Source organism: Amaricoccus solimangrovi, assembly GCF_006385685.1.
GTDB classification, from domain to species: Bacteria; Pseudomonadota; Alphaproteobacteria; order Rhodobacterales; family Rhodobacteraceae; genus Amaricoccus; species Amaricoccus solimangrovi.
The window spans coordinates 1-56,114 of the sequence record NZ_VFRP01000008.1 but is presented as its reverse complement, the minus strand read 5'-3'; the positions used below and the strand labels follow the sequence as shown (position 1 = coordinate 56,114).

General features: G+C 70.1%; 52 protein-coding genes and 6 pseudogenes (1 of these 58 running past the window's edge). 42 read left to right on the top strand and 16 right to left on the bottom strand.

The features are described 5' to 3' along the window. Positions 1-202, bottom strand: partial view of a sigma-54-dependent Fis family transcriptional regulator gene (locus FJM51_RS10065; protein ID WP_181164516.1) — the beginning only. Its footprint begins 1,679 nt before the window's first position; the window shows 202 of its 1,881 coding nt (coding positions 1-202); its start codon is at positions 200-202; its stop codon lies beyond the left edge, outside the window. A gap of 148 nt (positions 203-350) precedes the next feature. On the opposite strand from FJM51_RS10065, the gene FJM51_RS10060 reads away from it, so the two are divergent. Next, entirely contained in the window at positions 351-1,025 is a 675-nt protein-coding gene (locus tag FJM51_RS10060; protein ID WP_140454008.1) for a cupin domain-containing protein, read from the top strand. Between the two features lie 35 nt (positions 1,026-1,060). Here the strand turns inward: FJM51_RS10060 and FJM51_RS10055 are convergent. Beyond that, positions 1,061-1,189: pseudogene (locus FJM51_RS10055) on the bottom strand (IS5/IS1182 family transposase); the annotation flags it as partial. A 95-nt stretch (positions 1,190-1,284) separates the two neighbouring features. Here FJM51_RS10055 and FJM51_RS10050 point away from each other — a divergent pair. Beyond that, positions 1,285-1,970 (top strand): annotated as a pseudogene (locus FJM51_RS10050) (transposase); the annotation flags it as partial. Positions 1,971-2,267: 297 nt separating this feature from the next. Here FJM51_RS10050 and FJM51_RS10040 read toward each other — a convergent pair. Further along, on the bottom strand, positions 2,268-2,933 hold the full coding sequence (locus FJM51_RS10040; RefSeq protein WP_140454005.1) for a GntR family transcriptional regulator: 666 nt from the start codon (positions 2,931-2,933) through the stop codon (positions 2,268-2,270). Positions 2,934-3,081: 148 nt separating this feature from the next. Here FJM51_RS10040 and FJM51_RS10035 point away from each other — a divergent pair, with 148 nt between their 5' ends. The 14 genes and pseudogenes from FJM51_RS10035 (at position 3,082) to FJM51_RS09965 (ending at position 15,721) form a co-directional block, all read left to right on the top strand. Next, complete coding sequence (locus FJM51_RS10035) at positions 3,082-4,380, top strand: C4-dicarboxylate transporter DctA (RefSeq protein ID WP_140454004.1); 1,299 nt, start codon at positions 3,082-3,084, stop codon at positions 4,378-4,380. A 570-nt stretch (positions 4,381-4,950) separates the two neighbouring features. Further along, positions 4,951-5,289: pseudogene (locus tag FJM51_RS10020) on the top strand (ATP-binding cassette domain-containing protein); the annotation flags it as partial. Between the two features lie 4 nt (positions 5,290-5,293). Further along, positions 5,294-5,956 (top strand): amino acid ABC transporter permease, encoded by a 663-nt coding sequence (locus tag FJM51_RS10015; protein WP_140454003.1) that lies wholly within the window; start codon positions 5,294-5,296, stop codon positions 5,954-5,956. 11 nt (positions 5,957-5,967) lie between these two features. Further along, complete coding sequence (locus FJM51_RS10010) at positions 5,968-6,633, top strand: amino acid ABC transporter permease (protein ID WP_140454002.1); 666 nt, start codon at positions 5,968-5,970, stop codon at positions 6,631-6,633. Between the two features lie 31 nt (positions 6,634-6,664). Next, positions 6,665-7,528, top strand: coding sequence for a dihydrodipicolinate synthase family protein (locus tag FJM51_RS10005; RefSeq protein ID WP_140454001.1), 864 nt, complete (start codon positions 6,665-6,667; stop codon positions 7,526-7,528). 61 nt (positions 7,529-7,589) lie between these two features. Further along, positions 7,590-8,822 carry an NAD(P)/FAD-dependent oxidoreductase gene (locus FJM51_RS10000; protein WP_140454000.1) on the top strand — a complete coding sequence of 411 codons (1,233 nt, stop codon included), beginning with the start codon at positions 7,590-7,592 and terminating at the stop codon, positions 8,820-8,822. A gap of 13 nt (positions 8,823-8,835) precedes the next feature. Further along, entirely contained in the window at positions 8,836-9,159 is a 324-nt protein-coding gene (locus tag FJM51_RS24705) for an SDR family oxidoreductase (protein WP_140453999.1), read from the top strand. Between the two features lie 36 nt (positions 9,160-9,195). After that, complete coding sequence (locus tag FJM51_RS09990) at positions 9,196-10,140, top strand: DMT family transporter (RefSeq protein ID WP_140453998.1); 945 nt, start codon at positions 9,196-9,198, stop codon at positions 10,138-10,140. A 21-nt stretch (positions 10,141-10,161) separates the two neighbouring features. Next, positions 10,162-11,625 carry an aldehyde dehydrogenase family protein gene (locus FJM51_RS09985; protein WP_140453997.1) on the top strand — a complete coding sequence of 488 codons (1,464 nt, stop codon included), beginning with the start codon at positions 10,162-10,164 and terminating at the stop codon, positions 11,623-11,625. After that, positions 11,622-12,287, top strand: a pseudogene (locus FJM51_RS24890) (proline racemase family protein); the annotation flags it as partial. The gene FJM51_RS09985 and the pseudogene FJM51_RS24890, both read left to right, overlap by 4 nt. Before the next feature lie 7 nt (positions 12,288-12,294). Further along, positions 12,295-12,654, top strand: a complete 360-nt coding sequence (locus tag FJM51_RS24885; protein ID WP_368733480.1) for a proline racemase family protein — start codon at positions 12,295-12,297, stop codon at positions 12,652-12,654. Continuing rightward, positions 12,651-13,403, top strand: a pseudogene (locus FJM51_RS24880) (SDR family NAD(P)-dependent oxidoreductase). The gene FJM51_RS24885 and the pseudogene FJM51_RS24880 overlap by 4 nt, the downstream one beginning before the upstream one ends. 3 nt (positions 13,404-13,406) lie before the next feature. Then, positions 13,407-14,150 carry an SDR family NAD(P)-dependent oxidoreductase gene (locus FJM51_RS09970; protein WP_140453996.1) on the top strand — a complete coding sequence of 248 codons (744 nt, stop codon included), beginning with the start codon at positions 13,407-13,409 and terminating at the stop codon, positions 14,148-14,150. Further along, on the top strand, positions 14,150-15,721 hold the full coding sequence (locus tag FJM51_RS09965) for an Ldh family oxidoreductase (protein ID WP_140453995.1): 1,572 nt from the start codon (positions 14,150-14,152) through the stop codon (positions 15,719-15,721). The genes FJM51_RS09970 and FJM51_RS09965 overlap by 1 nt, the downstream gene beginning before the upstream one ends. 3 nt (positions 15,722-15,724) lie before the next feature. Here FJM51_RS09965 and FJM51_RS09960 read toward each other — a convergent pair whose 3' ends face one another. Then, on the bottom strand, positions 15,725-16,291 hold the full coding sequence (locus tag FJM51_RS09960; protein ID WP_140453994.1) for a cupin domain-containing protein: 567 nt from the start codon (positions 16,289-16,291) through the stop codon (positions 15,725-15,727). Between the two features lie 126 nt (positions 16,292-16,417). On the opposite strand from FJM51_RS09960, the gene aptA reads away from it, so the two are divergent. The 6 genes and pseudogenes from aptA (at position 16,418) to FJM51_RS09930 (ending at position 22,333) form a co-directional block, all read left to right on the top strand. Next, entirely contained in the window at positions 16,418-17,749 is a 1,332-nt protein-coding gene (gene aptA / locus FJM51_RS09955; RefSeq protein WP_140453993.1) for an omega-aminotransferase AptA, read from the top strand. Positions 17,750-17,770: 21 nt separating this feature from the next. Continuing rightward, positions 17,771-18,250 (top strand): alanine racemase, encoded by a 480-nt coding sequence (locus FJM51_RS09950; RefSeq protein WP_210240253.1) that lies wholly within the window; start codon positions 17,771-17,773, stop codon positions 18,248-18,250. Positions 18,251-18,338: 88 nt separating this feature from the next. Continuing rightward, a pseudogene (locus FJM51_RS09945) lies at positions 18,339-19,413 on the top strand (IS630 family transposase). Next, a complete protein-coding gene (locus FJM51_RS09940; RefSeq protein ID WP_140453992.1) occupies positions 19,398-20,054 on the top strand; it encodes an alanine racemase in 657 nt (218 codons plus the stop codon). The pseudogene FJM51_RS09945 and the gene FJM51_RS09940 overlap by 16 nt, the downstream one beginning before the upstream one ends. Next, positions 20,051-21,343: a D-amino acid dehydrogenase gene (locus tag FJM51_RS09935; protein WP_140453991.1), complete on the top strand. Its 1,293-nt coding sequence runs from the start codon at positions 20,051-20,053 to the stop codon at positions 21,341-21,343. The genes FJM51_RS09940 and FJM51_RS09935 overlap by 4 nt, the downstream gene beginning before the upstream one ends. A 192-nt stretch (positions 21,344-21,535) precedes the next feature. Next, complete coding sequence (locus FJM51_RS09930; protein ID WP_140453990.1) at positions 21,536-22,333, top strand: TIM barrel protein; 798 nt, start codon at positions 21,536-21,538, stop codon at positions 22,331-22,333. Between the two features lie 54 nt (positions 22,334-22,387). Here FJM51_RS09930 and FJM51_RS09925 read toward each other — a convergent pair whose 3' ends face one another. The 4 genes from FJM51_RS09925 to FJM51_RS09910 all read right to left on the bottom strand — a co-directional run bounded on the left by FJM51_RS09925 (position 22,388) and on the right by FJM51_RS09910 (position 26,531). Then, the gene (locus tag FJM51_RS09925; RefSeq protein ID WP_140453989.1) at positions 22,388-23,890 is read right to left on the bottom strand and encodes a tripartite tricarboxylate transporter permease; all 1,503 of its coding nucleotides are present in this window, start codon (positions 23,888-23,890) and stop codon (positions 22,388-22,390) included. Continuing rightward, positions 23,890-24,402 (bottom strand): tripartite tricarboxylate transporter TctB family protein, encoded by a 513-nt coding sequence (locus FJM51_RS09920; protein ID WP_140453988.1) that lies wholly within the window; start codon positions 24,400-24,402, stop codon positions 23,890-23,892. Before FJM51_RS09920 ends, FJM51_RS09925 begins: the two co-directional genes overlap by 1 nt. A gap of 67 nt (positions 24,403-24,469) precedes the next feature. Further along, positions 24,470-25,465 carry a Bug family tripartite tricarboxylate transporter substrate binding protein gene (locus FJM51_RS09915; RefSeq protein ID WP_140453987.1) on the bottom strand — a complete coding sequence of 332 codons (996 nt, stop codon included), beginning with the start codon at positions 25,463-25,465 and terminating at the stop codon, positions 24,470-24,472. A 400-nt stretch (positions 25,466-25,865) separates the two neighbouring features. After that, positions 25,866-26,531 carry a GntR family transcriptional regulator gene (locus FJM51_RS09910; protein WP_140453986.1) on the bottom strand — a complete coding sequence of 222 codons (666 nt, stop codon included), beginning with the start codon at positions 26,529-26,531 and terminating at the stop codon, positions 25,866-25,868. A gap of 129 nt (positions 26,532-26,660) precedes the next feature. Between FJM51_RS09910 and FJM51_RS09905 the strand changes: the two genes are divergently transcribed. The 4 genes from FJM51_RS09905 to madM all read left to right on the top strand — a co-directional run bounded on the left by FJM51_RS09905 (position 26,661) and on the right by madM (position 30,826). Continuing rightward, positions 26,661-27,995, top strand: coding sequence for a malonyl-CoA decarboxylase (locus FJM51_RS09905; protein WP_233713065.1), 1,335 nt, complete (start codon positions 26,661-26,663; stop codon positions 27,993-27,995). A gap of 26 nt (positions 27,996-28,021) precedes the next feature. Continuing rightward, entirely contained in the window at positions 28,022-29,557 is a 1,536-nt protein-coding gene (locus tag FJM51_RS09900) for a malonate--CoA ligase (protein WP_140453985.1), read from the top strand. A gap of 86 nt (positions 29,558-29,643) precedes the next feature. Further along, positions 29,644-30,063, top strand: coding sequence for a malonate transporter subunit MadL (gene madL / locus FJM51_RS09895; RefSeq protein ID WP_140453984.1), 420 nt, complete (start codon positions 29,644-29,646; stop codon positions 30,061-30,063). A 1-nt stretch (position 30,064) separates the two neighbouring features. Then, a complete protein-coding gene (gene madM, locus FJM51_RS09890) occupies positions 30,065-30,826 on the top strand; it encodes a malonate transporter subunit MadM (protein WP_140453983.1) in 762 nt (253 codons plus the stop codon). Between the two features lie 183 nt (positions 30,827-31,009). On the opposite strand, the gene FJM51_RS09885 is transcribed toward madM, so the two are convergent. After that, a complete protein-coding gene (locus FJM51_RS09885) occupies positions 31,010-33,628 on the bottom strand; it encodes an erythromycin esterase family protein (RefSeq protein ID WP_140453982.1) in 2,619 nt (872 codons plus the stop codon). Positions 33,629-33,793: 165 nt separating this feature from the next. Further along, a complete protein-coding gene (locus FJM51_RS09880; RefSeq protein ID WP_140453981.1) occupies positions 33,794-34,582 on the bottom strand; it encodes a VOC family protein in 789 nt (262 codons plus the stop codon). A gap of 148 nt (positions 34,583-34,730) precedes the next feature. On the opposite strand from FJM51_RS09880, the gene FJM51_RS09875 reads away from it, so the two are divergent. The 7 genes from FJM51_RS09875 (at position 34,731) to sorB (ending at position 41,244) form a co-directional block, all read left to right on the top strand. Continuing rightward, on the top strand, positions 34,731-36,008 hold the full coding sequence (locus tag FJM51_RS09875) for a cation:proton antiporter (RefSeq protein WP_140453980.1): 1,278 nt from the start codon (positions 34,731-34,733) through the stop codon (positions 36,006-36,008). 56 nt (positions 36,009-36,064) lie between these two features. Further along, positions 36,065-37,429, top strand: coding sequence for an NfeD family protein (locus FJM51_RS09870; protein WP_140453979.1), 1,365 nt, complete (start codon positions 36,065-36,067; stop codon positions 37,427-37,429). A 3-nt stretch (positions 37,430-37,432) separates the two neighbouring features. Further along, complete coding sequence (locus FJM51_RS09865; RefSeq protein WP_140453978.1) at positions 37,433-38,200, top strand: slipin family protein; 768 nt, start codon at positions 37,433-37,435, stop codon at positions 38,198-38,200. Between the two features lie 84 nt (positions 38,201-38,284). Beyond that, complete coding sequence (locus FJM51_RS09860; RefSeq protein ID WP_210240251.1) at positions 38,285-38,818, top strand: RNA polymerase sigma factor; 534 nt, start codon at positions 38,285-38,287, stop codon at positions 38,816-38,818. After that, complete coding sequence (locus FJM51_RS09855; protein ID WP_140453977.1) at positions 38,815-39,615, top strand: anti-sigma factor; 801 nt, start codon at positions 38,815-38,817, stop codon at positions 39,613-39,615. The genes FJM51_RS09860 and FJM51_RS09855 overlap by 4 nt, the downstream gene beginning before the upstream one ends. A 101-nt stretch (positions 39,616-39,716) precedes the next feature. Then, positions 39,717-40,928, top strand: coding sequence for a SorA family sulfite dehydrogenase catalytic subunit (gene sorA, locus FJM51_RS09850; RefSeq protein WP_140453976.1), 1,212 nt, complete (start codon positions 39,717-39,719; stop codon positions 40,926-40,928). A gap of 10 nt (positions 40,929-40,938) precedes the next feature. After that, positions 40,939-41,244 (top strand): SorB family sulfite dehydrogenase c-type cytochrome subunit, encoded by a 306-nt coding sequence (gene sorB / locus FJM51_RS09845; RefSeq protein WP_140453975.1) that lies wholly within the window; start codon positions 40,939-40,941, stop codon positions 41,242-41,244. Positions 41,245-41,274: 30 nt separating this feature from the next. Here the strand turns inward: sorB and FJM51_RS09840 are convergent, their stop codons facing one another. The 5 genes from FJM51_RS09840 to FJM51_RS09820 form a co-directional block, all read right to left on the bottom strand. Continuing rightward, positions 41,275-41,709, bottom strand: coding sequence for an RbsD/FucU family protein (locus FJM51_RS09840; protein WP_140453974.1), 435 nt, complete (start codon positions 41,707-41,709; stop codon positions 41,275-41,277). 88 nt (positions 41,710-41,797) lie between these two features. After that, entirely contained in the window at positions 41,798-43,168 is a 1,371-nt protein-coding gene (locus FJM51_RS09835) for a cytochrome c (protein ID WP_140453973.1), read from the bottom strand. A gap of 10 nt (positions 43,169-43,178) precedes the next feature. Further along, positions 43,179-44,948, bottom strand: coding sequence for a GMC family oxidoreductase (locus tag FJM51_RS09830; protein ID WP_140453972.1), 1,770 nt, complete (start codon positions 44,946-44,948; stop codon positions 43,179-43,181). Between the two features lie 3 nt (positions 44,949-44,951). Continuing rightward, positions 44,952-45,830, bottom strand: coding sequence for a gluconate 2-dehydrogenase subunit 3 family protein (locus FJM51_RS09825; RefSeq protein WP_140453971.1), 879 nt, complete (start codon positions 45,828-45,830; stop codon positions 44,952-44,954). Positions 45,831-46,030: 200 nt separating this feature from the next. After that, entirely contained in the window at positions 46,031-46,735 is a 705-nt protein-coding gene (locus FJM51_RS09820) for a GntR family transcriptional regulator (RefSeq protein ID WP_140453970.1), read from the bottom strand. 101 nt (positions 46,736-46,836) lie between these two features. Between FJM51_RS09820 and uxaC the strand changes: the two genes are divergently transcribed. Genes uxaC through FJM51_RS09775 form a run of 9 tightly spaced genes read left to right on the top strand, consistent with a single transcriptional unit; the run spans position 46,837 to position 55,867 of the window. After that, positions 46,837-48,243: a glucuronate isomerase gene (gene uxaC / locus FJM51_RS09815; protein ID WP_140453969.1), complete on the top strand. Its 1,407-nt coding sequence runs from the start codon at positions 46,837-46,839 to the stop codon at positions 48,241-48,243. 21 nt (positions 48,244-48,264) lie between these two features. Then, positions 48,265-49,251 (top strand): TRAP transporter substrate-binding protein, encoded by a 987-nt coding sequence (locus FJM51_RS09810; protein ID WP_140453968.1) that lies wholly within the window; start codon positions 48,265-48,267, stop codon positions 49,249-49,251. A 59-nt stretch (positions 49,252-49,310) separates the two neighbouring features. Next, on the top strand, positions 49,311-49,865 hold the full coding sequence (locus tag FJM51_RS09805; protein WP_140453967.1) for a TRAP transporter small permease: 555 nt from the start codon (positions 49,311-49,313) through the stop codon (positions 49,863-49,865). Between the two features lies 1 nt (position 49,866). Beyond that, positions 49,867-51,147 carry a TRAP transporter large permease gene (locus FJM51_RS09800; RefSeq protein ID WP_140453966.1) on the top strand — a complete coding sequence of 427 codons (1,281 nt, stop codon included), beginning with the start codon at positions 49,867-49,869 and terminating at the stop codon, positions 51,145-51,147. Beyond that, positions 51,144-51,425 carry a cupin domain-containing protein gene (locus FJM51_RS09795; RefSeq protein ID WP_140453965.1) on the top strand — a complete coding sequence of 94 codons (282 nt, stop codon included), beginning with the start codon at positions 51,144-51,146 and terminating at the stop codon, positions 51,423-51,425. Before FJM51_RS09800 ends, FJM51_RS09795 begins: the two co-directional genes overlap by 4 nt. A 10-nt stretch (positions 51,426-51,435) precedes the next feature. After that, positions 51,436-52,260 (top strand): 5-dehydro-4-deoxy-D-glucuronate isomerase, encoded by an 825-nt coding sequence (gene kduI / locus FJM51_RS09790; RefSeq protein WP_140453964.1) that lies wholly within the window; start codon positions 51,436-51,438, stop codon positions 52,258-52,260. After that, entirely contained in the window at positions 52,257-52,982 is a 726-nt protein-coding gene (kduD, locus tag FJM51_RS09785; protein WP_140453963.1) for a 2-dehydro-3-deoxy-D-gluconate 5-dehydrogenase KduD, read from the top strand. Before kduI ends, kduD begins: the two co-directional genes overlap by 4 nt. Beyond that, positions 52,960-54,396 carry a mannitol dehydrogenase family protein gene (locus FJM51_RS09780; RefSeq protein ID WP_140454093.1) on the top strand — a complete coding sequence of 479 codons (1,437 nt, stop codon included), beginning with the start codon at positions 52,960-52,962 and terminating at the stop codon, positions 54,394-54,396. The genes kduD and FJM51_RS09780 overlap by 23 nt, the downstream gene beginning before the upstream one ends. After that, a complete protein-coding gene (locus tag FJM51_RS09775; protein WP_140453962.1) occupies positions 54,389-55,867 on the top strand; it encodes a UxaA family hydrolase in 1,479 nt (492 codons plus the stop codon). Before FJM51_RS09780 ends, FJM51_RS09775 begins: the two co-directional genes overlap by 8 nt. Before the next feature lie 40 nt (positions 55,868-55,907). Here the strand turns inward: FJM51_RS09775 and FJM51_RS09770 are convergent. Beyond that, the coding region (locus tag FJM51_RS09770; RefSeq protein WP_140453961.1) for a TRAP transporter large permease subunit at positions 55,908-56,114 on the bottom strand (207 nt) is incomplete at its 5' end.

The window sequence follows — 56,114 nt, the reverse complement described above, 5'->3', positions numbered from 1 at the left end:
GCCGCGCGAGCAGGAGGACGCGTTCCACCATCTGCTTGCGGAGCAGGAAATCCTGCGCCGAGAGGCTCGTGCGCTCGGGAGAGGCATGCGGATCCATGCCCCGGCCCAGACAGGCCTTCCAGCTCGCGGAGATCGTATCCGCCATGCCCGGGTCGACGGCGCCCGGCGCGGTCCGCGCGAGCGCCAGCACCTCCTGGCTCATCCTTCCCTCCCGTCTTTTGCGGGCACAATCAGCCAATCCGGGCGCCGCTGCAAACAGGATCGGCGATCTGTTCATTTTCTGGACGATCCGCTTTCGCGCGATATGCTCGGGGACAGGGCCGGTGGCGGCCGGGGCGGAGGTGGTGGCGATGCGTCTCAACGATGATCTGAACGTCCGGGCGGTGGTTCACGCCCGGAACCTCGACTGGATCCCGAGCCCGACGAAGGGCGTCGACCGGCGGATGCTGTTCAGGATCGGCGAGGAGAAGGCGCGCGCCACCTCGATCGTGCGCTACGCGCCCGACAGCCATTTTCCCCGCCACACCCATACCGGCGGCGAGGAATTCCTGGTGCTCGACGGCGTGTTCCAGGACGAGAGCGGCGACTTCCCGGAAGGCAGCTACGTGCGCAACCCGCCCGGCACCGGCCACGCGCCGGGCAGCGACGGCGGCTGCGTGATCTTCGTGAAGCTCTGGCAGTTCCGGGCGGAGGACGAGGCCCGGACCGTGCGCCGCCCCGGCGAGGGCGAGCCCGCCGCGCTCCGCCCCGGCGTCGCGGCCTCGACGGTTCTCTTCGACGACGGCCACGAGCGGGTCATGCTCGAGGACTGGCGGCCCGGCGCGGAGGTCGGGATCGCCAACCCCCGCGGGCTCGAGCTTCTGGTGCTCTCGGGCTCCTTCTCCGACGGGACCGGGACGTTCGAGCGATGGAGCTGGCTCCGCCTTCCGGCGGGAACGGACCTCGCCGCCGTGACGGGCGCGGAAGGCGCGCGGGTCTGGTACAAGAGCGCGCCGCTCCTGCTCGAGGGTGTCGTCCTGTTCTGAGTGCCGGACTTGAAACTCACTTCCCGACAGGGGAGCCTTGCGAGGCGTCTGGTCGTGACGCGGATGTGGGCGATGAAAATCCACGCCTCGCCCGAAGCGATGGATCTCTCCCGATCCTTCGCCAGTCGGCGGCATCGTCCGAGCCAGGCGAAGGTGCGTTCGACATGCGCTGATCGCGACCCAAGGCGGGATCGAAGGCTGCCAAGAAGGACGCGATGCGCTCTGAGAGCCGCGTTCTCACCCGCGCGGGAACGCTGCGATGCCCCCCCTTCGACGTCTCAATGAGGAGACCGCCATCCCCGTCATCGATGAGACGGGCGCCACGATCTGGCGCGGCAAGCGCGCGAGCGATCCGGACGCGCTGACCACGACCCCGCGGCGTCACGCGCCTGACCTTGCGCGCGTAGGCCTGGAGACAGGGCCGCTCACTCCCTTGCTTTCCCACACCTGCGAGGCGCTTGGCCTGCCCATCCTCTGCCTGGACGCGCGGCATGCGCGAACGGCCACCGCCTCGCAGCGAAACATGGGTGTGGCGATCGACCTGTCCAACCAGATCCGCGGCGCGCTCAAGACGTTCGGCCTGATGGCCGGCAAAGGAGCCGGGCGTGCTCTCGAAAACCGGGTGCGCGAGCTCATCCAGGCCGGTCCGATCATCGCCGCCATCATTGAGCCCCCCTGGCGGCATGGCAGGCCGTGCGCGGCCAGATCGGTGTCCCGGATCGGCGGCTTATCACCCTGGCCAAAGATGATGCGACCTGCCGCCTGCTGATGACCTGTCCCGGCGTCGGGATCATCGTCGCCGCGAGCTTCGCGGCCGCTATCGAAGCGCCCGAGCACTTCCGTCACTCTCGGTCCGTCGGAGCCGATCTTGGACTGACCCCGGCACGCCATCAATCCGGCGAGATCGATCGTACGGGTGGGCTCTCGCGAGGCGACGACCGGCTGACGTCCCCGGGGGCATGGCAGAGGCCCCCACGACGCTGCCAGCCGCGACACGGTCAGCGCTGGCGCGGCCTCGGCCAACGTCAATGGGGCGCGCGATGACGAGGCCCCGCGGACCTGTGATGGACATCCGCCTGCCCGCGCTTCATTCGATGCCTGCCTTTCGCTCACGGAAGGGCAGCTGTCGCCATGGACCGCGCCTTTCGTTACGCCGGTCCCGAGCGTCCTCGGCATCCTGTCCCTGGCTGCTCGCCGACAGCCGCGCAGGGCAACTCAGGGTGCCTCGCGTCGGGGCGCGTCTCAGATGAGGATGCCCCACCAGCGCAGTGTCATCTGGTAGTGCGCGGCGATCGCCGCGACGGCTTCCTCCGCGTCGCGGCGCTCGAGCGCCTCTATGATCGTCAGGTGCTCGTTCATCGCGGAGACGATCCGATCGGGCAGGAATGGCCGGGTGTTCTGGATCACCGCGACGCGGTCGCGGTTGGCCTGATAGGCCTCGGAAACGAGCGCGTTGTCGAGGCCGGTCGAGAGCGCGTCGTGCAGGCTCAGGTCGGTTGCGACCGCCCGGCCCGGCAGGTCGGGAGTGATCGCCCGAAGGGCGTCCTCGATCAGTTCGAGATGATCGCGGCGGAGCGTCGCGAGCGGCAACTCGACCCCGGCCGTGATCAGCCGGCGCGCGCCTTCCTGATCCAGCATCGCACGCATGTCCATGCAGTCGCGTGTCGTCGCGCTGTCGGCGTTCATCACCATGACGCCGCGCTTGGGCAACACCCGGACGAGCCCGTTGACCTCGCCCCGCTTCACCGCTTCGCGGGTCGCTGCGAGCGGCAGGTCGAGCAGGCCCACCAGCCTTGGCATCGAGACGAACTGTCCCGCGGTGAGCGCCCCGTCGCGAAGATGCGTGATCAGCCGTCCATAGGCCTGATCGACCATCAGCGCCTCGCCAATCGGCCGCTCGCGGTTCATTTCCGGCTCCCCATTTTCAGGGCATAGACGAAAGTGCTTCGCACTATGCCACTGTTACGCGTCCGTCAGCATGTTTGCTAACATGTCAGATAGCGTTTCACTCGCGAAGCCGCAAGAGCTTGCGAGACCAGCAGGAAGGGAGCCTGAGATGCCCGCGTTCACAAAATCACTCTTCGGCCAGGTCATGGTCGCCCTCGTCCTCGGCATCGTCGTGGGCGTATTCTGGCCCGACTTCGCGGCCGCGATGAAGCCGTTCGGCGACGGCTTCATCAAGCTCATCAAGATGGTGATCGCGCCGCTCGTCTTCGGCGTGGTCGTCCACGGCATCGCGAGCGCGGGCGATCTCAAGAAGGTCGGCCGTGTCGGAGTGAAGTCGATCGTCTACTTCGAGGCGGTGACGACCATCGCGCTCATCCTCGGCATACTCGTCGCCTATATCGTCGGGCCGGGGCACGGGATGAACGTCGATACCGCGACGCTCGATTCGAGCGCGCTCTCGTCCTACGTGGAGCGGACGAAGGACATTCACGGCCCTGTCGACTTCCTGCTCGGGATCATCCCCTCGACCTTCGTCGGCGCCTTCGCGAACGGCGACATCCTCCAGGTGCTGGTCCTCGCCGTGCTGTTCGGGGCGGCGCTGTCGCTCATCGGGGAGCGGGCGCGGCCGGTGACGCATCTCATCGAGCTCACGACCGAAGTGCTGTTCAAGATCATCGGCTTCATCGTCCGCCTCGCGCCGCTCGGCGTCTTCGGCGCGATCGCCTATACCGTCGGCAGGTACGGCGTCGGCTCGCTGCAGCAGCTCGGCACGCTCGTCGTCCTCTACTACCTGACGGTGATCTTCTTCGTCCTCGTCGTTCTCGGCGGCATCCTGCGCCTCGCCGGCTTCTCGATCCTGAAGTTCCTGCGCTACCTGCGCGAGGAGCTGATGATCGTGCTCGGCACCGCCTCTTCCGACAGCGTGCTGCCGCAGATCATGAAGAAGCTCGAGCACATGGGGATCAAGGATTCGACGGTCGGCCTCGTGATCCCGACCGGCTATTCCTTCAACCTCGACGCCTTCTCGATCTACCTCACGCTCGCCACCGTCTTCATCGCCCAGGCGACGAACACGCCGCTCGCCTTCTCGGACCTGCTGCTGATCCTCGGCGTCGCGCTGCTGACCTCCAAGGGGGCGCATGGCATCCCGGGCTCGGCGATCGTGGTGCTGGCGGCGACGCTGTCGGCGGTGCCGGTGATACCGGCGATCGGCCTCGTGCTGGTGCTCTCCGTCGACTGGTTCATGGGCATGGCCCGCGCGCTCGGCAACCTGATCGGCAACTGCGTCGCGACGGTGGTGATCGCGGCGTGGGAGGGCGACATTGACCGAGAGCGCGCGCGGGCGGTTCTGGACGGCACTCTGGACGAGGGCTCCGTCGACTTGCTGGATGAGCCTCTCGAGGCATGAGCCCCGCTTCGGGAGCGTCCCCCGCCCGCGGCGCGCTCCCGAACCGCCTCTCCCCGTCACTGTGGGGGATGCGCGGACGGTCGGAACGAGGCCTTCGACCCGAGCCATAGCGAGCTTGAGCCGGAGACCCGCCCCTCGGGCGAACGAGGCGGAAGCGGACGATCCGCGCCCCGAGGCGATGCTCGCCGCGATCGAGGCGGCGGGGGGGGGCGCAAGTCCGCCTTTGAAGTAGCTCGGCGGTCGCCTCTCGCGCGACGCGATCCTCGTCGCCATCGCGACCACGATCTCCCGGGGCCGCCGACGCGCAAGCGGATCAGCCGGCTGACGGCGGAGACGCCGCCCTGGTATCTCAGGCTCTACGCGGTGATGGTCGGCTTCCTCACCCACACGGGCTACAGCCGACCCCGGCCCTCGCGAAGCAGGGTGTGGCCTTCGGCCTGCCGCACCAGCTCTCGGCCTCGGACGTCGCGGTGGTCGACATCTTCCTCGAGGAGAAGGTCGCGACCGGCAACGTCGAGGAGCTGATCAGGAAGGCCGCTGACCAGGTCAACGCGACCCAAGGCCGACGCCTATCCGAGCCAGCTTTCCGGCGGCCAGAAGCAGCGCGTGGCGATCGCGCGCGCGCTGATGCCCGATCCGAAGCCGATGCTCTTCGACGAGGTGACCTCCGCGCTCGACCCCGAGCGGGTGGCCGAGGTCGAGGCGGTGATCATGGGCCTCGCCGAGCAGGGAATGCCGATGATGATGGTGACGCACGACATGTGGTTCGCCCGCGACGTCGCCTCCCGAGTGATCTTCTGCGCCGGCGGCGTGGTGGTCGAGGACGGCCCGCCCGAGCAGGTGCTGGGCGAGCCGAAGGAGGAGCGCACCCGCGAATTCATCAACCGCGTCTTCCACATCAAGGCGTGAGACGATGGATTACGCCCTCGACATCGGCGCGGTGACGCGCAACCTCGACAAGCTCTGGGAAGGGCTCTTCGTCACCCTCCAGCTCACGATCGCCGCGAACGTGATCGGCGTGATCGCGGGGTTCCTGCTCGCGCTCATCGTGCTGTCGCCCTACAAGGTCCTCAGTTGGCTGGCGACACTCTTCGTCGAGTTCTTCCGCTGCGCGCCGGCGATCGTGCAGATCGTCTGGTTCTTCTATTGCGTCCCGATGCTCTTCAACGTCTGGCTCGACCCGATCACGATGGGCGTCATGGCGCTGGGGCTGAACCTGACGGCCTTCAACGCCGAGGCCTACCGCGCCTCGATCCAGGCGGTGCCGAAGGAGCACCTCGACGCGGGCATCGCGCTCGGCCTCTCACCGGTCCAGCGCGTCCGCCACATCGTCCAGCCGCAGGCGCTGCGCGCCTCGGTTCCGGTGCTGCTGACCAACGGCATCGGCACGTTCCAGCAGAGCGCGCTGGTCGCGATCGTCGGCGTCGCCGACCTCATGTACCAGGGCAAGCTCGTCGCCACCGAGACCTATCGCCCGATCGAGACCTTCACGGTCGTGGCCCTCGTCTATCTCGCCATCTCGCTCCCCGTCGCCCAGATCGTCGGCTGGATCGAGCGGCGGCACGGCACCGCGTGAGGTAATCCGCCATGGCCCTCGATTTCTCCTTCCTCGACAAGTTCCAGACCGCCTTCGCGCTCGGCCTGTGGATGACGATCCGGATCACCGTGGTCTGCGTGATCCTCGGCACCGCGCTCGGCTTCCTGACCGGGCTCGCGCGGACCTCGCGGAGCCGGATCCTGCGCGGCGTCGCCACGGCCTATGTCGACGTCTTCCGCGGCACGCCGGTGCTGATCCAGCTGTTCTGGATCTTCTTCTGCCTGCCGCTGATCCTCGGCACGGAACCGCCGAACTTCGTCTCGGCCTGCATCGCGCTCACGCTCTACATGGGCGCGATCACCTCGGAATCCTTCCGCTCGTCGCTGCGCCAGGTCGGGCGCGAGCAGATGGACGCCTGCGTCGCGCTCGGCCTGCCGCCCCGCGCCCGGATCCTGAACGTGATCCTGCCCCAGGCGGTGCTCCGCGCGATCCCGCCGCTGCTCTCCAATGCGATCAGCCTCTTCAAGGAGAGCGCGCTCGTCTCGGCGGTCGGCGTCGCGGATCTGATGTTCGTCGGCCAGAACATCTCGAACAACACCGCCAAGCCGGTCGAGGTGCTGACCTTCGTCGCGCTCGTCTATTTCGTCATCGCCTTCCCGCTGACCCGGCTCGTGAGCCTGGTCGAGCGGAAGATGCTCCGGAAAATCGCCGCCTGACGGCGCCCTCTCCCCGAAAGGAACCAGAAAAATGAAGCTCACCGGCGTCATGCCCGCCCTCGTCACCCCGTTCGACGCGAAGGGCGAGATCGACTTCCCCGCCTTCGGGAAGCACCTGACCAACCTGCGCGCCGCCGGCGTCTCGGGCTGGGTGCCCTGCGGCTCCTCGGGCGAATACAACTTCATGTCGGACGCGGAGCGCGAGTCCGTGCTCCAGCTCGTGAAGGATTTCGCCACCGACGATGAGATCCTGATCGCCGGCACCAACGCGCCCCACACCAAAGGCGTGATCGCCAATACGAAGCGCGCGAAGGAGATCGGCTACGACACCGTCCTGCTCGCCACGCCTTACTACACCAAGCCGACCGACGAGGAGCTGCCCGGCCACTTCAGGGCCGTGCTCGACGCGGTCGACGTCAACCTCGTGCTCTACTCCTACCCGGGCAAGGACGGGATCGAGATCTCGACCGACGTGCTCGACGACCACCCGCGGGTCATCGGCATCAAGGAGAGCTCGGGCGTCCTGCAGCGCGCGGTGACGATCGCGACGCGCTACAAGGACCGGATCCAGCTCGTCTCCGGCTCGGACGACATGGCGCTCGACTTCATGCTCTGGGGCGCCGAGAGCTGGATCTGCGGGCCGGCGAACTGCATGGCGAAGGCCTGCGTCGATCTCGACGAGACCTGGAAGGCCGGCGACATCGCGGGGGCGAAGATGGCGACGCTCTACGAGGCGATGAACATCCTCGAATCGGGCAAGTTCGTGCAGAAGCTGAAGTTCGGCTGCGAGGTGCACGGCACGCCGGTCGGCGAATGCCGCGCGCCGCTCGGTTCGCTGACCGACGCGGAAAAGACCGCCTCCCGCAAGGCGATGGAGCCGATCCTGGCCTGGTAAGTCACAAGCGCTCTCGGCCGGGCGGACCCCCGCCCGGCCAGGTTCCTCGGGGGAAATCACCATGACCACGGTCGTCGTCGGAGCCGGCATCATCGGCGTCGCCATCGCCCATGACCTTCAGCGGCGCGGTCGGGACGTCGTCCTCGTCGACCGTGGTCCGGTCAGCATGGGCGCCTCCTACGGCAACATGGCCTCGATCGCGGTGACCGAGTTCATGCCGGCCTCGCGTCCCTCGGTCTGGCGCCAGATGCCGGGCTGGATGCTCGATCCGGAGGGGCCGGTTCGCGTGAAGCCATCCTACATGCCGAAGCTCCTGCCGTGGTTCGCCCGCTTCCTTGCCGCCTCGCGTCCGGCGAAGCTGCGCGAACTCGAGGCCCAGGGCGCGGCGCTCTGCGGCCGCGTCTACGAAGACCTCCTGCCACTGCTTGCCGAAACCCGTCTGGAAGGCGAACTGACCGAGGAAGGCTGTCTCTCGCTCTACACCGACGAGGCGGAGTTCGCGGCCGACCGCGACCATATCGAGATCCTCGAACGCTTCGGCTTCCCGCACGAGGTCATCGGCCGCCAGGCGATCCGCGCGCTGGAGCCGGAGCTTTCCGACAAGATCGGCATGGCCGTCGTCTTTCCCCAGAACCGCTCGCTCCGCGACCCGCACCGGCTGGTCGTGAAGCTCTCCGAACGCTTCCTCGCGCTCGGCGGCCGGATCGAGACCGGCGAGGTCGCCGGGTTCGAGCGGGGCGAGGGCGTCACGGGCGTCCGCCTGAGCGATGGCCGGGTGCTTCCCGCCGACGAGGTGGTGCTCGCCGCGGGCGCCTTCACCGGCCGGCTCACCGCGATGCTCGGCGAGCTGATCCCGCTCGAGACCGAGCGCGGCTCTCACACGCAGATCATGTCGCCCGGCATCTCCATGCGGCACTCGATCATCTGGCCGGCGAAGGCCTTCATGGTCACCCCGGCCGCCGGCGGCATCCGCGTCGGCGGCACGGTCGAGATGGCCGGGCTCGACGCCGCGCCCGACTATCGCCGCGCGAAGGAGACCGTGAAGCGGGCGAGGGAGGCGCTGCCGAACCTGCGCTGCGAGAAGTTCGCCGAGTGGATGGGCCATCGCCCGGCGCTCCCCGACACGGTGCCGATCCTGTCCGCCTCGGCGAAGACCAGGGGCGTCTACGTCGCCACCGGCCACGGTCATCTCGGCGTCACCTACGCGGCGACCACCGCGCGGCTGATGGGCGATCTCGTCACCGGGGCGACGCCGCCGATCGACATGCGGCCCTATCGCATCGACCGTTTCTGAAGGGAGATCCTCCATGACCGAGAAGGTTTGCCTCGTCACCGACGGCGGCCACGGCATCGGCGCCACCGTCGCCCGGATGGCCCGGCTCGTCACGCCGATCATGGAAGGGCAGGGCGGCGGCTCGATCGTCAACGTCACCACCTACGCGACCTTCAAACCTCGCGCCGGGCTTCACCGACAGCGCGACGTGGCGAAGCTCGGCGATCTGGCGGCGCTCGGGCGCATCGCCCGGATCGAGGAGCAGGCGAAGGCCGCCGCCTTCCTTCTCTCCGGCGAGTCGAGCTACATCACCGGCCAGACCCTCCGCGGCGACGGCGGCCTCACCCGGGCCATGTGACCCGTCCCGCGACACGCCGCATCCCGGAGCCCCGCCATGATGAACCACAACCTTCGCGCCGCCGCGCTCCTGACCCTCGGGATGCTGCTCTTCGCCGGGGAGGACGCGCTCATCAAGACGCTCACGCGCGAGCTTCCCTTCTCGCAGGTGCTGGGAATGATCGGGCTCGCCGGCGTCCTCGTGTTCGGCGGCCTGCTGCGCCTCGGGGGAGGGCGGTTCTGGACCCGCGACCTGCTCGCTCCCGCCGTCGTGCTGCGCAACTCGGGCGAGGCGGTCTCGGCGGTGGCGATCGTGCTGGCGCTCGGACTGGCCGATCTCTCGGTGACCGCGGCGATCACGCAGGCCGTCCCGCTCTTCATCACCTTCGGCGCCGCCCTCCTGCTCGGCGAGCGGGTCGGCTGGCGGCGCGCAACGGCGATCGGCCTCGGCTTCGTCGGCGTGCTGCTGATCGTGAAGCCGGGGCTCGCGGGCTTCGAGCCGGCGTCGCTCTGGGCGGTGGTCGCGGCGGCGGGCCTCGCCGCGCGCGACCTCGCGACCCGCCGCGTTCCGGCGCGGATGAGCTCGCCGCATCTCTCGGCCTCCGCCTTCGCGGCGATCCTGCTCGGGGCCGTGCTGATGGGGCTCGTCCTCGGCGAGACGCCGGTGCCCCCGACCGCCGCGCAGACGCTGCTCGCGCTCGGCTGCGTCACGCTCACCATCACCGGCTATACCCTGCTCGTCGCCGCGACGCGGATCGGGGAGGCCTCCGCCCTCGCGCCCGTGCGCTACGCGCGCCTCGTCTTCGCGCTGATCCTCGCGCGGATCGTCTTCGGCGAGCGGCTGGATCCGCTGACCCTCGCGGGCGCCGCGATCATCGTCGGCTCGGGCTGCTACACGCTCTGGCGCGAGGCGCGCCTCTCCCGCCGGGCCTCGGCTCTGGTCCCCGCCGGAACCGCTCCCGTTCAACCCGCCTCCGGCGCCTCCGGCTCCCGGGCGGCGTGATCCCAGGTCATGCGAGGAACCATGCGAACCGACCTTTTCATCGACGGCGGCTGGGTCGCCACGGCGAACACCTTCCCCGTCACCAACCCGGCGACCGAGGAAATCGTCCACCACATCCCCGCCGGCTCGGCCGCCGACGCCGACGCGGCGGTGCGCCCCGCGCGCGCGGCCTTCGACACCGGCCCCTGGCCGCGGATGAGCGGCGCCGAGCGGGCCGTCTACCTTCGCGCGATGGCCCGGGGCATCCGCGACCGGCTGCCCGAGCTCGCCCGGCTCGAGGTGATCGACAACGGCAAGCCGCTGCCCGAAGCCGAATGGGATCTCACGGACGCCGCCGGCTGCTTCGACTTCTACGCCGATCTGGCCGAGGAACTCGACGGCGAGGTCGAGGAGATCGCGCTCCCCGACGCGCGCTTCACCGCGAAGGCGGTGCGCGAGCCGCTCGGCGTCGCGGTCGGGATCGTGCCCTGGAACTATCCGCTGCTGATGGCCCTCTGGAAGGTCGCCCCGGCGCTCGCCGCCGGCTGCGCCATGGTGCTGAAGCCCTCGGAATGGACCTCGCTGACCGCGCTCGAACTCGGCGCGATCGCCGAGGCGGCGGGCTTGCCGAGGGGTGTGCTCAACGTCGTCTCCGGCCTTGGCGCCGAGGTCGGGCAGGCGCTGGTCGAGCACCCGATGGTCGACAAGATCGCCTTCACCGGCTCGGTCCCGACCGGATCGCGCCTGATGGCGGCGGCGGCGCGGGACGTGAAGAAGGTGAGCCTCGAACTCGGCGGCAAGTCGCCCTTCGTCGTCTTCGCCGACAGCGACGTCGAGAAGGCCGTCGAATGGATCATGTTCGGCATCTTCTGGAACCAGGGGCAGGTCTGCTCGGCCACCTCGCGCGTGCTGGTCGAGGCGTCGCTCTATCCGAGGCTCCTCGACCGGCTGGTCGAGGAGGCGGGCCGGATCACCATCGGCGACGGGCTCGCCGAGGGCACGCTGCTCGGACCGCTGGTGAGCCGGGGGCAGTTCGAGAAGGTGCTGGGGTTCATCGACCGCGCCCGCGAGGCCCGCGTCACGGTCGCCTGCGGCGGCCGCGCCGAGGGGTTCGACAAGGGCTATTACGTCGCCCCCACGATCCTCGCCGACACGCCGCTCGACTCCGAGGCCTGGACCGAGGAGATCTTCGGCCCGGTGGTCTGCGTCCGGCCGTTCGAGACCGAGGAGGAGGCGATCCGGCTCGCCAACGAGTTGCGCTTCGGCCTCGCCGCGGCGGTGATGAGCACCGACGACGACCGCGCCGAGCGCGTCGCCAAGGCGTTCCGCGCCGGGATCGTCTGGATCAACTGCTCGCAGCCGACGTTCACCGAGGCGCCCTGGGGCGGCTATAAGCAGTCGGGCGTCGGCCGCGAACTCGGCCGCTGGGGCCTCGCCAACTACCTCGAAACCAAGCCGATCACGCGGTTCGTCTCCGACGAGCCCTGGGGGTGGTACCTGAAATGACCTTCGGGAAAACACTCGAAATCCTGCTCGTCCACTGCCAGGGCGAGAGCGGCAACGTGCTCGTCTCCGGCGCCCCGGAGATCCCCGGGGCGACGATCCTCGACAAGATGAACCATCTCAACGACGTCGACCCGAGCCTGCGCCTGTTCCTGACGCGCGAGCCCCGCGCGCAGGTGGTGCACACGACGAACCTGCTGCTGCCGCCGACGCGGCCCGACGCGGACGCGGGCTTCATCGTGCTCCAGCCCGACCGGGCGCATCCGATGTCGGGCTCCAACTGCGTCTGCGTCGTCACCGCGCTGCTCGAATCCGGCCGCGTCCCGATGGTCGAGCCCGAGACGCTGGTGCGCCTCGACACCGCTGTCGGGCTCATCACGGCGCGCGCGCGATGCGAGAACGGCCGCTGCGTCGCGGTCAGCCTCGACAACGTTCCGGCCTTCGTCCAGCAACTCGACGCGCCGGTCGTCACGCCGCGTTGGGGCACGATCAAGGCCGACATCGCGTTCGGCGGCGTGTTCTACGCCCAGATCGACGTCGACAAGGTCGGCCTGCGCATCACGCCCGAGGCGGCGCGCGCGCTGGCCGAGGCGGGCATGGAGATCAAGTCGCTGCTGGCCGAGCAGATGTCGGTCGTCCATCCCGAGATCCCGAGCCTCGACGAGATCGCCTATGCGGATGTTCCGCGACTATCAGCAGGACGGGTCGATCGTCACCTGCACCACGCTGAAGCCGGGGAGGGTGGACCGCTCGCCCTGCGGCACCGGCTCCTCCGCGAACCTCGCGATCCTGCATGCGCGGGGCCACCTCAAGGTCGGCGACAGGCGGATCTCGCGCTCGATCATCGGCGGCGAGTTCACCGCCGAGATGATCGGCGAGACCACGGTGGGGGGCCGTCCGGCGGTGCTCCCGCGCATCACCGGCCGGGGATACGTCTTCGGCCGGCAGGAACTGCGGCTCGATCCGGGCGACCCCTTCGCCACCGGCTTCGCGCTCTCGGACACCTGGGGTCCGCAGGTGGCCGAGCTATGACCCTCGGCGGCAAGACCATCCTCGTCACCGGCCCGACCGGTGCGATCGGCCGCGCGATCTGCGTCGCGCTCGCGGCCGAGGGCGCGAGCGTCGGCATCCACCATGGGCGCAATCGTGCGAGCGCCGAGGCGATCCTCGCCGAGGTCGGCGGCCGGGGCTTCGTCCTCTCCGCCGACCTCTCCGACCCGGCCGGCGCCACGGCGCTCTGGCGGGCGGCGTAGGTCGAGGCCGGCACGCTCCACAGCCTCGTCAACAACGCGGGCATCCGCTCGGAGGTCGCGGTCGACGCTCCCCTCGACGACTGGCAGGCGACCTGGGAGCGGGAGTTCCGTGTGAACTTCCTCGCCGCCGTCGACCTCACCCGCGCCGCGATGCTGCATTTCCGCGCGCATGGCGGCGGCCGGATCGTCAACATGGCAAGCCGGGCGGGCCAGCGCGGCTATGCCTCGAACGCCATGGCCTATGGCGCGTCGAAGGCGGCGCTCATCAATCTCACCAAATCCGTCGCGCTCAGCCACGGGCACGAGAACATCACCGCGGTCGCGCTCGCGCCCGGCTGGGTCCGCACGGAAATGGCCGAGGCCTTCGTTGCCCAGCACGGCGAGGCGGCGGCGCTCGCGGGCATCTCGATCGGCGCGATGGCCGCGCCGGAGGAGATCGGCGAGATCGTCGCCTTCGCCTTCCGCCCCTCGCAATCCTCGCTCAATGGCGCCGTTCTCGACGTCAACGGCGGCAGCTACCTGAGGTAGATCATGCGCTTTCAGAACAAGACCGTCCTCGTCACCGGCGCGGCCGGCGGCATCGGCTCCGCCATCGCGCGCCGTTTCGCCTGCGAGGGCGCGCGGGTTGTCATCACCGATGTGGACACCGAGGGCGCCGCCGCCACCGCGGCCGGGATCGGCGCGGGCGCCCGCGCCTTCGCGTCCGACATCTCGACCCCGGACGGCTGCAAGGTTGTGATCGAGAACGTCATGGCGACCGAGGGCCGCATGGACGTCCTCTGCAACAACGCCGGCATCAACCGCCGCGGTCCCTTGCTGTCGCTCTCGGAAGAGGACTGGCGCCTGAGCTTCGCAATCAACGTCGACGCGCTCTTCCACCTCTGCCAGGCGGCGCTGCCGCACATGATCGCGGCGGGCGGCGGGGCCATCGTCAACACCTGCTCGCAGTGGGGCCTCCACCCGGCGCCGAACCACATCGCCTACAACGTCACCAAGGCGGCGGTGGCGAGCTTCACCCAGAACCTCGCCCGCGATTACGCGCCCGAGAAGATCCGGGTGAACGCCGTGTGCCCGGGCGAAATTCATACGCCGATGCTGGAGGCGGGCGTGATCCGCTCCGGCCGCGCCATCGCCGACCTCGACAGGCTCGTGCCCTTCGGCCGGATCGGCAGGCCGGAGGAGGTCGCGGCGCTCGTCGCCTTCCTCGCTTCCGACGAGGCCGCCTTCATCTGCGGCTCGCTCGTCGAGATCACCGGCGCGCAGGCGGTCGCCTGATGCGCTGGCGCCGGGTGCTCAACGTCGTCGACTGCCATGCGGAAGGCGAGATCGGCAGGGTCATCACCGGCGGCGTCGGTCAGGTTCCCGGCGCCACCATGTTCGACAAGAAGCTCCATCTCGAGGCGGGGATGGACGACATCCGCGAGTTCATCCTGTTCGAGCCGCGCGGCGCGGTCTGGCACAACGCCAACATCGTCCTGCCCTCGAACCATCCCGCGGCCCGGATGGGCTACGTGATCCTCGAGACCACCGAGTATCCGGCGATGTCGGGCTCCAACACCATGTGCGTGGCGACGGTGCTGCTGGAGACCGGCATCCTGCCGATGATCGAGCCGGTGACGGAACTGACGCTCGAAAGCCCCGCGGGCTTGATCCGGCTCCGCTGCGCATGCGAGGGCGGCAAGGTGACGAGCGTGCGCCTCGTGAACCAGCCGGCGTTCTGCTACCACCTCGACGCGCCGGTCGAGGTCGAGGGCCTCGGCACCATCCCGGTCAGCGTCGCCGATGGCGGCATGACCGAGGCGATGGTCGACGCGGCCGCGCGCGGCTTCGCCATCGAGCCGTCGGAGGCGCGTGACCTCTGTGTGCTGGGCCAGAGGATCAAGGCCGCGGCGGCGGCGCAGCTCGCGGTCGCGCATCCGGAGAATCCGGCGATGCCCGGCCTCACCAACACCGAATTCATGGGTCCAGTCCGCCGCAAGCGCGACGGCGGCCTCAGCCATGGCGTCTCCCGCGTCCCGGGCTATCGCGCGTCGCTGGGGAGTGGCGCGATCGACGCGGCCGCGGAGCCCGAGTTCGACCGCGTCGCCGCCGGGGCGCCGCGGATCGATGCGCGCGGCGGCTTCGCTCAGCCGGCGCTCGCCCGTGCGACGACGACGATCCACGAAATGCTGGCCGAGGCGGGCACGGCGACGGTGATGATGCGAAACTCGCACCACTTCAGCGCGCTCTGGCCCGACCTCGAACCCTTCGCCGAAGCGGGACTCGTGGCCCTGACCATGGTGGCGGGCGGGCCGACGGTGACGATGCGCGGCGCGACGCGCAACGTGTTCGGCACCAACCCGATCGCCTTCGGGTGTCCCGTCGCAGGCGCGCGCCCTCTGGCGATGGATCTCGCCACCTCGACGACCTCGAACGGCGATCTCCGTATCGTCCGCGACGAGGACCGCGAGGTGCCGATCGGGACCGGCCTCGGTCGGGGCGGCCGCGATATCGATGATCCGGACGAGATCCTGGCCCATGGCGACGCCTTGCCCTTCGGCGGCCACAAGGGCGCCGCGCTGTCGCTGATGGTCGAGGTGCTGGCCTCGAGCCTGACCGGTGGCGGCTTCTCGCACGAGAGCGGTTTCGAGAACGGCAACCAGTCGCCGCGAACCGGCCAGTTTCTCATCGTGATCGATCCGTCCCGAGGCCAGGATGGCTTTGCCGCGCGCGTCGCCGGTTTCATCGACGTCCTGCGCGCCCACGGCATCGGCCGCCTGCCCTCCGACCGCCGCTATCGGCACCGCGACGCGGCGGAGAAGCGGGGGATCCCGGTGACCGACACCATTCGCGCGCTCTTCGTCTGATCGTCAGAAACTGGGCGGGGTACAGGCGCTGACGACCTCGCAGGGCTCGCTTCCGACGCAGCGGAAGCGGTGCGGGCGGCGGCTCTCGAAGCAGTAGGCGTCGCCGGGGCCGAGCACGCGGCGCTCGTCCTCGACCGTCACCTCGAGCCGGCCGGAGATCACCACGCCGCCTTCCTCGCCCTCGTGGCTGAGCGGCACCTTGCCGGTATCGGCGCCCGGCTGGTAGCATTCCCTCAGGATCTGCAGGGACCGGCCGAACATCGTCTCGCCGACCTGCCGGTAGGAGACCGGACCCTTGCCGATCTCCACGAGTTCCTCGGCGGCGTAGAACGCCTTGCGCGGCCGCTCCGGCTCGAAGGCGAAGAATTCCGCGAGCCCGACCGGGATGCCGTCGAGGATGCGCTTCAGCGCGCCGACGGAGGGATTGGTGCCGTTCGACTCGATGAGCGAGATCGTCGAATTGGTGACCCCGGCGCGCTTGGCGAGCTCGCGCTGCGAGAGGCCGTGGAGCATCCGCAGATGCCGCAGCCGGCCGCCGAGATCGACCTGAGTCGGGGAGCGTGTTTCCATTGTTCGATATCCAGCAATGTATCTGCATGGATCATATCAAATCAGTGGCTTGCCTCCAATCAGAAACAGACTTGTTCGGATCTTCTCCACATGGCCTATACCCGTCATCACTCAGGGAGACCCGCCATGCCGCTCGACCGCCCGAACACGCCGAAGCTCGACAGCTACTGGATGCCCTTCACCGCCAACCGGCAGTTCAAGGCGGCGCCGCGGCTGCTCGTGGCGGCGGAGGGGATGCACTACACCTCCGCCGACGGGCATAAGGTGCTCGACGGCACCGCCGGGCTCTGGTGCTGCAACGCGGGCCACGGGCGGCGGCGGATCACCGAGGCGGTGAGCCGGCAGCTTTCGACGCTCGACTACGCGCCCTCGTTCAACATGGGCCACCCGATCGCCTTCGACTTCGCCGAGCGGCTCGCCGCGATCGCGCCCGGGCCGGAAGGGGCGAAGCTCGACCGGATCTTCTACACCGGCTCGGGGTCGGAATCGGTCGATACCGCCCTGAAGATCGCCATCGCCTATCAGCGCGCGATCGGGCAGGGGACGCGCACCCGCGTGATCGGCCGCGAGCGCGGCTATCACGGCGTCGGCTTCGGCGGCATCTCGGTCGGCGGGCTCGTCAACAACCGCCGGGTCTTTCCGCAGATCCCGGCCGACCACCTGCGCCACACGCACGACCTCGCGCGGAACGCCTTCGCGAAGGGCCAGCCGGAGCATGGCGCGGAACTCGCGGACGATCTCCAGCGCATGGTCGACCTGCACGGCGCCGAGACCATCGCCGCCGTGATCGTCGAGCCGGTGGCGGGTTCGACCGGCGTGCTGGTGCCGCCGAAGGGCTATCTCGAGCGGCTGCGCGAGATCGCGACGAAGCATGGCATCCTGCTGATCTTCGACGAGGTCATCACCGGCTTCGGCCGCCTCGGCGCGCCCTTCGCCACCGACTTCCTCGGCGTGACGCCCGACATCGTGACGACGGCCAAGGGGCTCACCAACGGCGTGATCCCGATGGGCGCGGTATTCACCTCGCGCGCCGTCCACGACGCGCTGATGACCGGGCCGGAGAACGCGATCGAGCTCTTCCACGGCTATACCTATTCCGGCCACCCGGTCGCCTGCGCCGCCGGCCTCGCCGCGCTCGACATCTACGAGGGCGACGGGCTGCTGACCCGCGCGGCCGAGCTTCAGGCGAAGTGGGACGACGCGATCCATTCGCTGAGGTCCGCGAAGCACGTCATCGACATCCGCACCATCGGCCTGATCGCGGGCATCGAGCTCGGCTCGCGCGAGGGCGCGGCCGGGACGCGCGCCTACGACGTCTTCACCGACTGTCTCGCGAAGGGCCTGCTGATCCGCGTCACCGGCGACATCATCGCGCTCTCGCCCCCGCTGATCGTCGCGGAAAGCCAGATCGACGAGATCGTCGCCACCCTCGGCGACGCGCTCGCCCGCGCGGCCTGATCCGGGCGGCGGGGCGAGACGATGACCGGCACCGATCCGCGCCACGCCGGCGCGCTGCTCGAGATCGACCTCGGCGCGATCCGCGCCAACTACCGCGACCTCCGCGCGCGGACGCGGGGCGCCTGCGCGGCGGTCGTGAAGGCGGACGCCTACGGGCTCGGGGCGGCGGTCGTCGCCTCCGCCCTCCACGCCGAGGGCGCGCGGCGGTTCTTCGTCGCCCACCTCGACGAAGCGCTCGCGCTGCGCCCGGCGCTTCCGATCGGAACGGAGATCCTCGTCCTGAACGGTCTGCCGCCGGGAGCCGAAGCCGACTGCGCCGCGGCCGAGATCATCCCCGTGCTGAACAGCCTCGGGCAGGTCGACGCCTGGACGGCTCTGGCGTCGCGCAGGGGCAGGCCGCTGCCCGCGGCGATCCAGGTCGATACCGGCATGTCGCGGATGGGCTGCCGGAGGACGAGCTCGCCATCCTCGCCGCCGATCCGACACGGCTGGCGGGCCTGATACCAACCCTCGGAGAGCATGACTCACCAAGGGCTTCCCGGATCGCGTCTGGCATGATTCATCCTGGAAAACAGGTTGGGGTTTTTCCATGGCGGCGGCGATCGAGCTTCGGGGCGACTTTTCCGGTGATGAATTGCGACGACTGGCACGCGAGAGCCGGGATGCGAAGCAGGTCCGGCGGCTTCTGGCGCTGGCGGTGATCCGCGACGGCGGAAGCCGGACGGAGGCGGCCAGGATTGGCGGGGTCGGGCTCCAGATCGTGCGGGACTGGGTGCTGCGCTTCAACGCCGAGGGTCCGGACGGGCTCCTCGACCGCAAGGCGCCGGGCAAATCTCCGACGCTTTCGGCGGATCAGCGCACGGCACTGGCGCGGGTCGTCGAGGCTGGCCCGGAGCCGTGGCGCGACGGGGTGGTCCGCTGGCGGCTGATCGATCTGGTCCAGTGGCTCTGGGAAGAGTTCCGGGTCTCGGTGAGCGAGGCGACCGTGGGGCGGGAACTGCGCGCGCTCGGCTTCCGCAAGCTCTCCGCCCGGCCGCGCCACTACGCGCAGGATCCCGAAGCGGCGGAGGGCTTTAAAAAAGTCTCCCGGAGCGCGTGGCGGAGATCAGCGCCGCGCATCCCGGCAAGCGCATAGAGCTGTGGTTTCAAGACGAGGCCCGCGTCGGGCAGAAGAACAAGCTCACGCGCCGATGGGCCCGGCGCGGGACCCGGCCCCGGGCGCCGCATGACCAGCGCACCCAATGGGCGTATATCTTCGGGGCGATCTGCCCGGCCGAGGGCAAGGGCGCCGGACTGGTCATGCCCTTCTGCGACACCGCCGCGATGCGGGCGCATCTCGCCGAGATCAGCGCCATGGTCGCGCCCGACGCGCACGCCGTGCTGATCCTCGACCAGGCGGGATGGCATCTCGCCGGCGCTCTCGTCGTGCCGGACAATATCACGATCCTGCCCCTGCCGCCGCGCTCGCCAGAACTGAACCCTATGGAGAACATCTGGCAGTTTCTCCGCGAGAACTGGCTCTCGAACCGGTCTTCAAGGGCTACGACGACATCGTCGCCCATTGCTGCGATGCCTGGAACGACCTGATCGGCCAACCGTGGCGCATTCGATCCATAGGACGGCGCGACTGGGCCGAAGGGTTTGATCAATGCGCGTTGGTATGACTCCGCGCCTCCTCATGAGCCATCTCGCCTGCGCCGAACGGCGGGCTCACGAGATGAACCGCGCCCAGTTCGCGCGGTTCGAGGCGGCGCGGCGCCGGCTGCCCGCCGCGCCGGCGAGCCTCGCCAATTCCTCGGGCATCTTCCTCGGCGCCGATTTCCACTTCGAGCTCGCCCGTCCCGGCGCCGCGCTCTACGGCCTCGCCCCGGTCGCGGGCGAGGCGAACCCGATGCGGCCCGTCGTGCGTCTGTCGGGCCGGATCGTCCAGATCCGCGACATTCCCGTCGGCGCGAACGTCGGCTACGGCGCCGGCTGGACCGCCGCTCGGCCGAGCCGGATCGCCACCGTCTCGGTGGGCTATGCCGACGGCTATCTCCGCGGCCTCAGCCACCGGGCCATCGCCCATGTCGGCGAGACGGCCGTGCCACTCGTCGGCATCGTGTCGATGGACAGCGTCACCCTCGACGTGACCGACGCGCCCGAAGCAGCCGCGGGCGGCTTCGTCGAGCTGATCGGGCCGCGCAATCCGGTGGACGCCGTCGCCTCGGCGGCCGGCACGATCGGCTACGAAATCCTGACCTCGCTCGGCAGCCGCTATGCCCGCCGCTATGCCAACGCCCAGACCGAAAGGCTCTCCGCATGAAGATCGTCATCCTCGGCGGCGGTGTGATCGGCGTGACGAGTGCGTGGTATCTCGCGGCCGCCGGTCACGAGGTGACCCTGCTCGACCGCCAGCCGGGCCCCGCGCTCGAGACGAGCTTCGCCAACGCGGGCGAGATCTCGCCCGGTTACGCCTCGCCCTGGGCGGCGCCGGGCATCCCGGTGAAGGCGATCAAGTGGATGCTGATGCGGCACAGCCCGCTGCTCATCCATCCGAGCTTCGACGCGGCCTTCTGGCGCTTCGGCGTCGCGATGCTGCGCAACTGCACCGCCGCGCGCTACGCGGTGAACAAGAGCCGCATGGTCCCGATCGCCGAATACAGCCACGACATGCTGAAGGCGCTGCGCGCCGGGACCGGCGTCGCCTATGACGCGCGGACGCAAGGCACGCTGCAGCTGTTCCGGACCGAGAAGCTGATGGCCGGGGCCGCGAAGGACCAGAAGGTGCTGGACGCGCTCGGCGTGCCCAACATGCTGCTCGACCCGGAGGGCTGCGTCGCGGCCGAGCCGGCGCTGGCGCGGGTGCGTGAGAGGTTCGTCGGCGGCCTCAGGCTGCCGAACGACGAGACCGGGGACTGCTTCAAGTTCACCAACGCGCTGCGCGATCTCGCCGCCGCCCGGGGCGCCGAGTTCCGCCACGGCGTGAAGATCGAGCGTATCGTGGCCGAGGGTGGCCGCGTCGCCGGGGTCGCGACGAGCGCGGGCCTGGTGACCGGAGACGCCTATGTCCTCGCGCTCGGCAGCCATTCGCCGCTGATGCTGAGGGAGCATGGCATCGACCTGCCGGTCTACCCGGTGAAGGGCTATTCGCTGACAGTGCCGATCACCGATCCCTCGGGTGCGCCGCAATCGACGGTGATGGACGAGAAGCACAAGGTCGCGATCACCCGGCTCGGCGACCGGATCCGCGTCGGCGGCATGGCCGAACTCGACGGCTACTCGACCGAGCTGCACCCGAACCGCCGGGCGACGCTCGAACATGTCGTCTCGGACCTCTACCCCGCCGGCGGCGATGCGAAGGCGGGGAGCTTCTGGGCCGGCCACCGGCCGATGACGCCCGACGGACCCCCGGTGATCGGCCGGGCGAAATATCCGAACCTGTGGCTCAACACCGGCCATGGCACGCTGGGCTGGACCATGGCCTGCGGCTCGGGCGCCGTCCTCGCCGACCTGGTCTCGGGCCGCGCGCCGGAAATCGACGCCCGCCCGCTCGGGCTCGACCGCTATTCCGCGGTGCGCGGCGCCCGGTTCCCGAGGGCGCTCGCGGCCTGAGGCCTCCCGGCGGTACGTGACTTTGGGATAGGTTTTCATCCCGAAGCCGTCGCTTTCCATCCGGATTGATAGGTCCCCGCTCCTCCCGCCGATTGACCGGCGTGGAGATTGGGAGGATTTCTCCCCCCGACGCACGCGCGTTCCCATCCCGCGTCCCTTCCGCCACGCCCTCTACGCCTGAAAGGCAGATCCATGCGCTTCGCACTGAACCACATCACCACGCCGAAACTGCCGCTGCCCGAGTTCTTCGCGCTGGCGCGCGGGCTCGGCATCACCGAGGTCGAGATCCGCAACGACCTGCCCGACGTGCTCGGCGCCTGGAAGGCCGGGGACGTGAAGGCCGAGGCCGCGAAGGCGGGCGTCACCATCATCTCGATCAACGCGCTCTACCCGTTCAACGACTGGACCGGCGATCTGCCGGAGCGCGCGGTCGCCATGGCCGATTACGCGAAGGCGGCCGGGGCGAAGGCGCTGGTGATGTGCCCGCGCAACGACGGGACGAAGATCGGCCATGACAGGCTGGTCGAGGCGCTCACGGCGATGAAGCCGATCCTGGACGAGCGTGGGCTGACCGGCCTGGTCGAGCCGCTCGGCTTCCCCGTTTCCTCGATGCGCACCAAGGCAGAGGCGGTGACGGCGATCCGGGAGGCCGGCGGCGAGGGCACCTACAAGCTCGTGCACGACACCTTCCACCACCATCTCGCGGGCGAGACCGAGTTCTTTCCCGAGATGACGGGGCTCGTGCACATCTCCGGCGTGACCAATCCCGCCGTGGCCGTCGCCGACATGCTCGACGCGCACCGCGTGCTGGTCGACGGCGCCGACCGGCTCGGAAACCTGCCCCAGGTCCGCGAACTGCTCGCGCTCGGCTACGAAGGCCCGTTCAGCTTCGAGCCCTTCGCCACCGAGGTGCACGAACTCGCCGATCCCGAGGCCGCCGTCCGCGCCAGCATGGATCATGTCGGGGCCAGCCTGACGGCCGCGGCCTGAGGGCTTTTTCCTCCGCCGGGCGCCGCCCGCCTCGCAGGGCGAGCGGCTCCCGCGTCACGCCCGCCGGAACAGGCGCCGGATCCAGCCGAGGACCGGCGTCTGGCTCAGCACGGTCAGCACGACCGCGGCGAAGAGCACGAGCGACAGCGGGCTCGCGAACATGTTGGCGAAAAAGCTCCCCAAATGCTCCTGCTCGGAGATGATCGCGCGGCGCCAGTTCTCGTCGATCAGCCGCGCGAGGATCACGCCGAGGATGACCGGCCCGACCTGATAGCCGTACTGCTTCATGAAGTAGCCGAGCACCCCGAAGCCCAGCATCCAGTAGACATCGGTCACCGAGTTGTTGACCGCGTAGGCGCCGACGACGGAGAGCAGCAGGATCAGCGGGATCAGGATTCCCTTCGGGATCTCGACGATCTTCGTGAAGATCCGGATGCCGGTCAGTCCGAAGATCAGCATGAAGACGCAGGCGAGCACCAGATTGCCGACCATGAACCAGAACATGTGCGGCTGCTCGATCATCAGCATCGGCCCGGGGTTCAGCCCGTGGATGAAGAGCGCGCCGATGAAGATCGCGGTGACCGCGTCGCCGGGGATGCCGAGCGTCAGCATCGGGATGAAGGCGCCGCCGACCGCCGCGTTGTTGGCACTCTCGGGCGCGACGAGCCCCTCGCGCGCGCCCTTGCCGAAGGGCACCTCGGGATCGCGCACCGTCCGCTTGGCGTAGTCATAGGCCATGAGCGCGGCGATGTCGCCGCCGACGCCCGGCAGGGCGCCGATGATCACGCCGATCATCGAGGTCTGGAGGCTGAGCGGCAGGTAGCGGCGGAGCGACGCCCAGGAGGGAACGATCCGGGTGATCTTCTGCTTGATGGCGGGAAGCTCGAGCTGGCGGAGCTGGCCGAGCGCCTCGGCGACGCCGAAGAGCCCGATCATCACCGCGACGAAGGAAATGCCGTTCCAGAGTTCCGTGAAGCCGAAGGTGAAGCGCTCCTCCGCCGTCAGCGGGTCGAGCCCGACGGTGCCGATCAGCATGCCGAAGGCGCCGGCGACCACCCCCTTGGCGAGGCTCTCGCCCGACAGCGATCCGACGAGCAGGATGCCGAGGATCGCGAGCAGCATGTAGTCGCGCGGCTGGAAGGTCAGCGCGAAGTCCGAGATGATCGGCGCGCCGATCGCGAGCAGGGCGATGCCGACCATTCCCCCGAAGAAGGACATCACCGTCGAGATGCCGATCGCCTCGCCCGCCTCGCCGCGCTGCGCCAGCGGATAGCCGTCGAGCGCGGTGGCGATCGCCGATGGCGCGCCCGGGATGTTGAGCAGGATCGCCGTCCGCGAGCCGCCGTAGACGCCGCCCATGAAGATGCCGACCATCAGGCAGAGCGCGTCGTTCACGTCCCAGGAGAAGGTGAAGGAGATCAGGATCGACACCGCCATGGTGACCGAGAGCCCGGGGATCGCGCCGATGTAGATCCCCGCGAAGGTGCCGGCGGCGATCAGGAAGAGCAGCCAGGGGTCGAACCAGGCGGTGGTGAAATAGCTGAGGGCCTCGGTCATCACGGAGCCTCCGGGGCCGGGTGGTGGCGGAACATCGCGAGGATCTCGTCCTCGGGCACGATCCCCTGCGGCAGCACGACCTGGAAGACCAGCCGGAAGACGATATAGACGAGCGCGAGCGAGGCGAGGGCGATGATCAGGCTCCGGAGCCAGGAGGCGCGGTAGAGGAGCTTCATCGCGAGGATCAGGAACAGGAAGGATGCCGGCAGGAAGCCGAGCGGCACCAGCGCCGCGGCGTAGGCGATCACCAGCGCGGTGAAGAGCACGACCGTCCTCGGCAGGATCTCCTCGCCCGAGAGCCGGCCGCGCCTTCGGGCATTGCCGATCACGACGAGGGAAGCGGAGAAGACCATCACCGCCGAGGCGGCCATCGGGAAGGCGCCGGGCGAACTGAGCGCCGAGAAGCCCGCGATCGTGTATGATTTCCAGAGCAGCAGGACGCTGACGACGAGCACGACGAGGCCGAACGCGTCCTCGCCCCGGTGCTTCACGTGATGTTCGTGGTAATCCATGATTCCTCCGCCGGATTGAGCCGTTCGCCGCCCGGCGCGCGGATCGGGCGCGCGCCGGGCGTACCGGTCAGGGCTTCGGGATGCCGAATTCCTCCGGCGACTTCTTCGCAATGCCCGCGTCGTAGACGAGCCACGAGGTCACCGACTGCCAGCGGTCGAGGAACGCGCGCGCCTCCTCGCCCGAGAGGTTCATCAGCTTGTAGCCGCGCTCGTCCATCAGCTTCTTGAAGTCATCGGATTCGGCGCCGGCCCTGTAGGCCGCGGTCAGCTTCTCGACGGCTTCGGGCGGAGTGCCCTCCTTGACGAAGACGCCGAAGAACGGGCCCCAGGGGAGGTAAGTGGCGATGTCAGGGAGCGTGTCGGTGACGGGCGGCACGTCCGGCAGCACCGGATTGGCCTCCGTCTCGATGACGGCGAGCGGCTTGATCCGCCCGGCCTTGATGTTCTCGAGCGCGGCGCCGAGCACGGCCGGCATCACGTCGATCGCGCCGCCCATCAGCGCGGTCAGCGCCGGGCCGTCGCCGTCGTAGGGCACCGCCGTCATCGGCAGGTCCGTCTGGCTCTGCAGCATCGCGGTCACGACCGAGGGCAGGCCGCCCGGCCCGGTCGAGCCGACCTTGACCTCGCCCGGATGGGCCTGGGCGTAGTCGATCAGCTCCTTCAGGGTGCCGTAGGGCGCGTCGTTCTTGGCGACGAGGATCGGCACGCCGCGCGCCAGGATGTCGATCGGGACGAAGCTCGAATAGTCGATGTCGCCGAGGCCCATGACCTTGTAGAGCTGGGGGTTCTCCGCGCCCATCAGCAGCGTGTAGCCATCCGCCTTCTGCGCGTAGACGAATTTCGTCGCGATCGCGCCGACGCCGCCGGTCTTGTTCTGCATCACCACGTCGGCGCCGAGCACCTCCTCGGCATGCGGCGTGACGGAGCGCATCACCACGTCGGTGGATCCGCCCGCGCCCCACTGGATGATGCCCTGCAGGTCCTTGGCCGGAAAGTCCTGGGCCACCACCGGACCCGCGACAACCATCGTGAGCGCGGCCGCGCCCACCAGCAATCTCCTCATGGAATCCTCCCTTTGGTCTTCCGGTTCTTGAGGGGAGCGAATTGTCTCCACCTCGGGCCAGAGTAAGCGCGAAGCCGCCATGGACCTAGTGCGGAAATGACCGCTTGCATAACATCATGTTACGCCCGGCCGGCGAAAGGCCCGCCGCGGTCCGTGCCCGACCGGCGGAGGCGGGAACCGGTTCCAGCTTCGGGCGGGACGCAGCCTCCCGGTCGCCCGCGCACGCTCCCCTCGCGCGAATCCCGACCAGCTGAACGCCATGCGCTCGGCGCGATGACGGGATGGCTCTTGTATCATAATGCTTGTTCCGCGTCGCCGCGCCGAGCAGGCGGCGACGCCCGGATCCGCGAGATCCAGGGGCGCGGCCAGGCACGCCGCGCCGCGCCCGCGCGCCGGCCGCCTATCCGGCTCGGCGCGCCTGACGGAGCGCGGCGAGGAGGTCGTGGAACCGGTCGCCCTGCACCACGACATGGTCGCGCATCGCCTCCCCGGCCGCGGCGTCGTCGCCGGCGCGGATCGCCCGGACCACCGCCTCGTGCTCGTCGAAGGAGCGGCCGAGGCGATTGCGCACCTGCAGCTGCATCCGCCGGTAGGGCTGCAGCATCGCGTGCAGACGGCCGGCCTCGCGCGCGAGAAAGGCGTTGTGGGTGGCGCGGTAGAGGCAATGGTGGAAGGCCGAGTTCTCGGCGTAATAGGCGTCGATGTCGCCCGCCTCGGCCAGACGGTGGCAGGAGGCGTGCAGCGCCTCGAGTTCGGCCAGTTCGGTATCGGTGATCCGCCGGGCGGCGAGCCGGGCGCAGGAGGCCTCGACCTCGGCCATCATCTCGAACCGCTCGGCCAGTTCCTCCGGACTCCATTCCGAGACGAAGGTGCCGCGCTTGGCGGCGACCCGGACGAGACCCGAGGCCTCGAGCTGCTGCAGCGCCTCGCGGATCGGGGTGCGCGACACGTCGAACTCCCGGGCCAGCGCCTCGGGATCGAGCTTCGCCCCGGGAGCGAATCGCCCGTCCACGATCGCGTTCTCCAGCGCCTCGCGGATCCGGACCACGTTCGGCAGCGTGCTCATCGCGGCGCCAGTCTCCTCTGCCAAGCCTCTCATTTCTAGGGACTCCTCGGATCAACATCCAGATGCGGTTTGTTATATACAACAGAACCAATCAGGCGTATAACATTACCAACGACCCAGGAGGAACCCGTGCCAAAGCCGAACATCGCCTTCCTGCAGGACCTCATCCAGAGCATCGGCGCCAATGTGCGGCCGCGGCTCGCGCGCCCCGCCGCCGTTTCCGAGACCCCCGCCGGCCCCCGCCTCGCCGCCGCCTGCGCGCGGCTGATGCGCCCGAGCGGCGAGGCCTCGCGGATCGCGGTGGCCGGCGAGGCGCTCGACGCCTTCGACGCGCTCGACGCGGCCGGCCGCGCCGCCTTCTTCCGGGCGCTTCTCGACGACTACGGCGCCGATCCGGCCCAGGTCCGCGCGGCCTACGCGGCCTGGGACGCGGCCCCGGACCAGGCCGCGCTGGCCCGGCTCTTCGCCGCGGTCGAGCCGCGCCGCCAGACGCTGCTCCGCCGGCTCAACCTCGCGCCCGGCGGCACGCTCAGGCTCGTGCGCATGCGCGCGAGCCTGCTCGAGGCGCTGCGGGGCGAGCCTTCGCTCGCGCCGCTCGACATCGATTTCGATCATCTGCTCGCCTCGTGGTTCAACCGCGGCTTCCTCGTGATGCGACGCATCGACTGGAACACGCCGGCGGCGATCCTCGAGAAGATCGTCGCCTACGAGGCGGTGCACGAGATCCGCGACTGGGACGACCTGCGCCGCCGTCTCGATCCGGAGGATCGCCGCTGCTACGCCTTCTTCCACCCGGCGACCGGCGACGAGCCGCTGATCTTCGTCGAGGTGGCGCTCTGCGCGGGCATTCCCGATGCGATCGGCCCGCTCATCGCCGCGGGCGGGGCGGCCGAGGGGGCGGCGGCGGAGGCCGACACGGCGGTCTTCTATTCGATCAGCAACTGCCAGCCGGGCCTCAAGGGCGTGTCCTTCGGCAACTTCCTCATCAAGCAGGTGGTGCGCGACCTGCGGGAGGACCTGCCCGGGCTCGAGACCTTCGTCACGCTCTCGCCCGCGCCGGGCTTCGCCGCCTGGCTCGCGGCGGAGGAGGATCCGGAGGCCCGCGCGCTGTCCGCGACGCTGGCCGGGGAGAACTGGCGCGAGGACCTGGGGCTCCAGGCCGCGCTCGCGCCCCGGATCCAGCTCTGGGCCGCGCGTTATTTCGTCGAGGCCAGGACGAAGCGCGGGGCGCCGGTCGATCCGGTCGCGCGTTTCCACCTCGGCAACGGCGCCTCGGCGCACCGGATCAACTGGCCGGCCGATTTCGCGCCGAGCGCCCTCAAGCGCGCCCATGGCCTGATGATCAACTACCTCTACGAACTCGACGCCATCGAGGCCCGGCACGAGGCCTTCGCCGCCGATGGCACCATCGCCCACGGCCCCGAGGTGCGGCGCGCGCTGTCCGCCCGCTCCTCCGCCGCCTGATCCCCCCAACGGAAGCGAGACGCATCATGACGACCACCCTCATCGAGATGTTCGAGCGGAGTTGCCGCGCCCAGGGCGACAAGGCGCTCTTCGAACGCCCCGGCCTCGCGCCGATCGGCTTCGCCGAGGCGCTCGACCGGAGCCGCCGACTCGCCCGCGTGCTCCGGGACCTCGGCGTGCGCCCCGGCGACCGCGTCGCGGTCCAGGTCGACAAGAGCCCCGAGGCGATCCTGCTCTATCTCGCGACGCTGACGGCGGGGGGTGTCTTCCTGCCGCTCAACACCGCCTATACCGGCGCCGAGATCGACTATTTCCTCGGCGACGCCGAGCCGCGGCTCTTCGTCTGCCGCCCGGAGACGCTCGAGGCGCATGCCGGCCGCGCGACGGAAAGCCTCGCGGTCGAGACCCTCGGCGCGGCGGGCGAGGGCACGCTGATGGACCGGCTCGCGGCGGCGGAGCCGCTGGCGGAACGGGCCGCGCCCGGCGCGGAGGATCCGGCGGCGATCCTCTACACCTCCGGCACCACCGGGCGCTCCAAGGGCGCGGTGCTGACGCATGGCAATCTCGCCTCCAACTGCGCCGCGCTTCTCGACTGCTGGCGCTTCACCGAGCGCGACCGGCTGATCCACGCGCTGCCGATCTTCCATACCCACGGGCTCTTCGTCGCCGCCAACATGGCGCTCGCCGCCGGGGCGACGATGATCTTCCTGACCCGGTTCGACGCGGACGAGATCATCACCGAGATGGCGGATGCGACCGTGCTGATGGGCGTGCCGACCTTCTACACCCGCCTCGTCCAGTCGCCGCGGCTCGACGCGGTCTCGACCGCCGGAATGCGGCTCTTCGTCTCCGGCTCGGCCCCGCTGCTCGCCGATACCCACGCCGAATTCTCGGCGCGGACCGGCCATGCGATCCTCGAGCGCTACGGCATGACCGAGACCTGCATGATCGCCTCCAACCCCTATGACGGCGCGCGCCGCCCCGGCGCGGTCGGCTTCGCGCTGCCCGGCGTCGAGATCCGCGTCGCCGACCGCGAGACCGGCGCGCCCCTGCCCCAGGGCGAGATCGGCGCGATCGAGGTGCGCGGCCCGAACGTCTTCGCGGGCTACTGGCGGATGCCGGAGAAGACCGCGGCCGAATTCCGCCCCGACGGTTTCTTCATCACCGGCGACCTTGGCCTGATCGACGCGGAGGGCTACCTGCGCATCGTCGGCCGCGACAAGGATCTCGTGATCTCGGGCGGCTACAACGTCTATCCGAAGGAGATCGAGGCGCTGATCGACGAACTGCCGGGCGTGCTCGAATCCGCCGTGATCGGCCTGCCGCATCCGGATCTCGGCGAGGGCGTCACCGCCGTCGTCGTGCCGCGCGAGGGCGAGAGCGTCGATCCCGCCGGCCTCGCCGCCGCGCTCGCGGACCGGCTCGCGCGCTACAAGCAGCCCAAGCGGGTCATTCTCGCCGATGAACTGCCCCGCAACGTGATGGGCAAGGTGCAGAAGGCGGAACTTCGCAAGCGCCACGCCGCGCTCTATCAGCCGGCGGAGGCGCTGGCGGCGGGCTGAGCCCCGGCGGGGCCGAAAGGCCTCGCTTCCCCGGGAGGGCGCGACTCCCGAAAGACAGAACAAAGATACAACTCGGAGGAATACCAATGATCATCTATGGCGTCGCCATCCTGTCCGCCTGCCTGCTGGCCGGCGTGTTCGTGGGCGACCTTCTCGGCAATCTCATCGGCGTGCAGGCCAATGTCGGCGGCGTCGGCTTCGCGATGCTGCTCCTGATCTTCATCACCGACTACCTGCGGCGCAGGAAGGCCTTCTGCGAGATCTCGCAGATGGGCATCGGCTTCTGGAGCGCGATGTACATCCCCATCGTCGTCGCCATGGCCGCGCAGCAGAACGTGGTCGCGGCCGTTTCCGGCGGCCCGGCCGCGATCCTCGCGGGCGTCCTGACGGCGGCGGTCTGCGTCGCGCTGGTTCCCGTCATCGCCCGCGTCGGCGGCCGATCCGCGACCGCCCCGGAAACCCGTTCCGATACCGCCCCCGCCATCGCTCCCGAGAAGGCCTGCTGAGATGACCGACCTGTCCGAACTCCTGATCAAGAACGGCCTGCTCTTCGCCTTCTCCTTCGTCGGCCTGACGATGTGGCTCTGCTACTGGGTCTCGAAGCGCTTCACCAACGGCCGGATCCACGGCTCCGCCATCGCCATCCTCGCGGGCCTCGCGCTGGCCTGGGTCGGCGGCACGCTCACCGGCGGCTCCAAGGGCCTCGCCGACATCCCGCTCTTCGCCGGGATCGGCCTGATGGGCGGCGCGATGCTGCGCGACTTCGCCATCGTCGCCACCGCCTTCGGGGTCGATTTCTCCGAGATCCGCCGGGCGGGTCTCTCGGGCGTCGTCTCGCTCTTCGCGGGCGTCTTCGTCTCCTTCGCGGTCGGGGCGCTCGTCGCCTATGGCTTCGGCTATACCGACCCGGTCTCGATGACCACGATCGGCGCCGGCGCCGCGACCTATATCGTCGGCCCCGTCACCGGCACCGCGCTCGGCGCCTCCTCCGAGGTCATCGCGCTCAGCGTCGCCGCCGGGCTCGTCAAGTCGGTGCTGGTGATGATCGGCACGCCCTTCGTCGCCCGCTCGATCGGCCTCGACAACGCGCGCACCGCGATGGTCTTCGGCGGGCTCATGGGCACGACGAGCGGCGTCGCCGGCGGCCTCGCCGCCACCGACCCGCGCCTCGTCCCCTATGGCGCGATGACGGCGACCTTCTACACCGGCCTCGGCTGCCTGCTCGGACCCTCGCTCATCTTCTTCGCGATCCGCGCCATCGCGGGCTGAGCAATGGCCCCTCCGGCCGCGATCCGTCGGGATGAAGCGGCCGGTCTTCCCCGACTTCGGGGAGCACGCTCCCGGCCGTGAGCCGGCCCCCGATCAGGCCGGCGTGGAGGACGGCACGGCGATCGCCGCGCCGTCCATTTCGCCCGCCGCGCCTCGCCGGTCCCCGACGGGCCGATGACGCTCTCAGAGGCCGAAGGGATAGGTCTCATCCTCGCCCGCCGTCGCCCGCCCGGGGAGCGGCGTGACCGCGCGGGTTTCGTCGAACCAGACGAAGGCGTCGTACTGCTCCGGAAGCGAGGCACGGGAATAGTGGCTCCAGCGTTCGGTCTCGGGCCGGTAGATGACACCGATGTAGCGCTCGAGCCGCGGCTCGGCGAGCGCCTGCCCGAGGTCGGGCGCGAGGTCCGCGCAGGGCAGCAGGAACCGCTCCTCGCCAAGGTCGTGGCAGAGCGCCTCGTAGCTGTCCGCCCGGGAGGGGCGCACGTTCATGATCTCCATCGCCCCGTCCCATTCGGACGCGGCGGCGACCGTTCCCGAATGGGTGCCGAAGCCGATCAGCGCGGCGTCGCGCCCGTATGCCTGGCGGCAGAGCTGGCCGATGTTGATCTCGCCCCGCTCGGATCCCATGTCGGTGAACCGCGCGTCCCCGATATGGGAATTGTGCGCCCAGACCACCGCCCTGCTCTCCGGCCCCGCCCGCTCGAGCACCCGCCCGAGCGTGTCGAACATGTGCCGGTCGCGCAGATTCCACGATTCACGCGAGCCGTAATACATCGCCCGGTAGTAGCGCTCCGCGCTCGTCACCAGCCGCGCGTTCTGCGCCGCGTCGAAGAACTGCTCGCCGTCGCGTTCCGCGTAGCTCAGCCGCTTCGCCAGCAGATCGGTCAGCGCGCGCGTGACCGGCGCCTCGCAGAGCGCGTAGCCCTTGCTGAGCGCGGCGCGCCCGTAGGCGGCGAATTCCCGCGACCACGGCGCGAGGCAGCCGTACTGGACGCGCGCCTCCCGCCCCGCCGGGGGATCGACCCGGTCGAGATAGGCGAGCACGGCCGCGATCGAGGCGGTCATGCCGTAGAGATCGAGGCCATGGAACCCGACCTGCTCCCCCGGCGGCTTCGCAGCGTTGTGGCGGCGCAGGAATTCCACGAAATCCTCGACCTCCCGGTTGCGCCACATCCAGGTCGGAAACCGGGTGAACGGCGGCTCGGACGGCGCCGCCGCGGACCGCCGCTGGATGTGGCGGTCGATCGCCGCCGCGTCGGGCCAGTCGGCCTCCACCGCGACGATCCCGAAGCCGTGACGCTCGATCAGGCGCCGGGTGATGGCGGCGCGGGCGCGGTAGAATTCGGAGGTGCCATGCGACGCCTCGCCGAGGAGCACGACGCGGGCCGAGGCGAAACGCTCGAAAGCATCCGCGAAGGCGGGATCGTCGAGGGCGGGAAGCGGCGTCACCGCGCCGCGCAGCCGCCCGGCGAGCGATGGCTGTCTCGCCCGCGGCGCGGGCGGGGGTCGCGCCGCCGCGTGCTGCTCGCACCAGCTCGCCGCGAGATCGGCGACGGTGTCGAGCGCGCCGGGCTCATCGAACAGGGGGCCGGCGCCGGGAACCACCCGCAGCAGCTTCTCGCAGGTCAGCGCCGCCAGCGTCTGGCGGTTCAGCTCCAGCACGTGCCGGTCCTCGCCGCCGACGATCAGCAGCGTCGGCGAGCGGACGGCGACGAGGCGCGTGCCGGCGAGGTCCCCCCGTCCGCCCCTGGCGACGATGGCCCCGATCCTGTCGCCAAGCTCGGCCGCCGCGAGCAGCGCCGCCCCGGCGCCCGTGCCGACCCCGAGGAGGCCGAGCGGCAGGACGGCGACATCGGGCTCGCCGCTCACGTAGAGCACGGCCTCGACGACGCGTTCCGCCAGCAGCGGGATGTCGAAGACGTTCCGGCGGTCCCGTGTCTCGGCCGGCGTCAGCGGGTCGAAGCGCAGCGTGGCGAAACCCCGCGCCTCGAGCGTCCCGGCGACGGCGGCGTCGCGCGGGTCGAGCCGGCCGGAACCGTCGTGGACGAAGAGCACCAGACCCCGCGGCGTGGCCGGCACGCGGAGATCGCCGGCGAGACCGAGCGGCGGCACCGCGACCTCGCGGGCGGCGGGCGGATCGGCCTGCTCCGCCCAGTACCGGCGGAGCAGCCCGACCGTCTCCTCGTCGGTGAGCTGGTGGAAGTCGTGATAGAAGGCGCCGACACCCTCGAAATGCCGCGCGGGACGGGCGCAGACGACCAGGTCGGCCTGTTCCCGGATCTCGTTCAACGCATCCTCCGGCGCCACGGGCAGCGCGACGCAGACCTTCGCCGCGCCGCGCCGCCTGAGCGAGATCAGCGCGGCCTTCATCGTCGCGCCGGTGGCGAGGCCGTCGTCGACGACGATCGCGGCGCGGCCGGCGGGGCTGACTGGCGGACGGTCGGCGAGATAGCGCGCCCGCCGCCGCTCGAGCTCCGCGAGTTCGCGCGCGCGGGCGCGTTCGAGGAAGGCGTCGTCCGCGCGCGCGCGGCGCCGCACCTCCTCGTTGATCACGGTCCGGGGATCCTCGCCGTCGACGACCGCGCCGAGCGCCACCTCCGGCGAGCCGGGAGCGCCGATCTTGCGGACGAGAATGAGGTCGAGCGGCGCGCGCAGCGCGCGGGCGACCTCGACCGCCACGGGAACGCCGCCCCGGGGCAAGGCATAGACCACCGGCCGTTCCAGGGTCATCGGCGCGAGCAGCGCCGCCAGCCGCCGGCCGGCGGCGGATCGATCGGCGAATCTCTCGCGCGACGTGTCCATGCCTCGGGCCCTCCGGAGCCGCCCGCCCCTGATCCGGCCAGTCCGCCTCGCCGACTGCCGGGCGCGGGGGCGGCGGCTTCTCTCCGGATGCTACCCCCCTCAAGGACCGGGTGGCAATGCCGCCGAGGGTGAGCCTCCGGGGGCCCGTGGCCCCGGAGGCCCCGCTCAGGGCGCGTCGTTCGGTCCGACGACCGCGAACCACGCGCCGCGCGGGTCGCGGGCCACGGCGATATGGGCGCCGCCGGGAACTTCCATCGGCCCATGCGCGAGCACGCCGCCGCCGGCCTCGATCCGCGCGATGGCCCCTCCAACCCCCTCGACGCCGAAATACGGCAGCCAGCATGGGACCGGCGCGGGCCCGAGGCCCATCATGCCGCCGATATCGGCGCCGTCATGCGCGAAGAACTGGTAGACGCCCGTCTCGCCCATGTCGATCGCGCGCGACTTCTCCCAGCCGAAGAGGTCGGAATAGAAGCGCAGCCCCGCCTCCGGATCGCTCGACATCAGTTCGTTCCAGTTGCCGTGCCCGGGCTTCGCCTGGTCGAAGGCATGGCCGGCGGGCCTGTCGCCCGGCATCGGTTCGGGCTGAAGGACGCCGAAGCCCGCGCCCTGCGGATCGGCGACGACGGCGAAGCGGCCCGTGCCCGGGATGTCCGCCGGCTCGCGATGGACCGCGCCCCCGGCGGCGCGGATCGCCGCGACGGCGGCGTCGGCGTCCTCGACCGCGAAGTAGATCATCCAGAAGGGCGGCGTCTCGCCGAGTTCGGCGGGCTTCTCCATCACCCCCGCCACCAGGTCGTCGCCCGCGGCGGCGAGGTGATAGGTGAACCCCTCCATCCCCGCGTCGCGGAAGCTCCAGCCCAGAACCTCGGCGTAGAACCTTTCCGCCCCCTCCAGATCCGGCCCCTCGGTCACCAGTTCGTACCAGCACGGGGTCCCGTGAAGTTTCGCCATCGCTCTCTCCCAGCGCGTTTGCTCCCCGGCGCGGAGAATAGCATGCCGGAGGGAGTCCGGCGTGGAAAACGGCGCCGGGGCGCGCCACGCCGGGATCGGCCGACCGCGCCGATCCCGGAACAAACCCCGCCGCGCCTCGTTCCCCGGCATGGACGCTCTTCTCGACCTCGACCCCCTGACCGAGTTCAACATCGCGATCGCCCTCTCCGCCGGTGTCGTGCTCGTGCTCGGCCTCTTCGCGGGATATGTGAAGAACCGCCTGTGGATGTCGGAACCGACGCTCTGCCTTCTGCTGGGCGTGCTCGCCGGTCCCGCGGTGCTCGGTCTCGCGGATCCCGCGCGGCTGCCCGTGGAGCCGCGCGACGCGCTGCTCGAAGTGGCGCGGATGACGCTCGCGATCGCGGTGATGGGCGCGGCGCTGCGCCTGCCGGCGGGCTATGTCCGGCGCAACCTCGCCCCGCTCCTCCTCGTGCTCGGCCCCGGCCTCCTCGTCATGTGGCTCGCCTCCGCCGGCCTCGCAGCGGTCTTTCTCGGCGCCTCGCCCCTGGTCGCCCTGCTCCTCGGCGCGATCCTCGCGCCGACGGATCCGGTCGTCGCCGGCTCGATCACGACCGGCAAGATCGCCGAGCATCTCCCCGCCCGGATCCGCCGCCTGCTGATCGCCGAGAGCGGCGCCAACGACGGCCTCGGCCTTCTCTTCGTCATGCTGCCGCTGCTGCTCCTGACCGAGCCGCCGGGCGCGGCGGTGACCGAATGGCTGACGCGCGTCCTTCTCTGGGAGATCGGCGGCGCGGTCGTGATCGGCGCCGCCGCCGGCTGGCTCGCGGGACGGCTGCTGCTCTGGGCCTATCGCCAGCCGTTCTCGGACGATCATTCGCTCATCACCGTCGGCCTCGCGCTCTCGCTCACCGTCCTCGCGCTGGTCCGGCTGATGGGCGGCGACGGCATCCTCGCGGTCTTCGCCGCGGGCGTCACCTTCGCCCGTTACGTCTCGCGCCGCGAGACGCGGCACGAACACGCGCAGGAGGCGATCGGACGCTTCTTCGACCTCCCCGCCTTCATCCTGATCGGGGTCGCCCTGCCCTGGGGCGACTGGGCCGCGCTCGGCTGGGCAGCGCCCGCCTTCGCCGCCGCGGTGCTGGCACTGCGGCGCCTGCCCTGGTGGATGCTGGGGCGCGTGGTGGCGCCGGAATTCGGCACCCGCGCGGAATTCGCCTTCATGGGCTGGTTCGGACCCATCGGCGTCTCCTCCACCTATTACGCGCTGCTCGCCGCGCGGGAAACCGGCGTGGCGGAGTTATGGCCCTGGACGAGCCTCGTGGTCTTCGCCTCCGTTCTCGTCCATGGCATCACGGCGACACCGCTGACCCGGCTCGTGACCGGCATTGGCCGGGGTGAGCCGGGCCTCCCGCGGGAGCCGGCCTGAGGCCCCGCGTTGTCGCGGGAGGCGCGAAGCGGTATGATCGGCGAAGGGAGGCGAATGTGCGACGTCTCGCCCTTCTGGCCGCGCTGGCCGCGGCCCTCGCGCTGGCGGCGGTCCTGTCGGCCCAGGCGGCGCCGGTGCCCGCCGGTGGCCCGCGGGTCGTGCTGATGACCGCGATCGAGGGACCGATCGGCCCCGCGACGGTGAAGCATGTCGACCGTGTCATCCGCCTCGCGGAGGATCGGCGCGCGGCGGCGCTGGTGCTCCGGATCGATACGCCGGGAGGGCTGGCGGAGGCCATGCGCCGGATCGTCTCCGCCATCCTCGCCTCCCGGGTTCCGGTGATAGGCTATGTCGCGCCCTCCGGCGGGCACGCCGCCAGCGCGGGAACGTATATCCTCTACGCGACCCATGTCGCGGCGATGGCGCCGGGAACCAATCTCGGCGCGGCGACCCCGGTCCGGATCGGCGGACTGCCCGAGGGACTGCCGGGCGGCGCGGAAAAGCCGGCGCCCGAGGACGCGCACGCGGCCAAGGCCACGAACGACGCGGTGGCGCTGATCCGGAGCCTCGCCGAGATGCGCGGCCGGAACGCCGACTGGGCGGAGCGGGCGGTGCGCCAGGCCGAGAGCCTGTCCGCGGAAGCCGCGCTGCGCGAGCACGTGATCGACATCGTCGCGCGAAACCTGCCCGAACTTCTCGCCGCCGCAGACGGCCGGATTGTCGAGGTCGATGGCGCGAAGGTGACGCTCGCCGTCGCCGGGCCGCCGGTCGAGACCGTGGAGATGAGCGCGACGACGCGCCTGCTCGCCGTCCTCTCCAATCCCGATCTCGCGCTCGTCCTGATGATGATCGGCATCTACGGGCTGATCTTCGAATTTCTCAATCCCGGCGCGGTCGCGCCCGGCGTGATCGGGGCGATCTGCCTCACGCTCGCGCTCTACGGGCTGAACCAGCTGCCGCTCGACTACGCCGGCCTCGCGCTGATCGGGCTCGGCGCCGCCTTCATGGCCTTCGAAGCGGTGACGCCGAGCTTCGGCGTCCTCGGCGCCGGCGGGCTCGTCGCCTTCGTGCTCGGCGCCTCGATCCTGATCGAGACGGATGTGCCCGAATACCAGATCTCGTGGTGGACGATCGCCGCGCTGGGGACGGTCGGCGCCGCGGCCTTCGCGCTGCTTCTTGGCGCCACGATCCGCGCCTATCGCCGCGCGCCCGCCAGCGGACGCGCGCGCATGACGAGCGCGCCGGCGCGGGTGCTCGAATGGTCGGGCGAGGCGGGTTTCGTCTGGGCCGAGGGAGAGCGCTGGCAGGCCGCCGGCCCGCCCGGGCTGAAGCCGGGCGAGGAGGTCCGCGTGCGCGGCAGGGAGGGGCTCGTCCTTCACGTCGAGGCCGCGCCCGGGGACGGCGTTCAGGAAAGGGGCTAGGCCATGCCGATCGACATCTTCAACTGGATCTTCCCGCTGCTCGGGCTGGCGCTCGTCCTGCTGGTCCTGCCGCTCGCCGTCTACGTCTTCCGCGAATACGAGCGCGGCGTCGTCTTCACCCTCGGCCGGTTCTCGCGCGTGAGCGGGCCCGGCTTCGCGCTGATGATCCCCTTCGTCCAGCAGGTGGTGCGCACCGACCTCAGGACCCGCGTCGAGGACGTGCCGAGTCAGGACGTGATCAGCCGCGACAACGTCTCGGTCAAGGTCAACGCGGTGATCTATTTCCGCGTCGTCGACCCGCAACGCGCGATCATCAACGTCGCCGATTTCCAGATGGCGGTCAGCCAGCTCGCGCAGACGACGCTGCGCTCGGTGCTCGGCAAGCACGAGCTCGACGAGATGCTGGCCGAGCGCGACCGGCTGAACGTGGATATCCAGGAGATCCTCGACCGCCAGACCGACGCCTGGGGGATCAAGGTGGCGAATGTCGAGATCAAGCATGTCGACATCGACGAGAGCATGGTGCGCGCCATCGCCCGGCAGGCCGAGGCGGAGCGCCACCGCCGCGCCCGGGTGATCAACGCCGAGGGCGAGCAGCAGGCGGCGGCGAAGCTGGTCGAGGCCGGCCGGATGCTCGCCGAACAGCCGAACGCGATGCAGCTGCGCTACTTCAACGCGCTGAACGACATCGCGAACGACAGGACCACGACGATCGTCTTTCCGCTGCCCGCGGAACTGCTGCCGAAGGGACCGCGCGGCGGGCAGGCGTGACGCTCGCGCCCGCCGCGACGGTTGCAAGGCCCGGCGCTTTCGCGGAACGTGGCCGGCGGCGCCGGAACGGGATCGGAGATGCCAGTGTTCTCGACGGCCAACTGGACAATGCTGCGTCGGGTGTCACCGCGGCTCGTCGGCTACGCGGTCGCGCTCACGCATGATCCCGACCTCGCCGGGGATCTGGTCCAGGATGCGATCGTCAGGGCGGTGGAGAGCAGGAACGTCCCGGCGGACGAGCGCGCCTTCCGCGCCTGGATCACGCGGATCCTGCGCAACCTCTGGATCGACCGCTGCCGGGCGCGGCGGCGGCGCGCGGACCGGGCGGAAGCTCCCGCCGGGGAGGTGGCGGATTTTCCGGCCGGCTTCCGGTCGGAGGATCTGATCCTCAACCGGATCGTCGTGCGCGAGGCGTTCGGCCGCCTCAGCGCCAGCCACCGCGAGATCCTGGCGCTGATCGACATCCTCGGCTTCAGCTATGGCGAGGCGGCCGAACTGCTTGGGGTCAGACCGGGAACCGTGATGAGCCGGGTCAGCCGCGCCCGGCGCGACCTGCTCCGGCGCCTGTCGGACGAGGGCGTCGTCCCCTTCCCCGCCGCCGCCCGGAGGATGCCATGACGCAGAAACCCGTCTCGATGGAGGAGCTGAGCGCCTATGTCGATGGCGAACTCGCGCCCGGGCAGGCGGCGCGGATCGCGCGGATCGCCGCCTCGGACCCGGAAACCGCGCGGCGCGTCGCGATCCTCCGGTCGCTGCGCGCGGGGGTCGCCGCCATCGGCGAGGAAACGGCCCGGGTAGACGTCGAGGCGATCCGCGGCCGGATGGTCCGGCGGCGGAACGCGCGGTGGCTCGGCGCCGCCACCGCCGCCGCGGCGGTCCTCGCCCTCGGTCTCGGTCTCGCCGGCTGGCAATCGATGACACCGGCGTCACCGGAGCGTGGCGCGGCCGCGGGCGGCGTCGTCTCGGGCGATGTGGCACGCATGGTCGCGGCCCATGACGCCTGGGTGGCCGGCGCGGCGCCGCCGGCCGCCGCGCCGCCGCCGGACCGCCTCTCCGCGCTGATCGGCGCGACGGGCCTGAGGCTGGTCCGCTCCGGCCGGCTGCCGCTCGCCGACGGCCGCGCCGCCGGTCAGACGGATTACCTGGGCGCGCATGGATGCCGGCTGAGCCTGTTCCGGGCCGAGGACGCGGCCCCCCGGCCGGCGCGGGAGCGCCTGGTGGTGGAGATCGAGGGGGATCTCCGACTCGCCTCCTGGTCCGCGGGGCGGGACTATCATCTCGTCTCCCGCGGCATGGACGTGCCGCGTTTCGCGACCATCGCCAGCGCGCTCATGGCGGCGACGCGGCGGGAGGGCGGGGACGAGGGCGAGCCGCTGGCGCTTCTCTCCGGCGCGCATCGCCCCTGCCTCGGCTAGAGTTCTCGCCCACCTCGGCGGAGGAGGGAATAAACCCGGCTTCCCGGACGTTTTCTTTCCATCGGACCACCCGGAATCGGGGGCCGCGTAGGGAGGAACTCATGGTCACCAGAAGACAGGTTCTCGGAGCCTCGGCGCGCGCGGCGGCCGCGGTCGGCATCCTGGGCGGGGCGGGGCTGCGCGCCGCCTTCGCCGATGTCGCGCGACTGCCCTTCGCCAATGGCGAGCGCGAGCTCGTCGCCTACCCGGGGAAGCGGCCGCTGCTGCGGCTCACCGCCCGCCCGCCACAGCTCGAAACCCCGTTCAGCGTGTTCGACGAAGGAGTCATCACGCCGAACGACGCCTTCTTCGTCCGCTACCACCTCGCCGGGGTCCCGACCGAGATCGACCCCGACACCTATGCGATCGAGATCGGCGGCCTCGTGAACACGCCGGTCCGGGTCGGCCTCGCGGAGCTGAAATCGGCCTACGAGCCGGTCGAGATCACGGCGGTGAACCAGTGCTCCGGCAACAGCCGGGGCCTCTTCACGCCGCGCGTCGGCGGCGGGCAGGCCGGGAACGGCATGATGGGCTGCGCGGTCTGGAAGGGCGTGCCGCTCAGGGCGCTGCTCGAGAAGGCGGGCGTCGGGGAAGGCGCGGCGCAGGTGGTTTTCGACGGGCTCGACGGGCCGGTCATCGACAAGACACCCGACTTCCGCAAGGCGCTCGGGATCGACCACGCACTCGACGGCGAGGTGATGGTCGCCTACCAGATGAACGGCGAGGACATCCCCTGGCTGAACGGCTATCCGGTCAAGCTGGTGGTGCCCGGCTATTACGGCACCTACTGGGTCAAGCACCTGAGCACGATCACGGTGGTCGAGAAGCCGTTCGAGGACTTCTGGATGAAACCCGCCTACCGCGTTCCCGCGAATGCCTGCGCCTGCGTCGAGCCGGGGACGAAGCCCGCGGCGACCGTCCCGATCGGCCGCTTCTCGATCCGGTCCTTCATCACCAGCGTCGAGGACGGCGCGACGGTGCCGGCCGGGACGCTCGCGCTGCGCGGCATCGCCTTCGACGGCGGCTACGGCGTCACCGAGGTCGATGTCTCGGCGGATGGGGGCAGGTCCTGGCAATCGGCGGCCCTGGGCGAGGATCTGGGCCGCTACGCGTTCCGCGAATGGACCACCAGCCTCGCCGTCGCGAAGGGCGAGCGGACGCTGATGGTCCGCGCGGTCAACCGGATCGGGCAGAGCCAGCCGACGGAACCGCTCTGGAACCCTTCGGGCTACATGCGCGACGTGGTCGAGACGACCCGGATCACCGTGAACTGAGGAGGCGACGATGAAACATGTCTTTCGCACCGCGCTCGCCGCGCTGCTTCTCGCCGCCCCGCTCGCATCCCCGGCGGCGCCCGTGACCTACGCGCTTCCCGACGAGTCGGCGACGTTCCGGCCCGGCCCCGGCGTCGAGACAGCCGAATCCAACTGCGGCGCCTGCCATTCGGCCGATTACATCGAATACCAGCCGCCGGGGATGGGCGCGGATTTCTGGAGCGCCGAGGTGACGAAGATGATCAAGGTCTACGGCGCGCCGATCAGCGAGGAGGATGCGAAGGCCATCGCGGCCTATCTCGCGGCGACCTACTAAGGATCCGGGCGGCGCGGTCCCCGCCGCCCGCTACGGAAAGACCACGCCCTTGCGCAGGATGAAGTTGGCATAGATCCGGGTCTCGGCGGTGGCAAGCACCGCGAAGCTCCGCTTCGCGCGCGCGTAGAAGGCGAAGCGTTCCAGCGCCGCGGTCGCCACCCCCTCGGCCTCGAAGAGGGGGGCGGCCTCGCGCACGACCTCGGGGATCTCCTCGGGCCGTCCGACGACCTGCATCGTCAGCGCCGGATCGGGCTCGAACGTGTCGAGCGGCAGCAGAGAGAGCACGGCGCGGACGGCGCGCACCGCGTCGCAGTCGATCCGGAGCGGGTGGCCGAGCACGCTTTCCCGCGCCACCGAGGCGGCCGGGAAATTCGCGTCGACGATGGCGATCTCGTCGCCATGGCCCATCGCCGCCAGCGCCCGCAACAGATCCGGGCCGATGAGCGGGTCGATCCCCTTGAGCATCGCTTTCTCCCCAATGCCGGCCCGTCCGGGGCGCGGACCCTCCGGCATTGAGACCGCTTCCGCGGCCCCGTGTCCAGCCCCCGCGCCGTCAGTCGGCGCCGGCGTCGCGCAGGCCGCGGACATCCTCCTCCTTCACCGCCGGCGCGTCGTTGTGCCAGGCGCCGCGCACGAAGGTCGCGAGTTCGGCCACCTCGGCGTCCGACAGCCGGTCGGCGAAGCCCGGCATCCTGACCGCGGCCGGCCGCTCCCCGGTCGAGGGCAGCGCCGCGCCGGCGAGGATCGTCGAGACGAGCCCCGTGACCTTCGGCGCCGTCACCAGCGAATTGCCGTCGAGCGCGGGGAAGATCTGGTCCGCGCCCTTGCCGTCGACGAAGTGGCAGGCGGCGCAGTTGTCGAGATAGAGCCGCGCCCCGAGCGGCATTCCGGGCTCGGCGGCGGAGAGCAGGCGCTCGGTCTCGGTCGCGGACTCGTCCGCGAGCCTGTCGACGCGCGGAATGGGCTGACCCACCGGCGGCGCCTCCGCGGCGCCCGCGCCCGATCCCGCCCCGGCCGGACCGATCGCGCGCAGATAGGCGACGACGGCGGAGAGGTCGTCGTCCGAGAAGTACTGGAGCGAATGCTCGATCGCGAGCTTCATCTCCCCGCGCACGCCCGCGTGGGCGTTGCGGCCCGAGGCGAGGAAGAGCTTCAGGTCGGCGTCGCTCCACCGCGCGATGGCGCTCTGGTCCGAGCGCAGGTCGGGCGCGGTCCAGCCGCCGATCTCGCCGCCGGTCAGGAAGTCGGGATCCTCCGAGGTGAAGCCCGCCTGGGCGTAGACGAGGTTGCGCGGGCTGTGACAGGCGCCGCAATGGCCCGGCCCCTCGACGAGATAGGCGCCGCGGTCGAGCACCGGATCGTCGAACCGGGGCTCGAAGCCCGCCTCCGGCAGGCCGACCAGCTTCCAGGCGCGGATGCCCCAGCGCTGGTCGAGCGGGAACGGCAGGTCCGTCTCCCGCGGCTCGTTCCGGACCGGCGCCAGGACCTTCGTGAAGTAGTGGTAGAGATCCTCGACATCGGCCTCGGACAGCTCGCGGTAGCTGTCGTAGGGCATCGCCGGGTAGAGGTTCCGGCCGTCGCGGCCGATCCCGTCGTAGAGCGCGGCGCGGAACTGGTCGAGCGTGATGCCGCCGATCCCGGTCTCCGGATCGGGCGTGATGTTGGGCGAATAGATCGCGCCGAAGGGACTGGGGATCGGCCGCCCGCCGGCGAAGGGCTCTCCGTCGTCGGCGGTGTGGCATCCGGCGCAATCGGCGACCCGCGCGGCGTAGAGCGCGGCGGCGTCGGGATCCCCGGTCGCGCCGGCGGCGGCCATCTCGACGGGTTGGGGACCGGTGTGGCGCGCGGGCACGAAGATCAGCGCGAGCGCGGCGACGATGGCGAGGAGCAGGAGCCAGGCGATGATACGCAGAAGGGTCAGCATCGCATCCACCTCACATCAGCGGCCGCGGGTTCGGCAGGTAATCCTTCCGGATCGCCGCCACCGCCCAGTAGGCGAGACCCCCGACCGCGCCGGTCGGGTTGTACTGGATGTTCTGCGGGAAGGCCGAGGCCCCCATCACGAAGAGATTGTGCAGATCCCAGCTCTGCAGGTAGCGGTTGACCGCCGAGGTCGCCCGGTCGGCGCCCATGATCGCGCCGCCGACATTGTGCGTGGTCTGGTAGGGCCGCACGTCGTAGGCCGCGCCCTCGGACTTGAAGGAGGAGCGCATGATGTCGGGGTTCATGCTCTTGGCGATCGGCTCGATCTTCGACTTCATGAACTGCGTCATCCGGATGTCGTTCGGCTTCCAGTCGAAGGTCATCCGCATCAGCGGCCGGCCGTGGCGATCCTTGTAGGTCGGATCGAGGTCGAGACAGGTGTCGCGATAGGCCATGTTGGAGCCGTGGCTGCCGATGCTCATCGCATGGCCGTACCATTCGCCGACCGCCCGCTTCCATCCCGCGCCCCAGCTCGGCGTGTCGGGCGGCAGCGCCATCTGCTGGATCGGCCGCCCGCCGGTATGTCCCGCGGTGATGTAGCTGCCGCCGATGAAACCTTCCTTCGCGAAATCGATCTGGCTCATCGAGAAGTCGTCGATCGTGATGCCCCCCGAGCCGTTGCCGACGAAGGGATTGAACTCCTTGTCCTTGAAGAACAGCGTCGTGCCGCCGTTCATCTGGTAGGAATAGTTGCGCCCGACCACCCCCTCGCCGCTGCGCGGATCATAGGGCGTCCCGATCTCCGATAGGAGCAGCAGGTGGACGTTGTGCAGCGAATAGGCGCAGAGCACGACGAGATCGGCCGGCTGGAACACCTCCTCCCCCGCCCGCTCGTCGAAATAGGTGACCCCGGTCGCCGTCTTGCCATCCGCCGCCTTCTCGATCCGGAGCACTTCGGATCGGACGCGATACTCGAAGTTAGGCTTGCGCTTCAGCGCGTCGAGCACGCAGGTCTGGGGGCTCGACTTCGAGTAGTTGAGGCAGCCGAACCGCTCGCAGAAGCCGCAATAGTTGCAGGGACCGAGCTGCATCCCGTATTCGTTCACATAGGCCGCGCTCGCATTCGCCGAGGGCCGGGGAAACGGATGGTAGCCCATCGCCCGCGCCGCGTCCGCGAAGAGCACCGAGTCGTAGGTGTTGACGAGCGGCGGCAACGGATATTCCTTCGAGCGCGGCGCCTCGAACGGATTGCCCCCCGCGACGATGGTGCCGTCGAGATTGCCCGCCTTGCCCGAGATGCCGAGCAGGTATTCGAACCGCGTCAGATGCGGCTCGAGCTCCTCCGCCGTCACGCCCCAGTCCTGGAGCCGCATCTCCGGCGGGATGATATCCGCGCCGAAGGCCTCCTCGACATGGGAGCGAAGCCGGTATTCGACCGCCTGCGGCCGCCAGGTCTGGCCGTTCCAGTGGATCCCCGCGCCGCCGACGCCGTCGCCGGGCAGGAAGGAGCCGAGCACACGGTAGGGCAGCGCGGTCTCGTCGAGCGTGCGCCGGATCGTCAGCGTCGAGTTGCGCGGCTTCTGCATGAAGCCGTAGCGGATGCCGTAGCGCAGCTCGTCCGCGACCTTGGGATATTCGAAATCGGGCACCGTGTCGCGATCGTCGCCCCGCTCCAGCGCGAGAACCTCCAAGCCCTCGTTCGCGAGTTCCATCCCGAGGATCGAGCCGGTCCAGCCGAGGCCGATGATGACGACGTCCTTCTTCTTCTCCTGACGTGCCATGGCTCAGGCCCTCTCGCCGGAGATCGAGACCGGGCCGAGCGTGTAGGGCTCGTTGTAGCGCGTCACCCATTCGGAATAGGCCGCCCGCGCTCCGGGAAATCCGATATAGGCCCAGGCCGCCATGCCCGCGTTGCCGCCGTATTTCGGATCGGCGAAATAGCCCTCCTTGGTGTTCTGCACGAGCAGCGTGAAGAAGTCGCGCAGCTCCGGCGGCAGGATCGCCACCTCGAGCGTCTCGCCGGCCGCCGGCGCGCCGCCCGCGTTGAGTTCGGGATGGGGCATGCCCCCGGCTCCGCCCGCGTCGCCCTGCGCGGACTGGCCGCCCTCGTCGGTCTGGGGCGTTCCCTCTGTCGCCCCCACGTCGCCCTGCGCGCCGCCCGCGACCCGGGGCTCCGAGGCGCCGACGGCGTTCTTTTCCAGCGTGGCGAGCGCCTCGTCCTGCTGCTCGGGCGAGAGATCGGCGAAGACCTTGCCATAGGTCGAGCCGCACCACTGGTCGAAGGTTCCGATCGCGCCCCGGTAGATCTCGGCCGGGGTCAGCGGCGTCTGGTAGCCGAGCTTGGGATCGGCGTCGGGCTGGTGCGGCCCTTCCATGTACCAGTCCGCCGCCGCCCCGAAATCTCCGGCGAGCTGCAGGTCGATGAAGACCGGCACGCGCGTCTCGATCGCGCCGGGGCCATCGCCGTCGGAGGGGATGAGACGCCCGGTCGCCGCGAGGATGAAGGCCCATTCGGGCGCCGAGAAGAAGACCGGCCGGTACGTGTCGATCGGCGGCGCCTCCGCCGCGCGCGGATGGAGCGGCAGGCCCAGTTGTCCGAGGGCGAGGCCCGCCGCGCCGGCCTGGAGCAGGCGGCGGCGGGAAGTGTGGCTGGGAGGAAACATCTGGCGGCTCCGGCTTGGCTTCGAGGCTCGGCTTGGCACTCCGGAAGCCCCCCGCCCGCGTGCCCTTCCGGATCCGCCGGCCGGGACAACCCCCGGGAGGTCGGCGGGCGGCGCGCGCGCCGCCCTCACAAGAGCGTTAGCCCGATTTTACCCGCCGGCAAGGGAAGCCCCGGCGAAAGCACCCGCGCCCGCGCGCCCCGTCAGTCCCCGAAGACCTCCGGCTGGTCCACGTGCAGGCGCGCGATGATGTCCTCGATCCGCGACAGGTGCTGGCGGATCGCCGCCACCGCCGCCTCCGCGTCGCGCGCCCGGAGCGCGTCCAGAATCAGCCGATGCTCCGCGAGCGCCGTGGCCGCGCCATAGGAGAGGCTGAGGTAGCGGGCGCGGTCCATGTGCCCCTTGTTCTCCTTCACCAGCGTCCAGACGAATTCGAGCCCCGCGTATTCGCAGATGTCATGGTGGAACTGGTCGTCGAGCGCGTGGAACTCCGCGCGCGCGTCGGCGGCGACCGCCTTCTCCTGCGCCGCGATCAGCCGCCCGAGCGCGTCGAGATCCCGCCGCGTCAGCCGCTCCGCCGCCTTGCGCAGGCAGGCCTCCTCGAGCGCGGAGCGGATGAAATAGGCGCGCAGCACCGCCGCCTCGGAGAGCGGCGTGACGGTGGTCGCGCGCTGCGGCCGGATCTGGATGAAGCCGAGCTGCGACAGCCGGTAGAAGGCGTCCCTGACCGGCTGGCGCGACACGCCCATCTGCGCCGCCACCTCGGCCTCGGAGAGCTTCGCCCCGGGCATCAGCGACAGATTCACCACCCGTTCGTAGAGCAGATCGAAGATCTGGTCCGTGACGGTGCGGGGACGAAGATCGCCCAGCGACGGCAAGGCGGCGATCCCGGACTCTGACGCGGCCATCGGAGGCTCCTCGTTGACGGGGTGATTGACGTATCTCACAAACTAGCATATTAGAAGTCTAGCCGCGAGACAAGCGGAGGCGACAGGAGGAGACGAGGCGCATGGCCCTGCTTGACGAAGACCGGCTGTTTCCGATCGAAGGCCGCGCCCGCGATCTGGCCCGCGCGCTCTACGCCGAGGTCCGCGACCTGCCGATCGTCAGCCCGCACGGCCATACCGATCCGCGCTGGTACGCGCTCGACGAGCCCTTCCCCGATCCGGCGCAGCTGATCGTCACGCCCGACCACTACGTGTTCCGGATGCTGTTCTCGCAGGGCGTCCCGCTCGAGGCGCTCGGCGTGCCGCGCGCCGACGGCGGCCCGACCGAGACCGACGGGCGCGCGATCTGGCGCCTTTTCGCGAGCCATTATCACCTGTTCCGGGGCACGCCCTCGCGGCTCTGGCTCGACCACAGCTTCCAGCACGTCTTCGGCATCGACCGCGTGCTGAGCGCCGAGACGGCGGACTGGTACTACGACCACATCGCCGACTGCCTCGCCCGGCCCGAGTTCCGCCCCCGCGCGCTCTTCGAGCGGTTCAACATCGAGGTCATCAGCACGACCGAGCCCGCGACCGACGAGCTGCGCTGGCATGGCATGATCCGCGATTCGAACTGGGGCGGCCGGGTGATCACCGCCTACCGGCCGGACGGCGTGGTGGATCCGGAAATGGCGGGCTTCGCCGAGAATGTCGCGCTGATGGGCGAGCAGACCGGTTTCGACACCGCGACCTGGGACGGCTATCTCGACGCGCACCGCGCGCGCCGCGCCTATTTCAAGGAATTCGGCGCCACCTCCTCGGATCACGGCCATGCGACCGCGCGGACCGAGGACCTCGCGCCCACCGAGGCGGCGGCGCTGTTCGGGAAGGCGCTCCGGGGCGCCTGCTCGGCGGAGGAGGCGGACGCCTTCCGCGGGCACATGCTGACCGAAATGGCGCGGATGAGCCTCGAGGACGGGCTGGTCCTCCAGATCCACCCCGGCTCCCGGCGCAACCATTCCGATGCGATGCTGGCGATGTTCGGCCGCGACAAGGGTTTCGACATTCCCGGCCGCACCGATTACGTCGCCGCGCTCCGCCCGCTCCTGAACGCGGTCGGCACCCGCGCCGATCTGAGCGTGATCCTGTTCACCCTCGACGAGACGTCCTATTCGCGCGAACTCGCGCCGCTCGCCGGCGTCTATCCCTGTCTGAAGCTCGGCCCGCCCTGGTGGTTCCACGACAGCGCCGAGGGGATGCGCCGCTTCCGCGAAATGGCGACGGAGACGGCGGGTTTCTACAATACCGTGGGCTTCAACGACGACACCCGCGCCTTCTGCTCGATCCCCGCGCGCCACGACGTCGCGCGGCGGGTGGACTGCGCGTATCTCTCGACGCTGGTCCTGAGCGGCCGGCTCGACGAGGAGGACGCGCCGGAGCTGGCGCGCGACCTCGCCCACGGCCTCGCCAAGAAGGCCTACAAGCTCTGAACTTCGCATCGGGAGGATTAGATGAAGTTCCTGAACACCACTCTCGCCGGGCTGCTCGCCTCGGCCGCGCTCGTCTCGGCCGCGGCGGCGGCCGATTGCGAGATCACGCTGCGCTCGTCCGACACCCATCCCGACGGCTATCCGACCGTCGAGGCCGTGAAATCCATGGCCAAGGAGGTCGAGGAGAAGAGCGGCGGCCGGCTCTGCATCCAGGTCTTTCCCTCCTCGCAGCTCGGCGAGGAGAAGGACACGATCGAACAGACCCAGTTCGGCGTGATCGACATGGTGCGCGCCAGCTTCGGCTCGTTCAACGACATGGTGCCGAGCGCGCAGCTTCTCTCGCTGCCCTATCTCTTCAAGTCCGAGGAGCAGATGCACCATGTGATGGACGGGCCGATCGGCGAGGAGATCGCGCAGGATTTCGACGCGCATGACCTCGTCGTGCTCGCCTATTACGACGGCGGCTCGCGCAGCTTCTACAATTCCGAGAAGCCGATCAAGTCGGTCGCCGATCTCAAGGGCATGAAGTTCCGCGTGATGCAGTCCGACGTCTTCGTCGACATGATGTCCGCGCTCGGCGCCAATGCGACGCCGATGCCCTATGGCGAGGTCTATTCCTCGATCCAGACCGGCGTCATCGACGGGGCCGAGAACAACTGGCCCTCCTACGACAGCTCGGGCCATTACGAGGTCGCGAAGTACCTGACGCTCGACGAGCACCTGATGGTGCCCGAACTCCTCGCGGTGTCGAAGGTCAGCTGGGACAAGCTCAGCGCCGAGGACCAGGAGATCATGCGCACGGCGGCGAAGAACTCGGTCCCCGTGATGCGCGACCTCTGGGCGCAGCAGGAGAAGGCCTCCGAGGAGAAGGTCGAGGCCGCCGGCGTCCAGGTCGTCACCGACGTGAACAAGCAGGAATTCGTCGATGCGATGGGCCCCGTCTACGAGAAATACGTCACCACGCCCGAGGCCAAGGACCTGGTGAAGCGCATTCAGGAAACCGAGTAACCATCCGCTCGCCCGGCCGTTCCCGCGGCCGGGCCTCCCCCCCAGGAAGGAGTCATGACGTGCAGGACAGGATGCAGGGCCTGGCCCTCGCCACCGGCTGGATCGCGCGCCTCGCGCTCTGGATCGCGGGCATCGGGCTCGTGCTGATGACGGTCATCATCTTCGCGCAGGTCTTCGTGCGCTACTTCTTGAACGACAGCCTGCAATGGGCCGAGCCGAGCTCGGTCATGATCATGGCCTGGTTCATCTTCCTCGGCGCGGCCGTCGGCCTGCGCGAGGGCTATCACCTCTCCTTCGACGTGCTCCTCGTGTTCCTGCCCGACCGCGTGGCGCCCTGGCTCCACACGATCTCCGACTTCGTCGTGGCGGCCTTCGGCTTCGGCATGACCTGGTACGGCTCCCAGCTGGCCGCCAAGGCGGCGCGCGACATGGTGCCCGGCATCGGGATCTCGCGCTTCTACGACTTCCTGCCGCTGATGGTCGGCGGCGTGCTCATCATCCTCTTCTCCGCCGAGCGCGTGCTGCGCCGCGTCGCGGGCCTGCCGACCGCGCGCTTCGGCGACCTCGATCCGGAAGACGAGGATCTGGCCGAACAGACCGGCACGGGGGCCTGACATGGAACTCTGGATACTCTTCGGAACCTTCGTGTTCCTGCTGCTGATCGGCACGCCGGTCGCCTTCTGCCTCGGCGTGTCGAGCTTCGCCACCGTGCTCTATCTCGGCCTGCCCCCCGTCGTCGTGTTCCAGCGCCTGAATTCCGGCGTCTCGGTCTACGCGCTGATGGCGATCCCCTTCTTCATCTATTCCGGCGACCTGATGGTGCGCGGCGACATCGCCCGGCGGCTCGTCGCCCTCGCGGGTGCCATGGTCGGCCATCTGAGGGGCGGCCTCGGCCAGGTGAACGTGCTCGCCTCGGTCATGTTCGGCGGCGTCTCGGGCTCGGCCGCGGCCGATGCGAGCGCGGTCGGCGGACTGATGGTGCCGCAGATGAAGGCGCGCGGCTACGATGTCGACTACGCGGTGAACCTCACCGTCGTCGGCTCGATCATCGCGCTGCTGATCCCGCCTTCGCACAACATGATCATCTATTCGATCTCGGCGGGCGGCCGGCTCTCGATCGCCGATCTCTTCACCGCGGGCGTGATCCCGGGCCTGCTGCTCGCGCTCTCGCTGATGACCGCCGCCTGGTTCGTCGCGCGGCGCCGCGGCTATCCGACCGAGCCCTTCCCGGGCCTCGCGGCGCTCGGCCGGCTCTTCCTCTCGGCTGTGCCCGGCCTGATCCTGGTCGCGATCATCTTCGGCGGCGTCCGCTCCGGCTTCTTCACCGCCTCCGAGAGCGCCAACGTCGCGGTCGTCTACGCGCTGCTCGTCACCGCGCTGGTCTACCGCACGCTGCCCTGGCACGAATTCACCGACGCGACCATCGCCGCGGTCCGCACCACCTCGATGGTGCTGCTCGTGATCGGCACCGCCGCCTGCTTCGGCTGGCTGCTCGCCTATCTGCGCGTGCCGACCGCGATGGTGAACGGGCTCCAGTCGATCTCCGACAACCCGATCGTGATCCTGCTGCTCATCAACGCGACGCTGCTGATCCTCGGCACCTTCATGGACATGTCGCCGCTCATCATCATCACGACGCCGATCTTCCTTCCCGTGGCGCAGGCCTTCGGCGTCGATCCGGTGCATTTCGGCGTGATCCTGATCCTGAACCTCGGCATCGGGCTCTGCACGCCGCCGGTGGGCGCGGTGCTCTTCGTCGGCTGCGCGGTCGGGCGGATCTCGATCTGGCAGGCGATGCGCACGATCTGGCCCTTCTACTTCGCCGCGTTCGCGACCCTGATGCTGGTCACCTACATCCCCGCCCTTTCCCTCTGGCTGCCCGCGTTGTTCAAATGAGCGATCCCGTCCGGACCGTGCTCGCGCACTCCCCCGAACTCATGCTGGTCCGCTTCGCCTTCGCGGCGGGCGACCGGGGCGCGCTCCACAGCCACCCGCATGTGCAATCCACCTATGTCCGCTCCGGCCGCTACCGCTTCACGCTCGACGGCCGGGACTTCGAGATCGGCCCCGGCGACGCCTTCGTCATCCCCTCGGGCGCCGAGCACGGCTGCCTCTGCCTCGAAGCGGGGGAGCTGATCGACAGCTTCACCCCCCGCCGCGACGACTTCCTCTGAAAGGTTCCCCATGCTCTCCGTCGAAACCCGCCACGCCATCCATCCCGATCACGCGAAGGGCATGGATACCGAGACGCTCCGCCGCCACTTCCTGACGGAGGGCATGTTCGCCGAGGGCGAGATCCGGCTCGTCTACACCCATTACGACCGCTTCACCGTCGGCGCCGCGGTCCCCGCAGGCGGGTCCCTGACGCTCGACAAGGTGGAGGAGACGCGGACGGCCACCTTCCTCGAACGCCGCGAGATGGGAATCGTCAACATCGGCGGCCCCGGCCGGGTGGAGGCCGCCGGGCAGGGCTGGGACATGGGCTACGGCGACGTGCTCTACCTCGGCATGGGCTCCGGCCCCGTCACCTTCTCCGGCGAGGGCCGCTTCTACATCACCTCCTGCCCCGCGCACCGCGCCCTGCCCTGCCGGCTCGTCACCGTCTCCGAGGCCAAGGAGATGAGGACCGGCGCGGTCGAGACCTCCAACAAGCGCACGATCCGGCAGTTCATCCACCCGCTGGTGATGGAAAGCTGCCAGCTCGTGCTCGGCTATACCACGCTCGAGGACGGCTCGGTCTGGAACACCATCCCCTCCCACGTCCATGACCGGCGGATGGAGGCCTATCTCTACCACGGCATGGCCCCGGAATCGCGCGTGCTGCACCTGATGGGCGAGCCGACCGAGACGCGCCACCTCTTCGTCGCCAACGAGCAGGCGGTGATCTCGCCCACCTGGTCGATCCATTCCGGCGCCGGGATCGGCGGCTATACCTTCATCTGGGCCATGGCGGGCGACAACATCGACTATACCGACATGGACTTCATCCAGCCGGCGGATCTGCGATGAATCCGTTCTCGCTCGAAGGCCGGGTCGCGCTCGTCACCGGCGCCAATACCGGCATCGGCCAGGCGATCGCGGTGGCGATGGCCCGGGCCGGGGCCGAGGTGATCGCCGCCGGCCGGCGCGACTGCGACGAGACGCTGGCGCTGATGGGCTCGGGGCGGTCGCTGAGGCTCGACTTCGCCGATCCGATGGCCGCGCGCGACGTCTTCGCCGCGGAGCGGATCGACATCCTCGTCAACAACGCCGGCGTCATCCGCCGCGCCGACGCGGTCGAGTTCTCGGAAGAGGACTGGGACGCGGTGATCGACGTGAACCTCAAGGCGGCGTTCTTCACGGCCCAGGCCTTCGCGAAGGCCGCCCTGCCGCGGGGCATGGGCAAGATCGTCAACATCGCCTCGCTCCTCTCCTTCCAGGGCGGCATCCGCGTGCCCTCCTATACCGCGTCCAAGCATGGGATCGCGGGCCTCACCAAGCTCCTCGCCAACGAATGGGCGGCGAAGGGGCTCAATGTGAACGCGATCGCGCCGGGCTATATCGAGACCAACAACACCGAGGCGCTGCGCGCCGATCCGGAGCGCTCGAAGGCGATCCTCGACCGCATCCCCGCCGGGCGCTGGGGCCGGGCCGAGGACATCGGCCAGACCGCGGTCTTCCTCGCCGCCCCGGCCTCGGACTACATCAACGGCGCGGTCCTCAATGTCGATGGAGGCTGGCTTGCACGATAGGCTCCACCGCGATCCCTCGCCCGCCCCGGCGCGGATCGTCCATCTCGGCCTCGGCGCCTTCTTCCGCGCCCATGGCGCGATCTACATCGCCGAGGCCGCTCGGAAATCGGGCGAGGACTGGGGCGTGCTCGGCGTCTCGCTGCAATCGCCCGGCACCCGCGACCGGCTCGCGCCGCAGGGCTGGGCCTATACGGCGGTCGAGCTCGGGCCGGAGGGCGAGAGCGCCGAGGTCGTCACCCTGCTCCGGGGCGTGCTCGTGGCGCCGGAGGATCCCCGCGCCGTGCTCGACGCGATGGCGGCGCCCGAGGTCGCCATCGTCAGCCTCACCGTCACCGAGAAGGGCTATTGCCACAATCCGGCGAGCGGGCGGCTGAACCGCGACCACCCCGACATCGTCCATGACATCGCCGATCCGCTGCCGCGCTCCGCGCCGGGCTTTCTCGTGCGCGCGCTCGCGGCGCGCCGGGCGGCGGGTCGTCCCCCCTTCACCGTGCTCTGCTGCGACAACCTGCCCGAGAACGGCCGCGTCGCGCGCGGGGTGACGCTCGAACTCGCCCGGCTGATCGACCCCGACCTCGCCGCCTGGATCGAGACCGAGGGCGCCTTCCCCGCTACGATGGTGGACCGGATCGTTCCCGCCACGACCGCGGCCGATCTCGACCGGGTGGAAGAGCTCACCGGGTACCGCGACGAGGCGCCGGTGATGCACGAGCCGTTCCGGCAATGGGTGATCGAGGATCACTTCGCCGGCCCCCGTCCCGATTTCGCCGCCGCCGGCGCGCAGATGGTCGCGGATGTGACGCCCTTCGAGCACATGAAGCTCCGGATGCTGAACGGCACCCATTCCTCGCTCGCCTATCTCGGCTATCTCGCCGGGCACGAGACCATCGCCGAGACCGTGGCCGATCCGGTGCTCGCCGGCTTCGCGCGGAGCCTCTGGCGCGACGAGATCATCCCCGCGCTGACACCGCCGCCGGGCGAGGAGCTCAGCGCCTACGCCGACGCGCTCGCCGCGCGCTACGCCAATCCCGGCATCCGCCACCGCACCTGGCAGATCGCGATGGACGGCAGCCAGAAACTGCCGCAACGCATCCTCGGCACCATCGCCGAGAGCCGCGCCGCCGGCCGCCCCGTTCCGGGCCTGACGCTCGCCGTCGCCGCCTGGATCCGCTACACCTCCGGCCGCGACGAGAAGGGCCAGCCGATCGAGGTCAAGGACCCGCTCGCGCCGAGGCTCGCCGCGCTCTGGCGCGACGATCCGGCGGAGACGGTCCGGGGTTATCTCGGCGTGGCGGAGGTGTTCCCGCCCGCGCTCGCCTCGGACCAGGGCTTCGCCGCCGACCTGACCGCCGCGCTCGAAGGGCTGCTCGCGCGGGGGGCACGGGCGATGGCCGGGGGGCTCGTCCATGCCTGAACCCCTGATCCTGCATCCGTCGGACACGGTCGCGATCCTGACCGAGAAGGGCGTGGCCCCGGCCGGACACAAGGTCGCCCGCGCCCCGATCCCGAAGGGCGCGCGGGTGGTGAAATACGGCCAGACCATCGGCTATGCCACCGAGGACATCGCCGAGGGCGCGCATGTGCACAGCCACAACTGCGCATTCGGCGAGCATTCCCGCGACTACCACCCCGGCCAGGGGCTCGACGCGGCCCGCGCCGCGCTCGACGCGCGCCGGGGGCCGGCGCTGAGCTTCCAGGGCTACCGCCGCGCCGACGGCTCGGTCGGCACGCGCAACTTCCTCGCGCTCGTCGCGACCGTGAACTGCTCCGCCACCGTGATCCGCCGCGCCGCCGAGGAGCTGCGGATGGAAAGCGCGCTCCGCGACTACCCGAACGTCGACGGCGTCGTGGCCTTCGCCCATGGCACCGGCTGCGGCATGGCGGACCAGGGCCCCGGCTTCGCCGCGCTCGAACGCGTGCTCGCGGGCCACGCCGGGCATCCGAACGTGGGCGCCGCGCTCTTCGTCGGGCTCGGCTGCGAGGTGATGCAGATCGCCCGGATGAAGCGCGACCTCGGGGAGGCCGCCCGCTTCCACGGCCTGACGATCCAGGACACCGGCGGCACCCGCAAGACCATCGACGCGATCAAGGCGAGGGTGCGCGGGATGCTGCCCGCGCTCAACGACGCGAAGCGCGAGACCGCTCCCGCCTCCGCGCTCCGGATCGGGCTGCAATGCGGCGGTTCGGACGGGTTCTCGGGCATCACCGCGAATCCCGCCCTCGGCATCGCCTCCGATATCCTCGCGGCCCAGGGCGCCTCGCCCGTGCTCTCGGAAACCCCGGAGATCTATGGCGCCGAACGCCTGCTGCTCGACCGCGCCGCCTCGCCCGAGGTCGCGGCGAAGCTCATCGAGCGCATCCGCTGGTGGGAGGAATACACGGCGAAGAACGGCGCCTCGCTCGACAACAATCCCTCGCCCGGCAACAAGGCGGGCGGGCTCACCACCATCCTCGAGAAATCGCTCGGCGCGGTGGCGAAGGGCGGCAACGCGCCGCTCGAGGCGGTGCTCGACTATGCCGAGCCGATCCGGACGCCGGGGCTGAACTTCATGGACACGCCCGGCTACGATCCGGTCTCGGCCACCGGCCAGATCGCGGGCGGCGCGCAGATTATCGTCTTCACCACCGGCCGGGGCTCCGCCTTCGGCTCCAAACCCGCGCCGACGATCAAGCTCGCGACCAACGACCGCCTCGCCCATGCGATGCCCGACGACATGGATCTCAACTGCGGCGACGTGCTGAGCGCGGGCGTTCCGCTGGAGACGAAGGCGCGCGAGATCGTGGACCTGATCCTCTCGACCGCCTCCGGCCGCCCGACCAAGAGCGAGGATCTCGGCCTCGGCGACAACGAATTCGTGCCCTGGCAGATCGGCGCGACCGTCTGACCGCCCTCCGCGCCGGTCCCGTACCGCCGCGCACCAACGCTCACCCGAACATCGTGTCCGGGACGAGGAGCGCGATGGCGGGGAAGGCGATGATGAGCAGGAGCCCGATGAACATCGCCAGCAGGAAGGGCAAGACGCCCCGGAAGATCGTGGCCATCGGCACGTCGGTGGCGACGCCCTTCACGACGAAGACGTTGAGCCCGACGGGGGGCGTGATCATCCCCATCTCGATGACGATCACCGCGAC

Bases quoted from the DNA above. Each gene is read 5' to 3' on its own strand.
- FJM51_RS10060 (WP_140454008.1), top strand. From the start codon at position 351: ATGCGTCTCAACGATGATCTGAACGTCCGGGCGGTGGTTCACGCCCGG.
- FJM51_RS10040 (WP_140454005.1), bottom strand. From the start codon at position 2,933: ATGAACCGCGAGCGGCCGATTGGCGAGGCGCTGATGGTCGATCAGGCC.
- FJM51_RS10035 (WP_140454004.1), top strand. From the start codon at position 3,082: ATGCCCGCGTTCACAAAATCACTCTTCGGCCAGGTCATGGTCGCCCTC.
- FJM51_RS10015 (WP_140454003.1), top strand. From the start codon at position 5,294: ATGGATTACGCCCTCGACATCGGCGCGGTGACGCGCAACCTCGACAAG.
- FJM51_RS10010 (WP_140454002.1), top strand. From the start codon at position 5,968: ATGGCCCTCGATTTCTCCTTCCTCGACAAGTTCCAGACCGCCTTCGCG.
- FJM51_RS10005 (WP_140454001.1), top strand. From the start codon at position 6,665: ATGAAGCTCACCGGCGTCATGCCCGCCCTCGTCACCCCGTTCGACGCG.
- FJM51_RS10000 (WP_140454000.1), top strand. From the start codon at position 7,590: ATGACCACGGTCGTCGTCGGAGCCGGCATCATCGGCGTCGCCATCGCC.
- FJM51_RS24705 (WP_140453999.1), top strand. From the start codon at position 8,836: ATGACCGAGAAGGTTTGCCTCGTCACCGACGGCGGCCACGGCATCGGC.
- FJM51_RS09990 (WP_140453998.1), top strand. From the start codon at position 9,196: ATGATGAACCACAACCTTCGCGCCGCCGCGCTCCTGACCCTCGGGATG.
- FJM51_RS09985 (WP_140453997.1), top strand. From the start codon at position 10,162: ATGCGAACCGACCTTTTCATCGACGGCGGCTGGGTCGCCACGGCGAAC.
- FJM51_RS24885 (WP_368733480.1), top strand. From the start codon at position 12,295: ATGCGGATGTTCCGCGACTATCAGCAGGACGGGTCGATCGTCACCTGC.
- FJM51_RS09970 (WP_140453996.1), top strand. From the start codon at position 13,407: ATGCGCTTTCAGAACAAGACCGTCCTCGTCACCGGCGCGGCCGGCGGC.
- FJM51_RS09965 (WP_140453995.1), top strand. From the start codon at position 14,150: ATGCGCTGGCGCCGGGTGCTCAACGTCGTCGACTGCCATGCGGAAGGC.
- FJM51_RS09960 (WP_140453994.1), bottom strand. From the start codon at position 16,291: ATGGAAACACGCTCCCCGACTCAGGTCGATCTCGGCGGCCGGCTGCGG.
- aptA (WP_140453993.1), top strand. From the start codon at position 16,418: ATGCCGCTCGACCGCCCGAACACGCCGAAGCTCGACAGCTACTGGATG.
- FJM51_RS09950 (WP_210240253.1), top strand. From the start codon at position 17,771: ATGACCGGCACCGATCCGCGCCACGCCGGCGCGCTGCTCGAGATCGAC.
- FJM51_RS09940 (WP_140453992.1), top strand. From the start codon at position 19,398: ATGCGCGTTGGTATGACTCCGCGCCTCCTCATGAGCCATCTCGCCTGC.
- FJM51_RS09935 (WP_140453991.1), top strand. From the start codon at position 20,051: ATGAAGATCGTCATCCTCGGCGGCGGTGTGATCGGCGTGACGAGTGCG.
- FJM51_RS09930 (WP_140453990.1), top strand. From the start codon at position 21,536: ATGCGCTTCGCACTGAACCACATCACCACGCCGAAACTGCCGCTGCCC.
- FJM51_RS09925 (WP_140453989.1), bottom strand. From the start codon at position 23,890: ATGACCGAGGCCCTCAGCTATTTCACCACCGCCTGGTTCGACCCCTGG.
- FJM51_RS09920 (WP_140453988.1), bottom strand. From the start codon at position 24,402: ATGGATTACCACGAACATCACGTGAAGCACCGGGGCGAGGACGCGTTC.
- FJM51_RS09915 (WP_140453987.1), bottom strand. From the start codon at position 25,465: ATGAGGAGATTGCTGGTGGGCGCGGCCGCGCTCACGATGGTTGTCGCG.
- FJM51_RS09910 (WP_140453986.1), bottom strand. From the start codon at position 26,531: ATGAGCACGCTGCCGAACGTGGTCCGGATCCGCGAGGCGCTGGAGAAC.
- FJM51_RS09900 (WP_140453985.1), top strand. From the start codon at position 28,022: ATGACGACCACCCTCATCGAGATGTTCGAGCGGAGTTGCCGCGCCCAG.
- madL (WP_140453984.1), top strand. From the start codon at position 29,644: ATGATCATCTATGGCGTCGCCATCCTGTCCGCCTGCCTGCTGGCCGGC.
- madM (WP_140453983.1), top strand. From the start codon at position 30,065: ATGACCGACCTGTCCGAACTCCTGATCAAGAACGGCCTGCTCTTCGCC.
- FJM51_RS09885 (WP_140453982.1), bottom strand. From the start codon at position 33,628: ATGGACACGTCGCGCGAGAGATTCGCCGATCGATCCGCCGCCGGCCGG.
- FJM51_RS09880 (WP_140453981.1), bottom strand. From the start codon at position 34,582: ATGGCGAAACTTCACGGGACCCCGTGCTGGTACGAACTGGTGACCGAG.
- FJM51_RS09875 (WP_140453980.1), top strand. From the start codon at position 34,731: ATGGACGCTCTTCTCGACCTCGACCCCCTGACCGAGTTCAACATCGCG.
- FJM51_RS09865 (WP_140453978.1), top strand. From the start codon at position 37,433: ATGCCGATCGACATCTTCAACTGGATCTTCCCGCTGCTCGGGCTGGCG.
- FJM51_RS09855 (WP_140453977.1), top strand. From the start codon at position 38,815: ATGACGCAGAAACCCGTCTCGATGGAGGAGCTGAGCGCCTATGTCGAT.
- sorA (WP_140453976.1), top strand. From the start codon at position 39,717: ATGGTCACCAGAAGACAGGTTCTCGGAGCCTCGGCGCGCGCGGCGGCC.
- sorB (WP_140453975.1), top strand. From the start codon at position 40,939: ATGAAACATGTCTTTCGCACCGCGCTCGCCGCGCTGCTTCTCGCCGCC.
- FJM51_RS09840 (WP_140453974.1), bottom strand. From the start codon at position 41,709: ATGCTCAAGGGGATCGACCCGCTCATCGGCCCGGATCTGTTGCGGGCG.
- FJM51_RS09835 (WP_140453973.1), bottom strand. From the start codon at position 43,168: ATGCTGACCCTTCTGCGTATCATCGCCTGGCTCCTGCTCCTCGCCATC.
- FJM51_RS09830 (WP_140453972.1), bottom strand. From the start codon at position 44,948: ATGGCACGTCAGGAGAAGAAGAAGGACGTCGTCATCATCGGCCTCGGC.
- FJM51_RS09825 (WP_140453971.1), bottom strand. From the start codon at position 45,830: ATGTTTCCTCCCAGCCACACTTCCCGCCGCCGCCTGCTCCAGGCCGGC.
- FJM51_RS09820 (WP_140453970.1), bottom strand. From the start codon at position 46,735: ATGGCCGCGTCAGAGTCCGGGATCGCCGCCTTGCCGTCGCTGGGCGAT.
- uxaC (WP_140453969.1), top strand. From the start codon at position 46,837: ATGGCCCTGCTTGACGAAGACCGGCTGTTTCCGATCGAAGGCCGCGCC.
- FJM51_RS09810 (WP_140453968.1), top strand. From the start codon at position 48,265: ATGAAGTTCCTGAACACCACTCTCGCCGGGCTGCTCGCCTCGGCCGCG.
- FJM51_RS09800 (WP_140453966.1), top strand. From the start codon at position 49,867: ATGGAACTCTGGATACTCTTCGGAACCTTCGTGTTCCTGCTGCTGATC.
- FJM51_RS09795 (WP_140453965.1), top strand. From the start codon at position 51,144: ATGAGCGATCCCGTCCGGACCGTGCTCGCGCACTCCCCCGAACTCATG.
- kduI (WP_140453964.1), top strand. From the start codon at position 51,436: ATGCTCTCCGTCGAAACCCGCCACGCCATCCATCCCGATCACGCGAAG.
- kduD (WP_140453963.1), top strand. From the start codon at position 52,257: ATGAATCCGTTCTCGCTCGAAGGCCGGGTCGCGCTCGTCACCGGCGCC.
- FJM51_RS09780 (WP_140454093.1), top strand. From the start codon at position 52,960: ATGGAGGCTGGCTTGCACGATAGGCTCCACCGCGATCCCTCGCCCGCC.
- FJM51_RS09775 (WP_140453962.1), top strand. From the start codon at position 54,389: ATGCCTGAACCCCTGATCCTGCATCCGTCGGACACGGTCGCGATCCTG.